This is a genomic window from Roseobacter sp. N2S, assembly GCF_031454055.1.
Classification (GTDB): domain Bacteria; phylum Pseudomonadota; class Alphaproteobacteria; order Rhodobacterales; family Rhodobacteraceae; genus Amylibacter.
Window position 1 is genome coordinate 115344 of record NZ_JAVDQB010000009.1, and the last position, 56636, is coordinate 171979.

The 56636-nt window shown below is 54.0% G+C and carries 57 protein-coding genes (2 of these 57 cut by a window edge); 31 read left to right on the forward strand and 26 right to left on the reverse strand.

Annotated features, from left to right (window positions below; translation table 11 throughout):
• On the reverse strand, positions 1-573 hold the 5' portion of the coding sequence (gene rfbF / locus GGE09_RS18255) for a glucose-1-phosphate cytidylyltransferase (protein ID WP_309747616.1). It extends 243 nt beyond the left edge of the window; 573 of the gene's 816 nt are visible here — the first part of the coding sequence; the start codon lies at positions 571-573; the stop codon falls past the left edge of the window.
• A 245-nt stretch (positions 574-818) separates the two neighbouring features.
• Here rfbF and GGE09_RS18260 point away from each other — a divergent pair, with 245 nt between their 5' ends.
• Genes GGE09_RS18260 through GGE09_RS18270 form a run of 3 tightly spaced genes read left to right on the forward strand, consistent with a single transcriptional unit; the run spans position 819 to position 3374 of the window.
• Positions 819-1736, forward strand: coding sequence for a formyltransferase family protein (locus GGE09_RS18260; protein WP_309747617.1), 918 nt, complete (start codon positions 819-821; stop codon positions 1734-1736).
• Entirely contained in the window at positions 1733-2704 is a 972-nt protein-coding gene (locus tag GGE09_RS18265) for an ATP-grasp domain-containing protein (protein WP_309747618.1), read from the forward strand. Before GGE09_RS18260 ends, GGE09_RS18265 begins: the two co-directional genes overlap by 4 nt.
• Positions 2697-3374, forward strand: coding sequence for an HAD family hydrolase (locus GGE09_RS18270; protein ID WP_309747619.1), 678 nt, complete (start codon positions 2697-2699; stop codon positions 3372-3374). Before GGE09_RS18265 ends, GGE09_RS18270 begins: the two co-directional genes overlap by 8 nt.
• Here GGE09_RS18270 and GGE09_RS18275 read toward each other — a convergent pair.
• From GGE09_RS18275 to GGE09_RS18285, 3 genes are read right to left on the reverse strand one after another with little or no spacing between them, the layout of a single operon-like run.
• On the reverse strand, positions 3371-4948 hold the full coding sequence (locus tag GGE09_RS18275; protein ID WP_309747620.1) for a hypothetical protein: 1578 nt from the start codon (positions 4946-4948) through the stop codon (positions 3371-3373). The two genes, GGE09_RS18270 and GGE09_RS18275, sit on opposite strands and share 4 nt — an antisense overlap.
• Before the next feature lie 31 nt (positions 4949-4979).
• Entirely contained in the window at positions 4980-5336 is a 357-nt protein-coding gene (locus GGE09_RS18280; RefSeq protein ID WP_309747621.1) for a GtrA family protein, read from the reverse strand.
• Positions 5337-5367: 31 nt separating this feature from the next.
• The gene (locus tag GGE09_RS18285) at positions 5368-6666 is read right to left on the reverse strand and encodes an O-antigen ligase family protein (RefSeq protein ID WP_309747623.1); all 1299 of its coding nucleotides are present in this window, start codon (positions 6664-6666) and stop codon (positions 5368-5370) included.
• A 227-nt stretch (positions 6667-6893) separates the two neighbouring features.
• Between GGE09_RS18285 and GGE09_RS18290 the strand changes: the two genes are divergently transcribed.
• On the forward strand, positions 6894-8819 hold the full coding sequence (locus tag GGE09_RS18290) for a Wzz/FepE/Etk N-terminal domain-containing protein (RefSeq protein WP_309747624.1): 1926 nt from the start codon (positions 6894-6896) through the stop codon (positions 8817-8819).
• A gap of 55 nt (positions 8820-8874) precedes the next feature.
• Positions 8875-10179, forward strand: coding sequence for a hypothetical protein (locus GGE09_RS18295; RefSeq protein WP_309747626.1), 1305 nt, complete (start codon positions 8875-8877; stop codon positions 10177-10179).
• Here the strand turns inward: GGE09_RS18295 and GGE09_RS18300 are convergent.
• A complete protein-coding gene (locus tag GGE09_RS18300) occupies positions 10169-11380 on the reverse strand; it encodes a glycosyltransferase family 4 protein (RefSeq protein ID WP_309747628.1) in 1212 nt (403 codons plus the stop codon). The two genes, GGE09_RS18295 and GGE09_RS18300, sit on opposite strands and share 11 nt — an antisense overlap.
• Positions 11381-11950: 570 nt before the next feature.
• On the opposite strand from GGE09_RS18300, the gene GGE09_RS18305 reads away from it, so the two are divergent.
• Both GGE09_RS18305 and GGE09_RS18310 read left to right on the forward strand, forming a co-directional pair.
• Positions 11951-12844: a glycosyltransferase family 4 protein gene (locus GGE09_RS18305; protein WP_309747629.1), complete on the forward strand. Its 894-nt coding sequence runs from the start codon at positions 11951-11953 to the stop codon at positions 12842-12844.
• Entirely contained in the window at positions 12841-13659 is an 819-nt protein-coding gene (locus GGE09_RS18310; RefSeq protein WP_309747630.1) for a sulfotransferase, read from the forward strand. Before GGE09_RS18305 ends, GGE09_RS18310 begins: the two co-directional genes overlap by 4 nt.
• 39 nt (positions 13660-13698) lie before the next feature.
• Here the strand turns inward: GGE09_RS18310 and GGE09_RS18315 are convergent, their stop codons facing one another.
• A complete protein-coding gene (locus GGE09_RS18315) occupies positions 13699-14850 on the reverse strand; it encodes a glycosyltransferase (RefSeq protein WP_309747631.1) in 1152 nt (383 codons plus the stop codon).
• Positions 14851-15291: 441 nt separating this feature from the next.
• Between GGE09_RS18315 and GGE09_RS18320 the strand changes: the two genes are divergently transcribed.
• Positions 15292-17040, forward strand: coding sequence for a nucleoside-diphosphate sugar epimerase/dehydratase (locus tag GGE09_RS18320; RefSeq protein WP_309747632.1), 1749 nt, complete (start codon positions 15292-15294; stop codon positions 17038-17040).
• Here GGE09_RS18320 and GGE09_RS18325 read toward each other — a convergent pair.
• Both GGE09_RS18325 and GGE09_RS18330 read right to left on the reverse strand, forming a co-directional pair.
• Positions 17037-18863, reverse strand: a complete 1827-nt coding sequence (locus GGE09_RS18325; RefSeq protein ID WP_309747633.1) for a hypothetical protein — start codon at positions 18861-18863, stop codon at positions 17037-17039. The two genes, GGE09_RS18320 and GGE09_RS18325, sit on opposite strands and share 4 nt — an antisense overlap.
• A 685-nt stretch (positions 18864-19548) precedes the next feature.
• Positions 19549-20454, reverse strand: coding sequence for a flagellar motor protein MotB (locus GGE09_RS18330; RefSeq protein WP_309747634.1), 906 nt, complete (start codon positions 20452-20454; stop codon positions 19549-19551).
• Positions 20455-20713: 259 nt separating this feature from the next.
• Here GGE09_RS18330 and GGE09_RS18335 point away from each other — a divergent pair, with 259 nt between their 5' ends.
• From GGE09_RS18335 to GGE09_RS18350, 4 genes are all read left to right on the forward strand, one after another.
• Positions 20714-21442 carry a sigma-70 family RNA polymerase sigma factor gene (locus tag GGE09_RS18335; protein WP_309747635.1) on the forward strand — a complete coding sequence of 243 codons (729 nt, stop codon included), beginning with the start codon at positions 20714-20716 and terminating at the stop codon, positions 21440-21442.
• 2 nt (positions 21443-21444) lie between these two features.
• Positions 21445-23154 (forward strand): hypothetical protein, encoded by a 1710-nt coding sequence (locus GGE09_RS18340; protein WP_309747636.1) that lies wholly within the window; start codon positions 21445-21447, stop codon positions 23152-23154.
• Positions 23155-23166: 12 nt separating this feature from the next.
• Positions 23167-23823, forward strand: a complete 657-nt coding sequence (locus tag GGE09_RS18345) for a flagellar hook assembly protein FlgD (protein WP_309747637.1) — start codon at positions 23167-23169, stop codon at positions 23821-23823.
• A 75-nt stretch (positions 23824-23898) separates the two neighbouring features.
• Positions 23899-24501 carry a DUF882 domain-containing protein gene (locus tag GGE09_RS18350; protein ID WP_309747638.1) on the forward strand — a complete coding sequence of 201 codons (603 nt, stop codon included), beginning with the start codon at positions 23899-23901 and terminating at the stop codon, positions 24499-24501.
• A 39-nt stretch (positions 24502-24540) separates the two neighbouring features.
• Here GGE09_RS18350 and GGE09_RS18355 read toward each other — a convergent pair whose 3' ends face one another.
• The 6 genes from GGE09_RS18355 to GGE09_RS18380 form a co-directional block, all read right to left on the reverse strand.
• Positions 24541-25179 (reverse strand): hypothetical protein, encoded by a 639-nt coding sequence (locus GGE09_RS18355; RefSeq protein ID WP_309747639.1) that lies wholly within the window; start codon positions 25177-25179, stop codon positions 24541-24543.
• A 462-nt stretch (positions 25180-25641) separates the two neighbouring features.
• The gene (locus tag GGE09_RS18360; protein WP_309747640.1) at positions 25642-26094 is read right to left on the reverse strand and encodes a hypothetical protein; all 453 of its coding nucleotides are present in this window, start codon (positions 26092-26094) and stop codon (positions 25642-25644) included.
• 17 nt (positions 26095-26111) lie between these two features.
• A complete protein-coding gene (locus GGE09_RS18365) occupies positions 26112-26879 on the reverse strand; it encodes a flagellar basal body L-ring protein FlgH (protein ID WP_309747641.1) in 768 nt (255 codons plus the stop codon).
• A gap of 63 nt (positions 26880-26942) precedes the next feature.
• Positions 26943-27638 (reverse strand): flagellar basal body P-ring formation chaperone FlgA, encoded by a 696-nt coding sequence (gene flgA, locus GGE09_RS18370; RefSeq protein WP_309747642.1) that lies wholly within the window; start codon positions 27636-27638, stop codon positions 26943-26945.
• Positions 27638-28420 (reverse strand): flagellar basal-body rod protein FlgG, encoded by a 783-nt coding sequence (flgG, locus tag GGE09_RS18375; RefSeq protein WP_309747643.1) that lies wholly within the window; start codon positions 28418-28420, stop codon positions 27638-27640. The genes flgA and flgG overlap by 1 nt, the downstream gene beginning before the upstream one ends.
• 47 nt (positions 28421-28467) lie before the next feature.
• A complete protein-coding gene (locus tag GGE09_RS18380; RefSeq protein WP_309747644.1) occupies positions 28468-29208 on the reverse strand; it encodes a flagellar hook-basal body complex protein in 741 nt (246 codons plus the stop codon).
• A gap of 290 nt (positions 29209-29498) precedes the next feature.
• On the opposite strand from GGE09_RS18380, the gene GGE09_RS18385 reads away from it, so the two are divergent.
• Genes GGE09_RS18385 through GGE09_RS18400 form a run of 4 tightly spaced genes read left to right on the forward strand, consistent with a single transcriptional unit; the run spans position 29499 to position 34781 of the window.
• Positions 29499-31112, forward strand: a complete 1614-nt coding sequence (locus tag GGE09_RS18385) for a hypothetical protein (RefSeq protein WP_309747645.1) — start codon at positions 29499-29501, stop codon at positions 31110-31112.
• A gap of 56 nt (positions 31113-31168) precedes the next feature.
• Positions 31169-32455, forward strand: a complete 1287-nt coding sequence (locus GGE09_RS18390) for a flagellar hook-basal body complex protein (protein ID WP_309747646.1) — start codon at positions 31169-31171, stop codon at positions 32453-32455.
• Between the two features lie 11 nt (positions 32456-32466).
• Positions 32467-33864, forward strand: a complete 1398-nt coding sequence (flgK, locus tag GGE09_RS18395; RefSeq protein WP_309747647.1) for a flagellar hook-associated protein FlgK — start codon at positions 32467-32469, stop codon at positions 33862-33864.
• Between the two features lie 17 nt (positions 33865-33881).
• A complete protein-coding gene (locus GGE09_RS18400) occupies positions 33882-34781 on the forward strand; it encodes a flagellin (RefSeq protein ID WP_309747648.1) in 900 nt (299 codons plus the stop codon).
• Between the two features lie 66 nt (positions 34782-34847).
• Here GGE09_RS18400 and GGE09_RS18405 read toward each other — a convergent pair whose 3' ends face one another.
• Positions 34848-35849, reverse strand: a complete 1002-nt coding sequence (locus tag GGE09_RS18405) for a hypothetical protein (RefSeq protein WP_309747649.1) — start codon at positions 35847-35849, stop codon at positions 34848-34850.
• 143 nt (positions 35850-35992) lie between these two features.
• Between GGE09_RS18405 and motA the strand changes: the two genes are divergently transcribed.
• Positions 35993-36862, forward strand: a complete 870-nt coding sequence (motA, locus tag GGE09_RS18410) for a flagellar motor stator protein MotA (protein ID WP_309747650.1) — start codon at positions 35993-35995, stop codon at positions 36860-36862.
• Complete coding sequence (locus GGE09_RS18415; RefSeq protein WP_309747651.1) at positions 36859-37284, forward strand: flagellar export protein FliJ; 426 nt, start codon at positions 36859-36861, stop codon at positions 37282-37284. The genes motA and GGE09_RS18415 overlap by 4 nt, the downstream gene beginning before the upstream one ends.
• Before the next feature lie 33 nt (positions 37285-37317).
• On the opposite strand, the gene GGE09_RS18420 is transcribed toward GGE09_RS18415, so the two are convergent.
• Positions 37318-38694: a FliI/YscN family ATPase gene (locus GGE09_RS18420; protein WP_309747652.1), complete on the reverse strand. Its 1377-nt coding sequence runs from the start codon at positions 38692-38694 to the stop codon at positions 37318-37320.
• Between the two features lie 71 nt (positions 38695-38765).
• On the opposite strand from GGE09_RS18420, the gene GGE09_RS18425 reads away from it, so the two are divergent.
• Genes GGE09_RS18425 through GGE09_RS18460 form a run of 8 tightly spaced genes read left to right on the forward strand, consistent with a single transcriptional unit; the run spans position 38766 to position 44643 of the window.
• Positions 38766-39104 carry a flagellar basal body protein gene (locus tag GGE09_RS18425; RefSeq protein WP_309747653.1) on the forward strand — a complete coding sequence of 113 codons (339 nt, stop codon included), beginning with the start codon at positions 38766-38768 and terminating at the stop codon, positions 39102-39104.
• Positions 39105-39106: 2 nt separating this feature from the next.
• Positions 39107-39526: a flagellar basal body rod protein FlgC gene (gene flgC / locus GGE09_RS18430; protein WP_309747654.1), complete on the forward strand. Its 420-nt coding sequence runs from the start codon at positions 39107-39109 to the stop codon at positions 39524-39526.
• An 11-nt stretch (positions 39527-39537) separates the two neighbouring features.
• Positions 39538-39849, forward strand: a complete 312-nt coding sequence (locus GGE09_RS18435; RefSeq protein ID WP_309747655.1) for a flagellar hook-basal body complex protein FliE — start codon at positions 39538-39540, stop codon at positions 39847-39849.
• A 1-nt stretch (position 39850) separates the two neighbouring features.
• The gene (locus tag GGE09_RS18440) at positions 39851-40120 is read left to right on the forward strand and encodes a flagellar biosynthetic protein FliQ (protein ID WP_309747656.1); all 270 of its coding nucleotides are present in this window, start codon (positions 39851-39853) and stop codon (positions 40118-40120) included.
• A gap of 2 nt (positions 40121-40122) precedes the next feature.
• On the forward strand, positions 40123-40593 hold the full coding sequence (locus tag GGE09_RS18445) for a hypothetical protein (RefSeq protein WP_309747657.1): 471 nt from the start codon (positions 40123-40125) through the stop codon (positions 40591-40593).
• Between the two features lie 53 nt (positions 40594-40646).
• Positions 40647-42746, forward strand: coding sequence for a flagellar biosynthesis protein FlhA (flhA, locus tag GGE09_RS18450; protein ID WP_309747658.1), 2100 nt, complete (start codon positions 40647-40649; stop codon positions 42744-42746).
• A 2-nt stretch (positions 42747-42748) separates the two neighbouring features.
• Entirely contained in the window at positions 42749-43510 is a 762-nt protein-coding gene (locus GGE09_RS18455; RefSeq protein WP_309747659.1) for a flagellar biosynthetic protein FliR, read from the forward strand.
• 2 nt (positions 43511-43512) lie between these two features.
• Positions 43513-44643, forward strand: coding sequence for a flagellar type III secretion system protein FlhB (locus GGE09_RS18460; RefSeq protein WP_309747660.1), 1131 nt, complete (start codon positions 43513-43515; stop codon positions 44641-44643).
• A 39-nt stretch (positions 44644-44682) separates the two neighbouring features.
• Here the strand turns inward: GGE09_RS18460 and GGE09_RS18465 are convergent, their stop codons facing one another.
• Genes GGE09_RS18465 through fliL form a run of 4 tightly spaced genes read right to left on the reverse strand, consistent with a single transcriptional unit; the run spans position 44683 to position 47135 of the window.
• Positions 44683-45321 carry a hypothetical protein gene (locus GGE09_RS18465; protein WP_309747661.1) on the reverse strand — a complete coding sequence of 213 codons (639 nt, stop codon included), beginning with the start codon at positions 45319-45321 and terminating at the stop codon, positions 44683-44685.
• A complete protein-coding gene (locus GGE09_RS18470; protein ID WP_309747662.1) occupies positions 45321-45686 on the reverse strand; it encodes a hypothetical protein in 366 nt (121 codons plus the stop codon). Before GGE09_RS18470 ends, GGE09_RS18465 begins: the two co-directional genes overlap by 1 nt.
• Positions 45683-46672, reverse strand: coding sequence for a FliM/FliN family flagellar motor switch protein (locus GGE09_RS18475; RefSeq protein ID WP_309747663.1), 990 nt, complete (start codon positions 46670-46672; stop codon positions 45683-45685). Before GGE09_RS18475 ends, GGE09_RS18470 begins: the two co-directional genes overlap by 4 nt.
• A 13-nt stretch (positions 46673-46685) precedes the next feature.
• Entirely contained in the window at positions 46686-47135 is a 450-nt protein-coding gene (fliL, locus tag GGE09_RS18480) for a flagellar basal body-associated FliL family protein (protein WP_309747664.1), read from the reverse strand.
• A 215-nt stretch (positions 47136-47350) separates the two neighbouring features.
• Here fliL and fliF point away from each other — a divergent pair, with 215 nt between their 5' ends.
• The 5 genes from fliF to GGE09_RS18505 are packed head-to-tail and all read left to right on the forward strand — an operon-like array spanning position 47351 to position 51917.
• Entirely contained in the window at positions 47351-49009 is a 1659-nt protein-coding gene (fliF, locus tag GGE09_RS18485) for a flagellar basal-body MS-ring/collar protein FliF (RefSeq protein ID WP_309747665.1), read from the forward strand.
• Between the two features lie 3 nt (positions 49010-49012).
• A complete protein-coding gene (locus GGE09_RS18490) occupies positions 49013-49663 on the forward strand; it encodes a hypothetical protein (RefSeq protein ID WP_309747666.1) in 651 nt (216 codons plus the stop codon).
• Positions 49660-50001 carry a FliM/FliN family flagellar motor switch protein gene (locus tag GGE09_RS18495; protein ID WP_309747667.1) on the forward strand — a complete coding sequence of 114 codons (342 nt, stop codon included), beginning with the start codon at positions 49660-49662 and terminating at the stop codon, positions 49999-50001. Before GGE09_RS18490 ends, GGE09_RS18495 begins: the two co-directional genes overlap by 4 nt.
• A complete protein-coding gene (gene fliP / locus GGE09_RS18500) occupies positions 50001-50864 on the forward strand; it encodes a flagellar type III secretion system pore protein FliP (RefSeq protein ID WP_309747668.1) in 864 nt (287 codons plus the stop codon). Before GGE09_RS18495 ends, fliP begins: the two co-directional genes overlap by 1 nt.
• 36 nt (positions 50865-50900) lie before the next feature.
• Positions 50901-51917, forward strand: coding sequence for a flagellar motor switch protein FliG (locus tag GGE09_RS18505; protein ID WP_309747669.1), 1017 nt, complete (start codon positions 50901-50903; stop codon positions 51915-51917).
• A 60-nt stretch (positions 51918-51977) separates the two neighbouring features.
• Here the strand turns inward: GGE09_RS18505 and GGE09_RS18510 are convergent, their stop codons facing one another.
• From GGE09_RS18510 to GGE09_RS18535, 6 genes are all read right to left on the reverse strand, one after another.
• Positions 51978-52784, reverse strand: a complete 807-nt coding sequence (locus GGE09_RS18510) for a DUF1217 domain-containing protein (protein WP_309747670.1) — start codon at positions 52782-52784, stop codon at positions 51978-51980.
• Positions 52781-53203, reverse strand: a complete 423-nt coding sequence (locus GGE09_RS18515) for a flagellar biosynthesis repressor FlbT (protein ID WP_309747671.1) — start codon at positions 53201-53203, stop codon at positions 52781-52783. Before GGE09_RS18515 ends, GGE09_RS18510 begins: the two co-directional genes overlap by 4 nt.
• Positions 53203-53598, reverse strand: a complete 396-nt coding sequence (locus tag GGE09_RS18520; protein WP_309747672.1) for a flagellar biosynthesis regulator FlaF — start codon at positions 53596-53598, stop codon at positions 53203-53205. The genes GGE09_RS18515 and GGE09_RS18520 overlap by 1 nt, the downstream gene beginning before the upstream one ends.
• A 98-nt stretch (positions 53599-53696) precedes the next feature.
• On the reverse strand, positions 53697-54641 hold the full coding sequence (locus GGE09_RS18525) for a flagellin (protein ID WP_309747673.1): 945 nt from the start codon (positions 54639-54641) through the stop codon (positions 53697-53699).
• Positions 54642-54859: 218 nt separating this feature from the next.
• The gene (locus GGE09_RS18530; protein ID WP_309747674.1) at positions 54860-55795 is read right to left on the reverse strand and encodes a flagellin; all 936 of its coding nucleotides are present in this window, start codon (positions 55793-55795) and stop codon (positions 54860-54862) included.
• A 242-nt stretch (positions 55796-56037) separates the two neighbouring features.
• Positions 56038-56636: the 3' portion of a flagellin gene (locus GGE09_RS18535; protein WP_309747675.1), read on the reverse strand. 343 nt of this gene lie beyond the right edge of the window; only the last 599 of its 942 coding nucleotides appear in the window; the start codon falls outside the window, past its right edge — the gene reads right to left on this strand; its stop codon occupies positions 56038-56040.

Consider the following 56636-nt stretch of genomic DNA (forward strand, 5'->3'; position numbering starts at 1 on the left):
AAACACAAAGAACCCGCCGTTGATCCATGTCTCGTGTTTGGTCACTTTTTCGGTGAATTCCACAACCTGCGTCCCCTCTAGATCAAGGTTGCCAAACCGCGCGGGTGGCTGAACGGCAGTGACCGTGGCGAGTTTGCCGTGGGACTTGTGAAACTCCAACAAAGCGGCAATGTCGATGTTCCCGACACCGTCAGAATAAGTGACCATAAAAGTTTCGTTGTTCAGCCATTCCCGCAGCCGCAAAATCCGCCCGCCCGTCATCGTATGCGCGCCAGTATCCACCACGGACACGTGACAATCCTGCGATTTGCTGGGCGTCAGTTTCTTTTCACCCGTTCCCAGATCAACGGTCAGGTCATTTGAAATCAGATGAAAATTGTTAAAATATTGCTTCAACAGCAAAGACTTGTATCCCGCTGCAACAATAAAATCCCGATGCCCGAAATTCCGGTAAATATCCATCACTTGCATGATGATGGGCCGGCCGCCAACTTCGACCATGGGCTTAGGAATCTTTACGGTTTCTTCGGCAAGCCTCGAGCCGAGACCGCCTGCCAAAAGTAGCACTTGCATATGAGTTTCCAAAAATAAAAAATAAAATTTATACCATTAGTATGAGCCCAGATTTGAAAGTTTCAACTTATTAGTAGGGAGGCCCTGCCCCATCGAAGCCGTTGAAGGTGAACAATTAAGGTTCAAGTCCACGGGTTCAGACTGAAAGAAAACGGGGGGCTTTTCTGCCCCCAAAATGGGCAATTTTGCGAATTATTTTTATTTTTTGTCGATTGGAATTAAATTTATCGTATCAAGGAGTTGGGATGAAAATTCTATTTATAGGCGCCGTTGAAGGTTCAAAGATTGCCTTTGACGCTTTGGTAGACGCGGGGATCAGGCCAAGCCATGTGCTGACCCTGCCACCAGAACGGGCGAAACGGCACTCAGACTTTGTTGATATTGGCGCGCCCGCGCGCCGAATCGGAAGCGAAGCGCTCTACTCTGACGACATTAACGATGCGTTAACTCTCGAAAAAATAGAAACGATTCGCCCCGATCTGTGTCTGATTATTGGCTGGTCGCAGATTTGTCACCAGCGTTTTCGCGGTATTGCGCGGCTGGGAAATATCGGTTTTCACCCTGCGGCCTTACCCAAAATGCGCGGGCGTGCGGTGATCCCCTGGACCATCCTGCTCAATCTGCCAAAGACAGCGGCCAGCCTGTTTTGGCTGGATGAAGGCGTTGATTCCGGTGATATTCTGGCACAAACAGAGATCACGGTTGCAGCAGATGAAACCGCGCAGTCTTTGTATAAAAAGCAGACCGATGCCTTGGCGTCCATGCTGCCAGCAGCCGTGATGTCCGTGCTTGATGGCACCGCAAAACGTATCCCGCAGGACCATTCAGAAGCCAGCTATTGCGCAAAACGCACCCCCGCAGACGGGCGCATAAACTGGGCCGACCCCGCCGCGAAAATCGCGCGTTTTATCCGTGCCGTGGGGGCCCCTTATCCCGGTGCATTTACCACAACTCGGCACGGCCCGCTTTGGATCGACACCGCCTGCCTGCCCCCCAAGCCGATTGATTACATTGGCATCCCCGGCCAGATTCAGGCCATCCGCGAAAACAGCTTCACTGTGCTTTGCGGAGATTATAAATCCATCGATGTGCTCAACTGGCGCGCGCCAAGCGGGTCAAAATTGCGCCAGCACAGCATTCTGGGCGCGGGGGCATCTCGATGACCCACAAGACTCTTAATATTTTGATAACTTCGGCGGGGCGGCGGGTTGGTCTGATCGACTGTTTCCGCGCGGCTGCCGATGATCTTGGGCTGGACCTGATGGTTCACGCTTGCGATCTTAACCCCCATTTAAGCGCGGCCTGCCAAGCGGCCGATCAGGCCCATAAAGTTTGCCGTTGCACGGATACCGACTATATTCCGCAGCTGCTTGATCTTGTCGAACAACATAAAATCCACCTGCTGATCCCCACAATTGACCCCGAACTGGCCCCATTGGCGCAAGCCAACACGCAGTTCGCCGCACGGGGCACACAGGTTCACGTCAGCAGCGCAGAGGTCATTGCGATTGTGCGCGACAAGGCGAGAACCTCGGATGTATTGCGCAAAGCAGGCATCGCTGTGCCCAACACGGCCACCCATAGCCAGATTGTGGAACAGGCCGCAGAATGGGCATGGCCGGTCTTTGCAAAACCATCCAATGGCAGTGCCAGTAGAGGGTTGCAGGTCTTTGATTCTGTTAAAGATATTCCGCGCAGCTTTAGCGAACCGATGATCTTTCAGGACTATCTGCAAGGGCCGGAGTATACGATCAATATTTTTGTCGACGCACAGGGGCAACTGCAAACCGTGATCCCCCACCACCGCCTTCAAACCCGCGCAGGCGAGGTTGAAAAAGGCATCACAATCCGCAATCCGATGTTTCAATCCATTGCCGAAAGCATCGTCACCGCCCTGCCCGGTGCCCGCGGCGTGTTGTGTTTTCAGTTGATTGACGACCCGAAACTCGGCCCGAGGGTTTTTGAAATCAACGCACGTTTTGGCGGCGGCTATCCCCTTGCGGATTACGCGGGCGCGAAGTTTGCCACATGGTTGCTGCAAGAGGTCACGGGCCAGCCCATCAGCGCCCATAACCAGTGGCGGGAGGGTGTCGAAATGATGCGCTACGACGCGGCGATTTATCGTGGCTGATCCCATTCTGGTGTTCGATCTGGATGATACTTTGTATCTGGAACGAAATTTTGCGCTTAGCGGTTATCAGGTCGTTGGCGCTTGGATGCAGGCAAGATATGGCGTCACAGATTTCGCGCAGCGCTGCACAAAACGTTTTGAAACGGGGGCTTACACAGGAATTTTTAATCATGTGCTGCGTGATCTGGGGCTAATGGACAGCCCGGATCTGATTACCAGACTGGTTGAACTCTATCGAAACCACCCGCCGAACATAACGCTTGAACCAGATGCGCTGCGGTTCCTGTCTTTGCCCCGATACAAGGGAAAACGCGGCCTGATCACCGATGGCCCCCCCCGGACCCAAGCCAATAAAATCGCGGCACTTGGCATCAAAGACCAGCTTGATTTTGTTGTCCGCACAGGGGAATGGGGGGCTGGATTTTCCAAACCCCACCCCCGCGCGTTTGGCTATTTAGAGCAGGCGTTTCAGGCGCACCCTGAACAGATGGTCTATGTCGCCGATAACGCCGCCAAAGATTTCGTAACTCCGAATGCCAGAGGCTGGGGCACGGTCCAAATAGTTCGGCCCTTGGGCATCTACAAAACCCCGCCCGCCGACCGCGCCCACGCCCCCGCCGCCACAATTACATCCCTTGACGATTTGACCCGTTGCTTAACGCAATTTTAATCGCTGGGTCTTAGGTACAATTTGGCCGCGCCGTACCGATTTGACACGTCAAAATCAGGGACAAGCTGATAGTTGTTTTGTTGTGCGTAATCTACCATCGGGCCTTCGAGGTCGTCAAAAAAGCCGAGCAATAACCCGTCAGGGGGGTCCGCCGCAAACAGCGCGGCAATATCAGGCGCGCGGCTTGCCCGATAGTGTTTTTCAAGCTCGGGCGTCAAGTAGGGCCAAACCCGATAGGCGAACTCTCCGGTGGCAAATTCATCATAGACCGGAAGGCCCGATTCCATCGGGTAAAGTGGCAGAAACGTGAATAATTTTCCGTCCAGCCCCCGCGCCAACATAATGTTGCGCAGCTTCAATCCAGCGCTGTGAACTTGCGCGACTGCTGTGTTTTCGGGGCGCAATAGATTGAAATACCCAGGCCCCAGTCGCGGCAGACTGATCAGGACGAGCAACATCATAGCAGCCGTTAAAAGCGGATAGGTCTGGGTTTTCTGATTTGTATCAAGGCGTGCAAAAAGCAGGGCGATTAGCAGCGGACAACACAGAATCGACTGCATAAAATACTGTGGAAAAGACGGAGTAGGTACAAAGCTCATCCAGCCAGAGGCAATCAGACAGCCAAGAACCGTCAGGATCAGGCCCTTATGATTGCCACCCGAACCTGCGCCATCATGGCGGATTTTCCAGCGCAAAACACCCAGATAGGTCGCGATTATTAGCAACACAAAACTTGCACTGGCGAACCAACTGGCAAAGGCGACCAGAATTTTCTGGCGAAAATGAAACGGAGGTGCATCGACATCTTGCAGCCGCGCCGCCCAATATTCAATATGCGGACCCGTGTGAAAACCGACCACATGGGCCAGAAAATTTGCAGGGTCTTTCACCAGATAAACCAGCACCGGCAGGGCCCCAACAAGCCCGCCGATCACCAATGGCACAAAGACTTGCCGTAGCCTTTGCGCAAAAGACAACTCACGCGGCAGGAAAAACGCACCAATCGCAATGGGCGGGATAAAGAACAGCGCATTCGCTTTGGTCGCGGCCGCCAGAAGCAGGCAGATCGCCGCGAAAAGCAGGATCCAGAACCTTTTGTCCGGCTCAAGAATTCCAATGCAAAACAGCGCCATTCCCGAAAAAATCAGCGGCAAAGGCAGGAAATTATTGGTGGCCGTCATGCCAGACTGATCGTGAAACCCCGTATTGGTCAAAAGGGCGATCACCGCAAAAAAGGCCAGATACCGCGAGCCAGACAGCCTGTGCAGACACAGAAAAACGCTAAACGACAGGATGACCCACGCCAGAAAAACCCCGATCCGCGCAGCAAGCAACGGGGATGCGCCCCCGATCAGCGTATTTACCCCGAAAAAATACCACGCACTGGCTGGCACGTGATTATAGAACATATCCAGATACAACCGTGCGTCTTGTAACAGCGCGGCAGGAGGCACAAAAAGCTGTTCGTCTTTGCGGATTTCATAGCCCAAAATACGCCCCAGAATCCCCAACAATAAAAAGATGACCAGTCCGCAACAGACAACAGTCGACGCCTCTATTTTCTGCCTTTGCATAATGGTCTCCTGTTCTAACGATCCAACGGGATTAGGAAATTTCCCGTGGCTTCAAAATTTTTGAAATCAACAAATACGACAAAACGGCAATAAGCGGCGTGAGCAGGGCTTGGGCCAGCAAAGCCGAGGCCCCTGCCCTGATGATTGCCGCCAAAGCCAGCGCGTTCACAGAATAAATCGCCCCGTAAGCCAGCAAATACAGCGGCATTTGGCGATACCCGTCATGTTCAAACACCAGTCGGGCATGCATGACATAATTCCACAAGCAGCCCAGACAAAACTGCAAAACCAAGGCCATCTGCGGCGGAGCACCCAAAAGGATCGCGACCAGAAACACAGCATAGCCAAAAGCTGTATTCAGCAGACCCACCAAAAGAAACTTAATCAATCTATTGTTTTTTATGTATAAAACAGCACTCTCAGACATCGGATCTGACCCGCCACAACCGCAGTATTTCTGCCCGTTTCCCGCCAACAGCCAGCGCGGGATTCATGGCAATCCCCAGCGCAACAATCCAGGGTAACACCAAAAAGCGGGCGTAAATATGGGGTAGCGCAGAAATCACAAGGGCAAACACAAGCACGGTGATCGCCAAACAAATCCCCGCACGATACGATTGCGCATGGGCGATCAGCAGGCTTGCCTGACCCAATAAAGCGAATAAAATCACCCCCAGTCCGATCAACGAAATCAAGCTGCCCTCCACCAGCGCCAGCAGGTAAATATTGTGAACCGGGGCATAATGCTGGCTGACTTCACGGTATTGATCAAAGCCTGCGCCCACCACCAGATAGTCCTGCGCCAGATAGAGCGCGTCATTTGTCAGCTCCATCCGCCCCGCCAGTGATCCGAGCCGTTCCAAATCCCCCGCGCTAAGTGCTGCGACAACTCGTTTTTCAAAAACATCTGGCAGTATTTCCACGCCAAAACTGGCGATGCTGGCCAGCACCCCCACACAGAGAACCACCATAAAGGCGCCGTCCCTCAGAAAATTTTTGCCGGTCAGCATGGTCGCCAGAATGGCAATCGCAAAGGAAATAATGCCGGTGTTCGACCCCGTCAGCATCACGGTATACAGCATCCCTCCCAGCCCGATCCACGCCAGAAACGGTGGTATCATTCTGGTGCGGGCCAAGGCGATCACCAGCGGGACGCTCATCGCCAGAAGCCCGCCAAATTCATTTTCCCGCTCAACCAACCCACGCAACCTGCGCGAGTATGAAATATACCCAAGCCCCGCATCAATATTAAAACTGATGATGATAATCCCGTGCAAACAAACCACGGCGAGGGCGGCTAGAAAGGCATAGGCGATGATCATGGCCTCTCGTCTGGACCTTCGCAGCAGAACGAGGGGTAAAATAAGGAAGGCAACGAAGTACTGGCTGATCCCGATAACACCGCGCAAAATGTCCCCGTGAACCAGAGAGCCAAGGAAAAGCCCGCCGCAAAAAAGCAGTAATCCTACCAGATAGGCCCCTGTCATCACACCGAAAAACCGCGCAGGTAAACCCCGATTTAGAATCATGACCACAAGGCAAGACACAGCAAGAATGTCCGCATAGGTGATATAGATTCCCGGCAGCCGGGCAGCATTGATCGGCGCCAGAAATGCGACGGCAGCAGCCAGGATCAGCTCCAAACGGTCCAGACTGTTATTGCGGTCAATCCAAAGGTTTGGACGCGCTTTCGCGCCAATGGGTGATAAAATAGTCATGCAAATATGAATAAAATTGAATAGGAATATTACCGTCCTTTTTAACATGATTGTTTTGTTTTGTCGCGGATGGTATAAAATAATTAACCATTGCCCATTTTCAGACCGGTCATTTTAGGCTGGTTTTGGCAAAAAATGTTAAGAATTTTAATTTAGTTAATAACGTTCATTGAACAAAAAATACGGCCAAACAGCCAAAACAGTTTCCCTATTTAAGTAGGACTCTTATGAAATTTGATACGTCCGATCCCTTTAGAAATGACAGCCCCGATGTTCGGCTGGATTTGTTGAATCTGGCCGCCGCCTTTAGACGAAACTGGCTGAAAATTCTGCTGTTCGCCCTTCTTGGCGGGGGCGCTGGTTACTTTTTCACAAGCGAACGGGATCCGGTTTATCAGGCGCAATCTGTGATTGTGCTTCAGCCTGAAAACGGCACGCTGAACCTTTTGGAAATATCAGAAAACTATACCGCCACGCGGTCTACTGTTGAAACCCAGCTCGATATTTTGCAGTCAACCGAATTGCTGGGCCATGTGATTGACACGCTCGGCGCGGAACAGGCAGCGGCGGGGGTGATACCGGGGTTTTCAAAACAGGCCCTGCCCGCGATGCCCCGCGAGGAATTGATTAAATGGCTGTCAAACGCGTCTTCTGTAAAGCGCAAAGGTGAAAGTTACGCGATTACCATCACAGCCAGGGCGAACGCCCCCAAACTGGCTGCGGATCTGGCCAATGAAATCGGACAAACCTATATCGCCCGCCAGCTTGACCGCAAAAAAGCTGAAATGGCGATTGCAACTGAAATTCTAACGGCGCGCACCAATGTGCTGAATGACGATCTTTTTGACAAAGAACGAGAGCTGGCCAAGCTGGTTCAATCCTGGCAACTGGATGATCCGGATTTGGATGCGCGGCTCAGTTCACGGATAGCCCAACTTAAAACCCAACACCAAAACGCCGTGTCCGCTAATGCCGCACCCGAAACCATCGCAGCGCTGACGGCTGAAATCGAAGCGCTCGACGCGGATTACCTCAGCCGTACCCTTGCAACCATTCGCAAGCGCGAGTTGCTGCGCCAAATTCAGTCAGACCGCCTGCGCCACGACCAGACCTTCGAACAATTGCTGCGAAATGAGGCGCAAGCCTCGGTTCTGAATGCTGGCGCCCATCTTGTTTCGGCGGCCCATGCGCCCTTGCAGCCCATCGGGATCAGCGCCAAGACATCTGCCGCGCTAGGCTTTGTCGCGACCGGTTTCCTTGCCTTGCTGGGGACATTCATTCTGGCCATGTTTGACCAGCGCGTGCGCACCACAAAGCAGATCGAAGACGTCTTTGACAGCCCCTGCCTTGCAACCGTCCCACTGGTCAGTGGCAGAGGCTCGCGGCGGGACAAACAGTATTTTTACAAACAAATGCTGCCCGGTATCAGTTCCAATTTCACGCGCTCTATCCGGCAGTTGTATTTTAACCTGCACATCCGTCTGCCCAAAGAATCCAACATCGTTCTAGGGGTCACTTCGGCCCTGCCAGATGAAGGAAAATCCACCATCGCCATGAGCCTGGCAATCGCCGCCACGTCAAAACGACAGCGCGTGGCCGTTGTTGATTTTGATATGTGGCACAATGGGATAGACAGGCTGACAGATGTTTTTACCCCCAAGGACACAAAGCAAAAGGCACAAAAAACCACAGATGAAACGGTCGATGAAAGCCCGCCTCCTTCATTGCAGGACTGGTTTTCCGGAAGCAAATCTCTGATCGAAATCAAAACCACTTCGCCTGATGTTGAAACCGTGGACATCTACCCTTGGACCATCAGAATGTCGGAAAATAAGACAAATTTGAGCGAAAAAAATATCAACCGCCTGTTTCAGGAACTGCGCAAGAAATACGACCTGATTATCGTAGACACAGCCCCCTTTATGATGGTCAGCGAGGTTGCCGAACTGACCGCAGAACTGGACGGTTTTCTGGTTGTTGTGGCTTGGGAACAAGTGACTGACAGGATTCTTACGGACCTGAAACGCACCATGGATCTGGCGGGCGCCGAGGTTCTTGGCTGTCTGTTAAACCGCGTCGATACCAAAAAGCAAAGCCAGTACGGTTTGGGCGATTATGTCCAGTATTATGAACGCTCTGGCAGTTATTCGTGATTCCCAAATCCAAAGTTGATAGTTAAAATTTCAAAAATCTGAGGCCCTAACCCCCGTGAAAATCCACCTCCAAAACCTAGTGGAGTCCTTTGAGGGGGTTTTGCGGCACATCGGGATCGTCCTGTCCGCCAATGTCATCGTCGCAATTCTGGGACTGTTTTCTTTGGTCCTGCTCACCCAATCTGTCGGGGCTGTCGGCTTGGGTCTTTTGGCCCTTGTAGAGGCCTATCCCCGCACCATTGATCAGGTGTTTCGCTTTGAACCGTCACAGGCTTTGATCCGCTATGGAACCCGCGCAATGGAACGGGACGACGGGGAAAATCTACGCAAATTGATTAAATGGGCGACCGTGATGGACGTGGTTGGGGCTGCCGCCGCCGCGCTGATCGCATTGCTGACCCTGAAACTGGCAAACACCTGGCTCAAACTGTCCCCCGATGCGTTTTACATGGCGCAGCTTTTTACCGTGACGGTTTTCACCTATATTTCAGCCACGCCTGTGGCCATCTTTCGACTGCTCTCCAAATTCGGCATTTATGCAAACGTCATCGTGCTTAGCGCGGTTGTCAAATTCGCGTCCATGGCGGTGCTGTGGTGGATTGAGGCCAGTCTCATGACCTTCTTTTATGCCATAGCCTTGAACGTCGTCTTCCAACATCTGTTGCCCTTTATTCTCGCTTGGTGGTTGATTTCAAACAATATTAAAGGGCCGATCCTGTCCTCACCCTTTGCAGGGGTTTTGAAAAACAACCCCGGGATTTTGCGATTTATCTTTAACTCCAACGCCAATGTTCTATCGCGCAACGCTGCACGTCAATTCGATGTTGTCTTGCTTGGCGGCTTGGTGGGCCTGACCGAAATCGGCTATTATCAGATGGCAAAACGGGTTGCGCTCGCGGCGATCCGGTTCTCTAGGCCGATTGAAACCGTGGTGTTTCCAAAATTCACCCAACTTTGGGAACAAGGCCAAAACAAACGTATCGTGTCTCTTGTACTGCGGTTCAACCTGTTATTCCTCGCCGTTAGCATCCCCCTTTTGCTGTTTTTCTGGATCTGGGGAGACATGTTTATCGAGCGGGTTTTCGGACCACAATTTTTACCTGCCAAGCCTTTATTGGTCATCCAATTGGTGGCCTCCGCGCTGATAATGACCACCTCGGTGATGAATTCTGCGCTGCTGAGCATTGATCAGGACAAACAACTTTTGTTTGTGACGCTTGTATCAACCGCAGCGTTTCTAGGCGGGATTGTGTTATTCGTCCCGATCTTTGGCATCATCGCGGCAAGTTGGTTAACACTGGCGATGAATGTCATCTGGGTGTTTGGGTGTGGGACGTTTTTTTACAAAGCTACCAAGTAGTTTCCCCCGCCAAAGGGCTTTCAAGCCCCATTTTTGTTAGTAAAATTTTATTCACTTTATGAACGTCAAACACATCACAGGCATGTTTTCGCCCTGCCGCCCCCATGGTGCGGACCAGTTCAGGGTCTAGCAAAAACCGCTCCATCGCCTCGGCCAAGGCGTCGGGGCTGCCTGCGCGCACAATGAATCCATCACGCCCGCCTGTAATGCTGTCCGCACAACCCGGCGCGTCCGAAGTGATCACCGCCCGCCCCGACGACATCGCTTCTAGGATCGAGCGCGGCAAACCCTCGCGGTACATGGACGGCAGAACCAGAACCGAAGCCTGCGCTAAAAACGGACGCACGTCTTTGGTGACTCCCAGATAAACAACGTCTTTCCGCGCGATCCAATCAGCCAGCACATCGGGCGGAATGGCGTCAGGATTGGTATCCTCTGGTCCCAGCAAAGACAGCTCGAACGCATAGCCTTTCTCCCGCAGCCGCCGCCCTGCCTCGACCAGTATTTCCACGCCTTTGCTTTTCAACAATCGGGCCACCATAATAAATTTTATCGGGTCAATCGGCGGTGTGGAACTTTTAAACAAAGACGTGTCCACACCAGATCCGGGAACCTGTAAAACAGGCACGCAAGCGGGCAACAATCTGAAAGCCCGCAGATCTTCTATCTCTTTGGGATTATAGGCAAAAGCCCCCACCATTCCCTTGGTTGCCAGCCGATAAAGCGCAATAGAAACGAACCGTGCCAGCCAGTTCTTCCCTGTCGGATTTTCGCTGGAAAAGGCATAACCAAGCCCCGTAAACAAGGCGAAGCGGCGGCGCACATTTTGCATGCGACCCACCAGACTTCCATAGATTATCGGCTTGGCGGTATAGGCCAAAACTGCGTCTGGCCGAAACCCGCGAAAAATTGAATTCAGAGCCACAATCAGCCGAAAATCTTTAATCGGATTCATCCCCACACGATCCATCGGGATCAACGCAAACTCAATCCCGCACCGTGCCAGTATTTCCTTTGTCTGGGTATCGAATTCAGGGGCGAGGGCCAGCACCTGATGGCCATTTGCAACCATACGTTTGAGCAGTTCGAGCCGGAAATTCACCAAGGAATATCCAAGGCTGGCGATCACAATAATCTTTTGCGGCACCGTATTTTGCGGCGCGGTGCGTTGTGTTTCGATGCTATGTGTTTTGGGTGTCATTGAAGCGCTTCCCAATTCATAAAATTTGTGTCAAAATGCTACCAGACGTACAATTCTGGTGCTCTATTTCAAAAATTTCCGCTTATTCGCGGTTTAAATATCAATTCCAACATAATCGCCCTATTTTGAATAAAAAACAATACCTCTAAAAAATCCGGTATTTTGCGGACAGACCGCGTTCTTGAAAAACTGACGAATTAATTTACCTTTTACCTAAGGCTGCAGCATTTTTTTGGCAGCCCATGTTATTGTGAGTACCCATTTATGAAAGCGACCTTTGAAAATTTACACCGCGCAAGGCCCAAAATTCTATTTCCCTATGTCGGGGGCGATGATTTAGGGGGCAGCCATATTTCCTCATTGATTTTGATTGATTTACTGAAGCAATCTCAGGGGTTTACCCCCGTTATTGGCCTGCATCGCCGAAAGGGGCGATTGGCGGACTATCTGGACGACAATCACTTTTCCTATGACGTTTTTCCCTTTCCGAACCTGCTAGAACCCCCACAAAAGCGGCAGGGATCTTTTCTGAGTGGCTTGGCAAAATATACAGCAAAGACGCTGCCAAAGATGCGGACTTACCTGCGCGAAAACGCCATCGACATCGTGCATACAAACGACGGGCGCATGCATCTGAACTGGGGAATTGCGACCAAATTCAGCGCTGCAAAATTGGTCTGGCACCACCGCGGCGATCCAACTGCGAAGGGGGTCAATTATTTTGCACCCCTTCTGGCGGATCAGATCATTACGGTTTCAAAATTTGCAAAACCGAGCAGGCCAATACGAAGCATTGATAACAAATGGAGCGTCGTTCACTCGCCGTTTCACAGCTTCGCCAGTCAAAACCGCCGCGCCGCAAAACAGGCCCTTTTGACCGAGCTAAACCTGCCCGAAGACACCGTCCTACTGGGGTATTTTGGCGAGTTGATAGCCCGCAAACGCCCCGTGGTTTTTGCCGAAATCCTCGCTGCTTTTGCGCAACGCTATCCGGATGTCAATTTCGTCGGCATCGTGCTCGGCGCGGTGCCAACAGGTGCACCGCCACTCGATCAAGACATGCTGAACCGCGCTGCCGAACTTGGCCTGCAGGATCGTATAAAATATCTGGGATTCTGCTCTCCGATCGAGCCCTATATGGCGGCAACCGACGTTCTGATAGTGCCCGCACTCGCCGAACCCTTCGGGCGCACGTTGATCGAAGCCATGCACCTGGGCACCGCCGTCGTTGCAACAAATCACGGCGGCAATCCCGAGGCGATCACCGACGGAGAGACCGGTTTTCTTGTCCCTGCGATGCAACCCGAGGCTTTTGCTGCGCCAATCCACCGATTGATTTCCGACCCTAGCCTGTACGCATCCATTACAGAAAAAGCACGTAAATTTGTGCAACAACGGTTAACGCTACAAACACATTTTACCGGCGTAACCACGGCCTATAGCAACTTGCGGTTAAGACCATGAAGCTGAGGGAAGTCGACTTTCTGATCATCGGCGCAGCCAAATGCGCAACCACTTGGCTTCAGGTACAGCTTCAGGCAAACCCCAATGTCTATATGCCTGATGCGGAATTACATTATTTCTCCCGTGCGTTCCGACAGGGCACAAATTGGTACACCGACCAATTCGACGTCCCGAAAGGAATCAAACTAATTGGCGAGAAATCAAATACTTACCTAAGCGATCCGCAAGCTTGTCAACGAATTTACGCGGCCCTTCCAAACGTAAAACTGGTGGCGCAACTGCGTAATCCTGTTGAACGGGCCTATTCTGATTATTGCATGCTGTTTCGCCGCGGTGGTGTTGATGATGACATTAAAAACCATCTCAATCCGAGAAGCGCCAAAGGAAGCAGATTTTTTGAATCCGGATATTATGCGGATCAACTACAGCCCTACATTGATGCTTTTGGGCGCGATGCACTGTTAATTTTGGATTTTCATAATGTTGCAAAAACACCAAAAACCCAGCTTGATCTGGTGTATAAACATCTGAAGATCGAAGGCAGTGCCGACGAAATCTTGAAATCGAAATCCGTCAAGGACAAAACGGAAAAACGCATTTCACCCGGTCTGCGAAAACGGCTTAGATGGATCAAACCACTGGCGCAGCCCTTTCGCAAAAACCCGCTTTTTGAAACGGCTTGGCAGAAAATCGCTAAAGATCCCGCGTATCCACCGTTGACGAAAGACTTGCACGACGCCCTGACCGAACATTTCCAACCATCTTTGGAAAAACTGCGGGATTTGACGGGCTGGAACTGTGAAAACTGGACCTAAATGCTGATCCCGTCGCCTCGCCACACGGGTAGCCCTTGGTCAGTGTGAAAGCGCTGCAACCCGCGCATACAGGTCTGCGTGGGCCTTAATATAGGCATCCAGCGAGAACAGCGTTTCAATGCGCTGCCGAGCTTTTTGCCCCAAAGCCTGACGCTCGTTTGCAGACAGGTGCAGGATTTTCTCAATTCCTGTCGCCAGCGCTTCGGGGTCTTTGGGGGGCACCAGAATTCCTGCATCCCCCACAAGCCATCCGCTGTCGCCAACATCTGTTACCACTGCGGGAACTTCGGCGGCCATCGCCTCGCCGACGGATAGCGGAAACGCCTCGCCCCAAGCAGATGACAGCACAAAAACATCCAAGGCGGGCACGATTTTCGGGATGTCGTCGCGGGCCGGTAGATGGGAAAACCGTTCAGATAGGCCCAGCTCACCTGCCAATTTTGCCGCTGCACTGTTGTGATGCCCCGCGCCAATCAGGATCACATGCACATCATGCCCTTTGTCGCGCAGAATAGCGGTGGCCTTAATCAGCGACACCTGATCTTTCATCGGGTGATTGCGGTTGATATTACCCAGCACCATGCGTCCGTCCGGAATATGCGCAAGGCTGGTCAACCGTCCGCGTGCTTGTGGATCGGCGGCAAATTCGGCAATATCTGTTCCGTTTGGAATGACACAATCGTTTTTCGCGCTGAACCCCAACTGTTGGTGCTGGCTTTGCGATTGCGCCGCGCAATAAGTGATCGCCCCCGTGTAGCGAGACAGCGGCGCCAGCAGTTTTAACAGAATTCGCGTGTTACGCCGTTCGGCGTTTAGGTCATGTAACGAGTGATGAACCGACCAGATCACGCGGGATGCAGGCCCCAAACCCACGTTCGCAACACTGGCCGCAAAGCTGCCGTGATACATCCATCCGTGAATGATATCAGGGCGCATATCAGCCACCAATCGCCGCATCTTGCGCAAACCTGCAAGGGTAATCCGACCGGGGGGCAGGTTTATACTGTCAACACGCACCCCGAGCTTTTCGATTTCACGGCTAAAATATTCGGGCGGTAAAAGCGAAACCACCCGATGCTGTTTTCGCGCAGACCCAAGCCCCCGCAGGTAGCGAAACAACATCACTTGAGCGCCGCCAAAGCCAAGGCCCGTGATGAAATGCAGGACTTTCAACTCTCGCTCTGAATCCATCCACCCTATCCGGTTAAAATGCTAATTTTCTATACATCTGAGTACTTAAAAATAATTTCTTATACTTTTGAATTAGTTAAAAAGTGCCAATCTTGCAATTATGACCAAAATGGGGCATAAAGTCATGGTTAATTTATTATTATTAGATTCGTAACAACCAATTTTTCAACCGTTGGCATAGATATTTTCCAGCCAAGAAATTTAAGTCTTGGCCCATCTACAGCCAGATCCGTGAGCGCATATTTGCTGCCAGACGAATACCGTTTCTAGCGAGCGAGTGGCGTTTCTTCATGTACTGAGTGCCAAAAAAGTAGTATTAAAATGTACAAATTTTTAGAAACATTACCCCGTTCAGTAAAATTCTCCATTCTTCTGGGCGTGGACTGCCTGCTCGCTCCTGCATGCCTCTATTTGGCGTTTGCCTTGCGATATGGCAGCGCTTTGCCCCGTGAAGCCCTGCAACAATCCACCCTGATGTTCCCTTTGCTGACGGCAATCGGCATCGGGGTCGCGCTGGCGCTGGGGCTGCCCAAAATCAGCGTGTCGAGTTATGAGTTGCGCGGCGTCTATAAAAGCGGGCTGTTTGCCCTGACCCTGACGTTTCTGGCCATTTGTATGAGCTATCTTTTCAGATTGGACACCCCAAGGTCGGTGCCATTGATTTTTGGCACCCTGCTGTTTCTAGGCAGCGCGGGCGCACGTATTCTGGCCCATGCCATTTTGCAAATGTCCTATGATCGCTGCACCCCGCGAAAACCCGTAGCGATTTACGGGGCTGGCTCTGCGGGCACCCAGCTTGCTATCGCGCTGCGTCGCTCAAACATCAAACCGCTGCTGTTTGTGGACAATAACAAAAAACTGCACGGGATGGAATTTGCGGGCTTGCCTGTGCATTCGCCTGACAAACTGGTAGAACTGGCCGCCGCCAAAAAAATCGAAAGCGTTTTGCTGGCGATCCCCTCGGCCCAGACCGATTTGCGCAAAATTCTGATCCGCTCACTGGGCAAGCTGAACATCGACGTGCTTGCTTTGCCAAGCTACGACGAAATCATATCAAGCAACAATCTGGTCGAAAGCCTGCGCCATGTTGAACCGGACGAGTTATTGGGACGCGATAAGGTTGATCTTGATATTCCAGGGGTGCGGGATGTTTACAAGGACCGCGTTATTCTAGTCTCTGGGGCGGGCGGGTCTATCGGGTCTGAACTGTGCCGACAAATTCTGGGGTATCATTGCAGCAAACTGGTGCTGTTCGAACAATCCGAATTTGCACTTTATTCCATTGAACGGGAACTGCGCCCACTGGCCGAGGCGATGGGCATCGAACTGGTCCCGGTCATCGGCTCTGCCTGTGATGCCCTGCGCGTGCCCCATATTCTGCGGGATCACGGGGTGCAAATCGTCGTTCATGCCGCCGCCTATAAACACGTCCCCCTTGTGGAAAGCAATGAACTGGAAGGGCTGCGCAACAATGTGATCGGCACCAAAGTTCTGGCTGATGCTTCGGACAAATTGGGCATTGAGCGGTTTATCATGATTTCTACGGATAAAGCTGTGCGCCCGACAAACATCATGGGGGCGTCCAAACGGCTTGCCGAACAGGTCATTCAGGATGTGGATTCACGCAGCACAAAAACCCTGTTTTCTATGGTGCGGTTCGGCAATGTTCTAGGCTCGTCGGGGTCGGTCATTCCGCTGTTTCGCGAACAAATTGCCAAGGGCGGGCCGATCACTGTCACCCATGAAAAAGTCACACGCTACTTTATGACCATCCCCGAGGCTTCCCGGCTGGTGTTGCTGGCGGGGGGGATTGCGGGGGGCGGCGATGTGTTGGTCCTGAACATGGGAAAATCTGTCAATATCATGGATTTGGCGAAACGGATGATCCGCCTGTCGGGGCGCTCGTTGCGGGATGCAAAACACCCCAATGGCGACATCCAGATCATCACCACAGGTCTGCGTCCGGGGGAAAAACTGTATGAAGAACTGCTGTTAACTGACGATCTGTTGCCCACACCCCATCCAAAAATCCTGCGCGCGCGCGAAACCTGTCTTTCGGAAATTGAAATCGCCAGTGCCTTGAATGAATTGAACAAAGCCATAATGAGCGGGGACACCACGGCAGCGCGCAAGGTGGTGGAACGCTGGGTCCACGGCTATGTCCGCCCCAAAAACGCGACCATTGGTTAAACCAGCTTCAAATGCCCGCTTTGGGTGTCATTGTTTTTCTTGATCTTCCAGTCTTTAAAAGCCTCCCAATGCTCGATCAGGATGGTCAGCGTTTCACTGCGGCTTAGGGATTTGCGTCGGCCACGGGCCAGATTGCGCAGGTTCAGGATCGGATTGCCCCGATCCAGATTGGCGCCGTATTCGATCCCGTCCAGAAACTCCGCACCCCAAAGACTGTGCTCGTGCAGAACGCGGTAGATGAAATAAGTCATCACCCCCGCAGACCCCAGTTCCGTCATGCCACTGCGACGGGCACGGGCAAAACCCGCTGGCAGATCGGGATGGTCATTCAAAGTTTTCAGGATTTCTGTGGCCGAAGGGCTATTGCCTGATCCCGTCAAAGGCAGGTCATTGTCCTGCTTCCATTGCAGTTTCGCTGCGGCCGCAAGCACGCGGTCATCCACTCGATTGCCCGCACGGCGCACCGTGCGTTTGGCATGGGTGTCAAACGTGGCAAAAGCCTGCCGCGGGATGCCTGTGGCAATTGGCACGTCGATGGCTGTATTGGCTTCAATGATTGCATGCAAACGGTGCTGGCCATTCAAAAGACGCGGCGCCCCCCGCCCCCCAACCTGTAGCGGGTTATCGGTGAAACAGATCGGTTGGGCGTTCATCATCCAGTTGGATTTCAGAATATCCCGTTTGATTGTCGCAATGTGGTTCTTTTGAATTTCACGGTTTCCGCTGTTGAATTGTAACCAGTCCCGCGCCATGGCCGGGGTTACGGTCATCATCCGAACCTGCTCGGCTCCTTTGTCATTTTCAGCGCCGCGCTTTACCTGTTCGTCGGTCCGCCCGCCAAATTCATCGGTCTGGGAAAACGTATCATAGCTGCCCTCGCGCAGGCCGGGGTAGCCAGTCATGATCGGCAGCCCCAGATTGGCAGGTGCGCCGTCCAGCAAGGCCGCGCGGGAAACCGGCAGACCCGCATCGTTCAGCGGGGTGGTGCCATAATCCTTTTTCCACATGTAGTTCTGGTTCACCTTTTTGCCTTCAAGGTGGTCATTAAAGGCCAAAATCGCCAGTGCCAGAATATGATCTACATTCAGACCCTTGTCGTTTTGTTCCAGAATACTGGCCTGCATGCTGAACATACCGGGCGGTGAATCCAGCCCGGACGTACGGTTCGGACCCAATTCACGCAGAAAGCTCATCAACTCGCGTTCATGACCTGCCCGCAGCGCCATATAAATCAGAACCGGACGCGCCGTAGAATGCAGCCGCGTGCCGCGCACCCGTTCCGAAATATCGCGCGCTTCCAGAATTTCAGGGTTCGCATCCAGAACACGGTCATAGCGCGAATAACTGATCGGCGGGTTTTCACGCCCCAAACTGCCATTCTCGATACGAATAAGCTTGGACATGGTCCGCTGCACCTTGCCCGCCTCGCGAATACCACGGCTTTCCAGAATGCCAGGATAAGACCTGCGGCGATGCTGGTCGATGGTGTGCAACGTATCCGCCCGCACGCCCCGCGCGACGATGGTTTTGAACGGGGTATTGGCCTTGATACAGGCGCTCAGGCGCTGAATACCGTCAATAACGCGGCCTGCTTCATCAAAAATGATCGGCTGGCCGTTCAGAATCCACGCGCCATTTTCCATGGTCTGGGCGTAGGTGGCGATTGCCTTGCTGTCCGCACGGGCGGTTTCGGCTTTTTCAAGCATCTGGGTCGCAAGGCTCGGGGTAATTTCTTCAACATCAAAGCGCAACTTATTTGCGGCTTTGGCGGTCGGCGAGGCGTCATCGATTTTAAAACGATCGTTGTGTTCTTCTGTCGACATGATCCGGCCTCCTTTCGGTTATGCATACGCGTACGGAAAATCCGCAACTCATTAATTGGTTCCCAGAACTCCCCGTTTGGGAGGTTCAGCGATTATCGGCAGAAATTGCGAATTTCGCACGCTCTGCCAGAACTCCATTCATGGATGTACAGGCTCTCGAAAAAATTTTCGCAATATGCCCAACTGCTTTTCACCGTATCCGTCAAGTTGTCAATATAATAGACTAGAGGTCATATTTTTCAAGCATACGCGTGAAACTGCAGGTGTTTGTTCAACCTCCAGCGAGCCGGATTCCGCCTATCTTAGATAGGTAGGCCAATTTTTTCACAAATATGTTTCAGCCCCAAAAATCGCAAATCCTGCACCCTGCCACCAAGTTAGCCATCCAAAATCCATCTTCTTGCGAAGCAATATGTACTATCCTTTGGTATATATCAATATAATACTTTACACTTAAGTCATATACTTTTTAGCAAATAGCCTCAACAGCTCAAATCACGGCAACGGCATTTCTACTCGGCCGCGATTTTGGCGTATGGAAAGTCTGGTTGTGAGTTCGCTCTTACCCGCCTCAGATCGAATAAGCCGACAAACGAGAAATTGAGAAGCCGTTTATTTTACCGCCTCACCCGTTGGCCACCTGCTTCCCTGAAATGGCCTTACAAATCTGAAGGCTGCGAAACCTTCACTCCGTGGCATCCATTGCCTGTCGGGTCAACTCGATGGTAACGCGGCGATTGCGGTCATCGTTCGGATCGGATTTGATCAATGGCTCGGCTGCCGCCACCCCTGCCACGCTGACAATCCGATCAGACGGGATGCCGGTTTCCAATATGGCGCGGCGCATTGCGTTCGCACGATCCGCTGAAAGCTCCCAGTTGCTATAGTTTTTCGCACCACGGAAGGGACGCGCATCGGTATGCCCTGTGATCCGCATTTCAAGGGGCAATTCAGCAATCGCTGGGGCGAGTTTCGCCAAAATAGTCAGCAACTCGGCACTGGGCGCCGCACTGCCGGTTTGAAACATCGGACGTTCGCCAAGATCGACGATTTCAACCACCATTCCGTCCTCTTTAACAGTAACCATCAGATTATCCGCCAATTCAGCCAGCTGCGGGGACGCCTCAAAGCTTTCTTCAATGCGCGATTGGGCTTCTTCCAACTGGTCTGAAAGCGTCGCCCCGGCCTCTTTTTCAGGGGTAGTGGTGTCCTGATCCAACTCAAGCCAAGGGTTCACCGCGCCGCTTCTGGTATCAGAACTGTCCTCGCTCATAGGGCCGTCTTCGCCCGGACCTGTGGGCACTGAATCCGCTACGGGGTCCAACTCGCTTTGGGGCTGTTTGAGGGCCATAATCTGCGCACCAATCCCGCTGATTTCAACCAAAGGCACCTCAGAGGGGGTGAAATATTCCGCAAGCCCGCGCAATTGTTCTTCGTCCGATCCGGACAAGATCCACAGCAACAGGAAAAACGCCATCAGAGCGGTCATAAAATCCGCGTAGGCCACCTTCCAGTTGCCGCCGTGATGTCCATGAGCCGCCTTTTTGGGCCGCTTGATGATAATAGCATGGTTGTCATGTTTAGAAATCATGGGTGCCTGTTGTCCTGCTTGCGCTCGTTTCGACCATTTTGAGACAATGGTTTTTATATTAGCTGACATTAGCCGCATAACTCTTGCGAAAAAAGATAAAATGATTCAGTCTTAATGCCACACCCCCAAGAATGGGGGAATAATAACGACTGAGAGGAGCAAATTCCTCTCGGCATGAGGTCTAAGGGTACGGTGCTTAAGGGGGGAATCCGCGCAGACGGATGCCCTGACGGCGCCCGAGAAAAATATGGGCAAACACATGCGGACGAACACCGCGATCGCGCTGCGCGACGATCAAGGTGACATGCGGGCAGATATTGGGGCGCACAAAACCCAGTGCGATACCTATTACGGAACCGAGGCGTTGACGCGTATCGTCATGGAAAACCTCCATAAAATTGAAGCGATGGCCAGACGCATGGCCCGAACGCCCGATTTGCACGACGATCTCATTTCTGTAGGCGTAGAAGGAATGCTAAAGTCGCTGTCCAACTACACTCCCATCCCGGGCGTCCCGTTTTTTGCCTATGCAACGAAATTTGTGCGCTCTGCGATGCAACGAGAGGCCCTTTTTCCAGCCCGACTGGTGAATATTCCTGATTTCCGGCTTCGCAATGCCCAAAATGGCCTTTTAGACGCCGAAGAAGCCGCTTTTGTTTTTGAAGCCCGCTTTGTCGCAGACATAGAAGATGTCCATGACGAGGCACCTTCTGCGACCCCTGTGACCGCCGAAATCCTGATGATGAACGGCGAACAGGCCGATTGCGCGCGCAAACTGCTCGACCTTGCCATCGCCTCACTCAGCGATCAGGAAGCAGAGATCATTCGGGCCCGTTTTTTACATGACGTATCCGCCGAGGATCTGGCTATCAGGCTTGACATTTCTGCCACAAAAATGCGAAAAATCGAACATCGGGCCAAGTCTCGAATGAAATCGTTTCTGCTCAAACGCGGTGTCACGGCGGATTTCATGAACATGGAGAATTGAAAGTGCTTTCCCACCCCCTTCTCGCGCAAAGCCTGCCAGTGGCGGCGGTGAAAGCAGCCCCAACGGCTGATGCGACGGGGTTTGACCAACTGATCCAAAGCGAAAAATCAACTTTCAATTTGATAGGCCAAACAGAACAAGCCAAAACAGCTGAAAGTGAAGCAGACCTCCCATCTGAAGACGGTGATTTGCCATTGGCTGAGATCCTGGATGAAGCATTGGACGGCGCGGAGCGTGACCTCGCGCCTGATGCAGAAGCCGTGCCAACCCAAAGTAACGCCGTTAAGCCAGAGTTATCACCACAGGCGACGCGCGTTTCTGACCTGCCCCAATCCTTACCCGATACGGATCAACTTACGACCCAATCCGCCAATACAACGGATCTGCCAGAAGCAGACTCTTTAGCCACGGATTTCACTGTACAAACGACTGACCGCATCAATTTTGATCCCTCAACGGACGAGGACCAGAGTGTTACCCTAACGCCGACCGATCAAGTTTTGGAACCGGAAGCACCTGCCAAAAACCAAACTGCACTTCGCGAAGCACCCGTAGAACCTGATACGGCGGAAATAGCCCCAAGCCAGCCTCTGGCCGAAACAGCCAAGGCCGTCGATGGCGATTTTGAACCGAACTCTGATGGAACAGAACCACAGGTTAAACCCGTGCTGGCTTCACCTGAAACGCCAGAAGATTTGGAAAATGAAACCTCTCAGGATGAGGCCCCGCTAGAGGTCGCTCTGGCAGATGTTCCGATGCCAGTCACAACCTCTTTGGCAACTCCAAACACCCCCGATCTAGCCAGTTTTCAAGCCATGGTCGTAGAGGCGTCAGCAGAACCTGTTGCCGCAGTGACGGGTGGTGAAGATTCCGTAGAAACCCTTGAAACCACACCAAAACTTGATCGTGACGCCCCTAAAGACCTGTCTTTCACGCCTTTGCCGACCCAGACAGAACCTGTGCGCACAGAGCAGGTTGCCGCCGCATCCCGTCAAGACGCAAAGCCAGTCACTGCGCCCACCGCGACCGCCAATCCGGCCGCAGGCATGGTTGATGTAAACGTGCAAACCACCCAAGCACCGGAAACACCGCGCAGCTTTGCCAGCGCACTTCCAAAACCACTAGCAGATGTGCAAGAAAGCGCACCTTCGGCAGGCCCGAAAACTGCAGAAATTCAACCACTGGCCGACACGCCGAACAACGCGCAGATACAGCCGTTACGCCCCACTCTGACACCCATTCCTGCCGCCGCAGAGGCACAACCACCTGCCGCGCCGCAGCCGTCAAAATCCCCGATTGTTCGTCAGGTCATGGATCAATTGGTCCAATATCCCACCGAAAACGGCACAGCAACCATCCGCCTGAAACCCCACGGTATGGGGGTCATCGAGATCACCGTCGAGCGGACAAAAGAAGGCAACCTAACCGTGGATATGCGGGTGCAAAATCCGCTGGTGCTTGAGGCGATGCGCAATGAACGCGGCGCGATTTCCCACCTTTTCCAACCCACCGCAACCAGTGGAGGCGGGACTTTGTCGATGGACCTGTTCCAGTCAGGCGCGGGGCGAAACGGTCAGGACCAACACGGTCAGCCCGCCAAGGACACGCCCACAGGCACGGCTGAAAACCCATCGCAAGACCAGCCAGACACACCAGTTGCGGCACAAAACCAACAGTCCCGGGCCTCCGGTGGCCTCAATATCCTCACGTAAAGGCACGCAAGTATGAGCATCACTTCTATTTCTAGCGCAACAGTCGCAGGTGGCGCGGATAGCTCGCTGTCACAGTTATCGCAGGATTATGAGACGTTTTTGCAGCTAATGGTGGCTCAAATCCAGAACCAAGACCCGCTGGAACCAATGGATTCCACTGAATTTATTTCGCAAATCGCAACTTTGACCCAAGTTGAGCAATCGGTGAACACAAATTCGCAACTTGAACAACTGCGTTCCACGCTGGCGCTGACCGCATCCATGTCCGAGGCCACTTTGATCGGGCGCACTGTCACGGTTCCTTCCTCAACGATCAAAATTGACAGCGTTGGAACACCAGTGTCGTTCAGCTATGAAATCGAAGGCGAGGCAAGCTCCGCCACCGCGATCATCAGCGACGCTGAAGGCAATGTTTTGCGCACGATTGAAGGACTTCCCGGCACGGCTGGCACGCTAAATATGGTCACTTGGGACGGTTTAGACACAAACGGCGCGCCGATGCCTGTGGGCACGTATCAAATCTCATTGGCTGCCGAAGATGGCACCGGCGGGTACAACACCTACATCCGCGACACAGTTGAATCGGTGTCTTATGTGGGCGGCGAACAGTTGTTGAACCTGCGCAATGGCGTCGAGGCGAACAGCGGCGACATCGTAATGATCGAGTAGATTTTTGCGCACACAGGTTTTGCGAAAAACAAAGGCATAAAGCAAAGGACGCCAGAGAATGCAGGGGGGAAACCGATGATTACAAGACGCGCACTTATCAGCGGCGCCGCCACGGTTGCGGCCTGTAATTTGCTCCCCTCCCTCCCCGCGCTTGCCTCTGACGGGCTGAACATTCCAAAACCTGTCCGCCTGAACAGTCGGTTGGACCAGTTGGTGCCGCTGATCGAACCCTATCTGGATCTGTACAACCCAAACACGCAGGAGCGGAAAAAAGTCCTGTTTTTTGGGAAAACGGGATATAATCTCGCAGGGATTAAAGAGATTAACTATCTATTGCGTGACTGGCGGCAGGACAGGATCGTACAAATGGACGTGCGTCTGTATTGGGGTCTGGCCGCCATCAGAACCGCCGCTGTGCGGGACGGGCTATCCGGAGAAATCCAGATCAATTCGGGGTTTCGCAGCAAGGAAACCAATGATTTTCTACGCAGCGAAGGGTATCAGCCTGCAGTGAATTCCATGCATTTGCGCGGCAGGGCCATAGATTTTGTCGTCAAAGGCGGCGATGTGGCCAATGTGGCGCGCTATGCACAATGGCTGGAAATCGGTGGAACCGGCCACTATCGCGGCCGCTTTGTCCATGTGGATTCCGGAGACCAGCGGGTCTGGTTCGGTTAACCACCTTTTGATCGGCTCTGAAAATTTGCGAAAAATGCCCTAAATGTGGCTGTGCGCGATCTCTGTGGTCATGATGTTCAAGACACCCTGCTTCATCGCCTGAAAGGCAGAGCGCATCTGCTGCTGGGTTGCAAAGCCATCAAAGCCTGTGGCTTCACCCCGCCAAACCGGCAGCAAGCAACTGGTTTTCGGGGACCGCAAGGGCTTGTCTGTGCGATATTCCGCAATCAGGCCGTTGTCGGTTCGGGTAACGCGAAATCCGCCATCCAATCCGGGACGGTTGAAATCCAGAATAAACCCGTCATCGGATTCCAGCCAAATGCCCTTGTGATACAAACCATCGGTGCTTTCGCTACGGGTCACACGCCCTGTAACAATACGCCAAATCGGCTGTCTGCCGTCAGCATCCTTCACGCTCAAAAGCGCATCAAGGGCAAGAATTGTTATGTCGAGCACAGGCAGTGGCGTTTCCCCGCCCGTCGCGCCGCGGTTCAGAAAATCCGAAAGAGGGCGGCAAAAATCGAGCACCGCAGTGCCCGCCCGTTCGACCAGATGGTGACGTGAGATATTTTTGGCGGAGTCAGGAACCGCTTTCCTGCTATTCGTGTTGGCAACCAGTGTGGCGGGTGTTGCGGCCTGCGGGTACGTAGAGCGTGCGTATTGAGAGTATTCGGGCATTTTAGTCTCGTCGTATTCAGCAGGAGGCGGTCAAAACACTCACCTGATTGTGAATGTCCTTGATTGAAAGTGACATGCTGCAAGATAGAATTCAACGAGTTTTTGGCACGTAAAGGTAGAAATGTGGCAGTTTTGCCTTAGTTCGACGATCCGTGCTCTAATAGCCACAGACCTAACAAGTCGACCGCCCCCGCCTTCAATCTTTTTCGCATAAATCGCCATTTTATTGAGGAAAATGCTACATTTTTTAGGCTTTCGACGAAAAGGCCACCCAGAAAATTTGACCATTATCCTGTGCTTTAGACACTGTTCCGCATGACAACCGCCCCTTAAATTGCGAAAAATACCCGCCTGCGCGTTTCCAACCCCGTTGGTTGTTTTGGATAGCAAAACACAAGCCCTTTCACCACCAAACGCACAGGGCTACAGACAAAAGAATTCATGCACGACTGCGCCCTGTTTTTACATTCCGCTTAGGTAAAGCGCTGCATTTTCGATGCTGAGACTGGAAAAATCAGTACCCTTTACCATGACGGCAATCGCCTGATTGATCGCAGGAATGACCTTTTCGCTTTGCCGTACAATTGGCAGCGCGCCTGCCGAAGTTGTCAGGCTTAATACCGTATCGCGCAAAATTTGCCGGTCCGGAATGTGTTCGGCTTTTGCCTTCAACCCGACACGGGCATCAAAAATCAAAGTCCCGCGACCCATCACATTGATTGAGATTTTTTCGACCAGGATCTCGGTCACTTTGACCGGTTTCTCTTCAGAGGGATTTGCGAAAATCAATCCGCTTGCGGCATAACCCAAAGCTCCGCCACCTGCGAGCCCCAGCAGAAAAAACACCGCAAGAACAATCCGCCGCGACCTTTGCCGTTGCCCTTCCACTTCCGGTTTGAAAAATATGCGACGCATTTTGGCCCTTGTCCGGCTTAATAGGGCAGGATCACGTCCAGCACATCCTCGCCGTAACGCGGTTGCTGCACCCGTGAAATCTGGCCTTTGCCGCCATAAGAAATCCGCGCCTCGGCGATTTTTTCATAGGGAATGGCATTACTGGTATCCACGTCAACGGGGCGGATAATACCCGCAACACGCAGCTCGCGCAGCTCGTTGTTCACCTTCACCTCTTGGCGGCCTGCAATCACCATATTGTCGTTCGCCAGACGGCGAATAATCATAACGGCAACCTTCAGGTTAACCTTTTCGTTCCGCGCAATCGTCCCCTGCCCGCGGGACGTGCTGCCAGACGAAAGATCGACGATTGACCCAGATGGCAGATCATCCGCGTTTATTCCGGGCAAAACCGCATCCAGCTTGGTGCCATAGCCAAGGAAGGTGGACCCGTCGATTTCATTGCCTGATGACCGGGATCGACGGGATTCATTTGCCAGCTCTGCTTCATCGTCAATGGCGATCAGGACAGTCAGAATATCCCCCACACGAGAGGCGCGGTGATCGCCGAAAAATCCGGTGGACCCCACTTGCCACAAAGAGGAAGCCTCGGCCCGTTGCGGAATGCGAACCGGTTCGGGTTCGGGCATGGGCACATGCACAATGCTGGCTTCGGGCATTACGTCTTCGGTTAAATCAATACTCGAAACTTCGGGATTCCGGTTCTCTGTGTAATTCGCGCAAGCGCTTAGGACACAGGATAAAAGAATAAGGATTTTCGCACAATTTCGGGACTTCTGTCTCATCGGTGTCTCTTCGTCATTCTAAAGGTGTCGTCTGGTTCGGGGCGCGGTGGCACATTCAGCAGGTCATTTCGCAATCACCTCAACCACGCCCTTGCTGACAACAGTCGCGGTCAAAGACGCGTTGGATTTCAGGTTAACAACCCGCACATTCTGTCCCATTGCCCCGTCTTCCAGCACTTTGCCAGGGGCGCTTAGGTTCAGGCCGCCGCTTGACAGGATGATGCTCACTTCATCACCCCGCTCAATCACAAGAGGTTCGGAAATCGAGCCTGCAAGAACCGGCCGCCCCCCCAAAAGGATGCGGCGGGATTCCATCCCAAGGATGTCTTCGGGGTTGCGCAGCGTATTGGCAGGCATGGCCATCATAGCGATATCCACCATGTGAAAATCCTCTTGCGACAGCAAAATCCCTGATGGAATCCGCCGCACAGGCACATAGACCGGCACCGCAATCACAGCCTGCCCGCGAAAGCCGATGCTGTCTCCTTGCGTACTGATCAACCGCGTAACGAACATGCCAGAACGCGCATCAAAGATGAAATCATCCAGCCGCAGACCCTTTTCCGGCAACCCTTGGGGCAGCCGCAGTTCGATCCGGCCATCCGACGGAATTTCCCGCTCGCTTGTGGCCAGCAAATGTTCCTCCACCAGGGTCGCAACAGGCGTCCCCGCGAAAAGCTGCTCATCCGCTTTCAGCATGCTACTAAAACATACCAAAAACAGCGCCAACACGCTTTTCATGATGGTTCGGTGCGTCATTATCGGATCTGGTTGGCGGTCTGCATCATTTCGTCGGCGGCTTTCAGGGCTTTGGACCCCAATTCGTAGCTGCGCTGTGCAGTGATCAAATCGGTCATTTGCTTGATCGGATCAACGTTTGACCCTTCCAGATAGCCCTGCCGCAAAATGCCCACAGCTTCATCGCCGGGATTGCCCACCATCGGCTCGCCCGAGGCTGCGGTTTCCAGCATCAAGTTATTGCCAATCGGCTTTAGACCCGCGTCATTGATAAAGGTTGCAAGGGTCAGCTGGCCAATTTCAGCCGGCTCGATTGCATCGGTTGTATAGGCCAGCACCAGACCATCCTGCGTGATTTCGATCTCTTGCACGTCATTTGGCAGCACCATTGCGGGCTCTATCAAATTGCCTTCCAAGGTCACGATTTCCCCTTCCGGAGACAGCGCCAGATTGCCTGCTCGGCTATAGGCATTTGACCCATCGGGGCGCGTGATGATGAAATAACCATCCCCGTCAATTGCAATATCCAACTGGTTGTCTGTCTGTATCAAACCGCCTTGGGTGTTCAACCGCACAACCCCTGTTGCGCGGACCCCAAGACCCACATCCACACCTACAGGTCGCACCGTGCCATCGGCATTGGCAGTGCCCTCCCGTTCCAGCGTCTGATAAATCAGATCGGCAAAAGTCGCGCGGCCCGCTTTGTAACCTGTTGTATTGGCATTGGCGATATTATTGGCGATGACATCAACATTCACCTGTTGCGCCTGCATTCCCGTGGCCGCAATTCCGAGTATTTTCATAACAGTCTCCGATTACCTTATTCTTTTTCGCAAATTCTGCAAAAAGATTACGTTGGCGCCAGACGGCTTAGGGTTTGCTTGCGCAGATCGTCGCTGACATTGGCCATATTCATCGCGCTTTCATATTGGCGCTGCAAAGAAATCATCTTTGTCATTTCCATGATGGGGTTCACGTTTGACCGCTCCACAAAACCCTGCGCCATATCTGGCTCTAGGGCAGGAATAAGCTCGACAACCCCGTCACGCGGGGTCAGCATCGCCCCGCCAAGCTGGGTCCAGTTCCCCATATCTTGTGCCTGAAACGTGCCGATACGGGCAATTTGATCGCCGCGCGCGTCTGTAATAAGTCCGGTTCTGTCGATTTCAACATCTCCGGCACCCGGGGGAATATTGATCGGGGCGCCACTTTCATCCAGCACATAATCGCCAGATGCAGTCACCAGATCCCCTTGGGCCGACATGGAAAAATTGCCAGCACGCCCCAAAGCAGTCTGGCCGGTTTGCGTCATAAATCCGAACCAACCATCCCCAACCATCGCTACATCTAGAGGGTTAGAGGTTCTGTACAACGCACCTTCAGACAAATCGGCAAAGGTTCCACGGTCCACAGCATAGCTCATCTGGCGCATCTGACTGCCTGATCCTGTATCCACGACCATGCTTTCAAACACAGCTTCCGATCCGCGAAAGCCGTCCGTATTGGCGTTTGCTATATTGTTTGCAGCCACTTCTGTGGCCCTCTGCAACAATGCAGCCCGAGAAATGGCCATGTATCCAATATTATCCATAAGACGAGACGTTCCATAAGACTGTTGATTATTTCTGGTTGATCTGTACCAACATCATCAACTATACCTTATGTTGTGTTTTCGCATAACCCCAGAAATGCGAAAAATAAAAAAATACCTCAAAGAGGCCCGGAGAAATCTTGCAGCAGATTGTCCACACCAGAACGTTCCCAAGTATCCGATCACTTATCGGATGCGCTGCGATTGCGGCAACGTCCTTATGTGGCAGTGCCTTACACGTCCGCTCTGCTGATGTACAACCCCAACATATAGATTCAGCCATAGACGAAATGGACAAAGGACCGCTTGAAACACGCCTTGCGGATCTGCCATTCAATGACGCGCAAACCCGATACGCCGCCCGCTTCACCGATGCCAGTCCGCTTCAGCGCGCCGCCCCCGCACTGGATTATGCGCAATTCCTGATGGGCTGGTTGATGTTGCCAGAGGCGAAAGACTTTGCAAACATCGCCTTAACCAGCGCCGACACCACGCAGCACGACCGCGCCAAGGCCACCCTTGCGATGATCGACGTCTTGTCCGGCATCACCGTCCCCGTGGATGCCTTCCCCAAGTCGATGGAAAAAGACCTGCTGTGGTCTGTGATCCTTGATCTGCAAGCTGGCGCTTCGGTGACAAAGTCGCGGTTGCGCAAGGCCCCGTCCAAGCTCAATTTGCACAGCCCTGCGGTTTCGGGCCGTTTGGTGCCGATCATCTTCAAGGCCGCCATCGCCGCCGATGATCTGGATTTTGCCCGCAACCTGCTGAATGCCTCGGTCAAAGGAACCGACCTTGAAGGCACATCGGATATGCTGCTGATGCGCGGAATTCTGGCGCGGGCAGACGGACAAAACCAAACTGCATTTGATTTTTTCGCATGGGCGTCCGAACACCAAGACCGCGCTGCCGCCCAAGCCCGTATTGAACTGGCTGACATGGCACTGGAACACCCTGATCGCGCGGTGCGCGCGCGGGTGCGTGATCTGTTGGTCGAGGGTCTGGCCCGCTGGCGTGGCGATGATCTGGCCCTGCGCATGCGCGCCTTGCTGGCCCGTGTCTCCGAAGATCTCGGCGATGCGGAAACCGCAATTATTTCCATGGCCCTGATCCACGCGGATCACCCTGACACACCTGAAGCCGAACTCGCCGAGCGCCGCATAGGTGTCATCCTTAAAATTCTGGGCGAGGCCATCGAAGCCGATGCTATGACCCTGGAAGATTCACTGGCCGCCGTGCGCCGGATCGAACCCTATGTCAGCGCCCAACCGGAACGGGTTCTTATACACGGCGCATTGGCCAACCGGTTCAGCCGCGCGGGTCTGACGCTGGCTGCACAGGCAGAATACGCCGATATCTGGGACGGGCTTTTGGAAACCGAGCGGGATCAAATACCCCCCGCCCTGCTGGACCGTCTGATCCTTGAACAGGCCAAACGCTATCTGCGCGAAGACATCCCCGCAGCGGCCCGCAACGAAATCTATCGCCGCCCCACAGAACGGCTGAAATCTTTGGATGCGGAATTTGCGAAAATTGAACTTTTTGCAGGTGGTAAGATCCCTTTGACAGACAATGCCCCCGTGGCTTTGGAAATTGGTCGCTATGCGATGCAGCACGGCGATGACGCCGCCGCCCTTGCAGCCATGAACCAAGCTGGCCCCCTGCCTGCACCCGATGGCATCAACGCGGCACGGATCGCGGCCAGTCAGGGCAAGACAAACGTAACGGATTACCTGAGCGATCTGTCAAAGGATCGGCGGGAACATGTGGTTAATCTTTCTAAAATCAGGGCGGCAGAAGCGCCCGACATCTCCCCGCTTTCGGTAGAAGCTGCACGCGGGATTATCGAACGAGCCACTGTGGCTCTGGATGCGGTGGAAACGCTGAACGCGTCCAACGGATCATAACAAAATAGAAGCTGGCGGGCTTGAACCTGTCAGCATACTCCGAAAGGGAAGCAGAAATGTCCATCCAGAACGCCATGCAGGCAGGCATCGCCGGGCTTAGGGTCAATTCTCAGTCCGTGGCCACGATTTCGAACAATATCGCGAATTCGGGAACCATCGGCTACAAGCGGAACTTTACCCAAATGGTCAGCCAGGTGGTTGGCGATTCAGGCTCCGTCAGCAGCGTTGATCGCAAAGATATCGAAACCGGCGGCGCAATTATTTCAACCAATTCCGCGACCGATCTGGCGATTGACGGCGAGGGTTTTTTCGTGGTCATGAAAGACCCGAACAACCGGGACTCCTCTAACTTTCTGCTGACCCGTGCAGGGTCTTTCGAAGTGGATGACAGCGGCTATATGGTGAACGCGGCAGGGTATTATCTGGCGGGTTATTCCTATGAAGACGGCAGCCTTTCGGGCGTGGGTCGCAACAACTTCAGCGATCTGGAAGCAGTGCGTTCCGGCACGGCATCCATGACCGCCGAAATTTCCAGCATGGGCTCAATTCAAGGCAATCTACCCTCCAGCCTGACTGGAACCGGCATCGCGCAAGACCCGTTTATTTCCAGCATGTCCTATTTCACCGCCCTTGGTGAACAAGACGGGCTAAAGTTTTCATGGACCCCGTCGGACACCACCGAAAACGCCTGGAACATCGCCGTAACCGGCAATGACGGCACTGCCTATGGCACAGTGGATGTGACCTTTGCAGATTCCGGACCAACCGCTGGCGCGCCATTGTCTTATGCCTTTACCCCTGATGCAGGGCTAGTCGCCCCAGCGGATTTCACGGTGGACGCGGATGGGAACATCACCCTGACCATCGACAACGGCACCATCCCGCAAACCTTTGAAGTCGCCCTTGGGGCGGTTGGCACATTCAACGGCGTCACCCAATTTGACGGCGATTACGAACCCCAGCAAATCACCGTGGACGGGTCTTCGGCATCGGCTTTGGCATCAACAGAAATCGACAATCAGGGCAATCTGGTCGGGGTTTTTGAAAACGGCAAACGCCAGTCGCTGTATCAAATCACTGTGGCAACCGTCACCAGCGCCGCTGCCATGGAAGAAAAATCCGGCAACGCCTATGCCCTGACCCTTGGGTCCGGCGATGCGGTGATGAATGTGGCTGGTTCGGGCGCAGGTACGATCGAAACAGGCGCAACCGAAGCATCCAACGTAGATATCGCGCAGGAAATGACCGACCTTATTCAGGTACAGCGCGCCTATTCATCGAACGCCAAATCCATCACCACTTCTGACGAAATGCTTCAAGAAGTGAATAACCTGAAACGCTAAGGTACCCTGAAATGAGCCTGTCTTCTGCATTGAATATCGCGCGGTCCGGCCTGTCCGTAGCCGCGCTTCAAACGGATCTTGTGTCTCGGAATATGGCAAATTCCGAGACCGAGGGCGTGACCCGAAAATGGGCCAGCCTGTCCACCAATTCCACGGGCGGCGTTACCGTTTCCGCGGTGGAACGCAGCGTGGATACTTTGTTGCAGCGTCTGGATCGGGACAATACGTCAAAACTGGCGCAGCAATCCACGGTGTCTGACGGGCTGAAAGCCTATACAGACTTTCTGGGCCAGCCCAATGATGAAACCTCGCCGGCGGCAAAATTGTCAAACCTGCAAAACGCCTTTGTTTTGCTGTCCACTTTGCCATCCGAGGAATCCACACAAATTCAAGTGGTTACCTCTGCCAAAGAAATGGCGTCCCAACTGAATGAACTGTCGGGAACCCTGTCCGACATAAATCGGGAAGTGGAACGCAACATCCGCTACGATGTGTCCTCTGCGAATGAAACGCTCGAAGGCATTGCGATCCTGAACCAGAAAATCCTGCGCTCGACCGACGGGTCCATCGCGCAGGCGGAATACAAAGACAAGATGGACCAGATGATTGATGAGGTCAGCGGCTTCATGGATGTCCAGACCGTCACCTCTCAAGATGGCACCGTTAACCTGTACACAGGGGCCGGCACCGAACTGGTGATTGGCAATCAGGCCAAAACCATCAGCTACGATCCGGTACAGGGCAAACTGACCGCAGGCAGTGTAGATATCACGCCCGGCCCGACAGGCCGTGGCATTTCCCAAGGCAGCCTAAGTGGTCTGTTCGAACTGCGCGACCAGCATCTTCCGCAAATGTCAGCCCAACTTGATGCGGTCGCCGCAGGGCTTATGTCTACCATGGAAGCCGCCAATCCCTTTGGCACAGGCGGCACTGGTCTGTTTACAGATGCGGGCAATACCTATGACGCACTTTCCGTAAAAGGTCTGGCCGCACGGATCACCGTGAACGCCGAGGTGGACAATACCATCGGCGGCAACCCAAGCCTGTTGCAAAACGGTGGGAACGCCGCGACCCCCTCTGGGGATTCCAGTTTCATCACCGCCATGTTGGACCAGTTCAGCCAGACAGTTACCGTTGATACAGCTGGCCTCGGTGATGTTTTAACCCTTAGCGAAATGGCCCCCGCTTTGGTTTCCTTGCACCAAACAACCCGTGCAAGTGCAGAATCCGCCACCCAATCAACGCAAACAGCCGGCGAAACAATCGCCGCATCGCGCAACAATTTTGAAGGCGTCAGCATTGATGATGAACTGCAAAAGCTGCTTGTTGTCGAACAAAGTTACGCCGCCAACGCGCGGGTAATGACCTCGATTAACGAAATGCTCGACACGCTCATTCAATCCTTCTGACACGACAGGAAACCCAAATGACCATCAGCTCTATTAGCACCAGCCAGCAGTCGTTAAACATGCGCATAATTATCTCGCGCCAGAACGAAGAACTGTCCAAACTGACCAAAGAAACCGCTTCGGGCATCAAACAGGATGTCTTCGCCGAGAACGCAGGCACTGCAACCAAAAGCCTGCAAATGCGGTCCTTCATGGCATCAACCTCTGCCTATAAAACATCCAACGAACTGCTTGAGGGCAAGTTGGACACAACCTACGACGCCCTTTCAAACCTGACGGACGAGGCACGCAACTTTCAAAATCTGTCTCTTGCGGGGGGTATCACCTCGATGAACCGCGAAGTATATCGCCAAGAGGCAGAGGATACTTTGGCCCGTATGGTGACCGCCTTGAACACCACTTACAGTGGCGAGTTCCTTTTTTCGGGTCTTTCTACCGATCAAAAAGCCGTTGAACTGGACGCTTCGGGCACCTCTGTAACCTATCTGGGCGATACCACGGGCACACCATCTGCGCGGATTGACGATGACGTCACACTGAACTACGGCATTCGCGCCGATGATCCGGCCTTTACTGCGATTTTCGGGGCGTTGACCACGGTGCTGACCACAAATCTTGACGCTTTGTCGGATACAGATTTCGAAGTGCTACGTGAAAACGTAACCACTGCGATGAATGACGGCATCACGGGTCTGACCTCGCAGGCGGCGGGTCTGGGTAACAATCAGGGTATTCTTGAAAGCAAAATCAACGACCAGAATTCCCGTCTGAACATCTATAACAACGCCATTGCGGGGATCGAAACGGCCAACCCCGAAGAAACGGCTCTGCGTTTGAATCAGCTTTTGAACCAGTTGGAAGTCAGCTATCAGGTCACGTCACGGCTGAACGGGATGAGCCTGCTGAACTATCTCTAAGACTTTAAAATCTATCGCCCAAACTTTAAACGTCCTGTTAAAACAACAGGGCGTTTCTTTTTTCGCTTATTTAAACAATTCACTGCGCAGCGCATTTACCGCAGTGCTCTGGTCTTCCGGTCCCGTCGCGCGGTCCCCGCTCCACACTAGAAAAACCGCCATCGACACCACAAAATAGACCGCAAACAGCGCCATCAAAGCCTTATGGGCTTTTGAAAACGGTGAACTTCCGACGAATGTGAACAACACCAGATCCCCGGAGCGCGACACAATCGGACGGACGGTAGACCCCAAAGGCGCAAGCGTATCTGGCACCAGTCCAACGGGCAAAATAATATTTGTGACAGGGTCGCCATCCACAGTGCAGGCCTTAATCGGAATGGCAAATCCCATACGATCAGGCCGAACAAGGATGTCTTTTTCTGACAGGCTGATCGACGGACCCTCCCCGCCAAAACTTAGAAACGCCTGATCGGACGCGGGCAAACTATAGGTCGCTTCTTCCATACGGATCGGCACGTCGCCTATTTCATCATAGGGGATAAACCCGTGTGGCAGATCAAAAACACCAGCCTTCGATCCGTCCTGAGGCTTTGAAATGTCAGCTATTTTTACCTCGGACAGCAGTTTTTCTGCCGCGGTATGCTCTGCCAGTTTCTTTGCTGCCTGCTCTGCTTTGGCGCGCGCTGCCGTCTGCGGCATGGTGATCCCCATGTCCCGCGCAAACTGGTAATTCATCACAAAGTTTTCCGTTTCCTCGCGCAGCTCGGACTCCGGAAGGTTCAACGCCGCTTCAATGCCCGACAGCAAAACAATGTCTTCGGAAAACCCCATGTCGATTTCGGGAAACCCGTCAACTTTCGGATAGACCGCCAAGGGCCCGGCGTCTGCATCGTCACTTTCGTGGATATCTTCAAGGGTCACCGCAGGGTCGTCGCCATCATGAAACGGCTGCATATGCACAATTTCGCCGTCTTTGACCACAACAGCCAACGCCACATCCTCTGGCCATTCAAAATTCTGAACGATCTCTGAATAATCGAATAGTCTAACGAAGGAAGTCTTCACGTTTAAGCTCACCTCTGGGCGCCGATTCTGGTTGGAGAGTTCACGAAAATCTATTATGAAGCACGTATTTTCGCAAGATCATCTTTTGCGAAAAAAGGATTTGGCCTATGCTATATCTGAATACATATTTGGAGACGTAAACCATGATGATCCCAATCGGGCTGCTCGTCATTCTATTGCTCGTTTTTGGCGGGTTCAGTCTGTCGGGCGGCAATTTCGAAGTGCTGCTGCACGCCTTGCCTTTTGAAGGCATGATGATTGCCGGTGCCTCGATTGGCTCGCTCATTGTGTCCAGCGATCTGGCCAGCCTCAAACTAACCCTCGGCGGGTTGAAACGGGCTTTCGCAGGGCCGCGCTGGAAGTCGAAGGATTACAATGATTTGCTGCTCTTGCTGTTTGAACTGACCCGTATGCAGCGCACGGCCTCCCCGGTTGAAATGGAACAACACATTGAAAACCCTGGCGAATCCGATATTTTCACCAAATACCCCCGCATTTTGAAAGACAAATCCTCTGCCATGTTGATTTGTGACAGCCTGCGGATGATGTCGCTTAATTTTGACAACCCCCACCAGATGGAAGATGTCATTGAAAAGCGGATCGAAACCACCCTCGAAGAGCGGATGATCGCGGGGCATACGATCACCTCTATGGCCGACGGCCTGCCCGCCATCGGTATCGTTGCGGCGGTTCTGGGCGTGATTAAAACCATGTCATCGGTTGATAAACCGCCGGAAATTCTGGGGATGATGATCGGCGGCGCGCTGGTTGGCACATTCCTTGGGGTGTTTTTGGCCTATTGCGTGGTGCAACCCTTCGCCGATCGTATCAAATCCATCGAAGAGGCCGATTACAGCTTTGCCAAAGTCATCCGCGACACGGTTGTTGCCATGACCCAAGGCCACCCGCCCAATGTGTGCGTTGAAATCGGACGCGGCAACATTCCCGAACGGCTGCGCCCCAGCTTTAACAACGTGGATGAATCCCAACGCGAATTGTCTCGTGCCGCATGACGGGGCGCGAAAAAACATATGCCTTACTGGCGCGCCTGCACAATCAGGAAATGGAAACCCAAGCGGGCACACTCGCCGCTTTGCAGGGCGAGGCGGATCGGCTCACCGCAGAGCGCAGCCAGCTTGATCAAAGCCGCAGGGAAGGCGCGTCTGTCACAATGATCGAAGCAATGCCCTACCGCGGGCGTTTTCTGAACATCGTGCGACAGGAAAACCAGCGCCTTTCCCGTCTGATCACTGACGTGGAAAAGCGGATCGAAACCCAGCGCGACAAGGTCATCGACGCCTACCGAGAGGTCAGGTCTTCAGAGAAACTGCAAGCGGATGTGCGCACTGATATCCTGCGCGAACTCCGTCAAGCCGACCAAGCGGAAGCCGATGAAATGGCCCTGTTGCGCCGTTTTGCAGGGCCTGCTGAATAGCAGGACGACACCACGGGCAGACTGGATTGCTTGTCAGACCAAACTGTCGTGTTTGATCGGTTGGGTCGGCAAATCCACGGCCACGCCAGCTTCGTCCAGCAGACCGTAAAGCACGGCAAAAGACTCTTCGCTGCTTTGCGGCGCGCGCGTCCCCTGCCCCAGAAATCCATCTGCCAGCTTGGCAAAACGGATCGCCGCATCCGTGTCTGGATCAGTGCCGGTACGATAAGCCCCGATACGGGCCAAATCCTCAATATCCGCATGACGCGACAGGGCACGACGGGCCGCATTCATAATCGCCATTTCAATTTCAATATGGCACCCCGGCAAGGATCGGGATACTGATTTCCCAATGTTTATAGCAGGATAGCGCCCGGATTCCGCGATCTTACGATCCAGCACAATATGCCCGTCCAGAATGCCCCGCACCGTATCGGCAACGGGTTCATTCATGTCATCCCCATCCACCAAAACCGTGTAAAGCGCCGTGATATCGCCGCCCTCTTTGCGAATTGATCCGGGGCCCGAACGCTCCAGCAGGCGCGGCAATTCGGTGAAAACAGTCGGTGTATAGCCCCGTGTCGCAGGGGGCTCGCCCGCCGCCAATCCGATCTCGCGCTGCGCTGTTGCAAACCGCGTGACGCTGTCCAGCATCAACAAAACCTGCTTGCCTTGATCCCGATAAAATTCTGCAATCGCGGTCGCTGCAAAAGCCGCTTGCCGCCGCATCAAGGGCGGCTGGTCTGATGTGGCCACCACCACCGCCGAACGGGCCATTCCCTCGGGGCCCAGATCGCGGGTGATGAAATCCTGAACCTCGCGGCCCCGCTCCCCCACCAGACCAATCACAATCACATCCGCATCGGCCTGCCGCGCCAGCATGGCCATCAAGGTGGATTTCCCCACCCCCGAGCCTGCAAAAATACCCAGCCGCTGGCCCCGGCAAATCGGGGTGAACACATCAATCGCGCGAATGCCGGTTTCCAGTTTGTCACCCATCACCCGCCGGTCAAACGCATCCGGTGGCGTATTGCGCAGCGGATAGGCGCAGGGGCCGTCTGGCAAATCAATTCCGTCCAGCGGCTCGCCAAAGGCATCCACCACCCGACCAATCCAATCGTCCCCTGGAAAAATATCACTGGCACCGGGTTTCAGCGCAACCACATCGCCGCGCCCGATCCCGTCCCACGTGCCAAAAGGCAGCAGACGAATGCCATCAGACCCCGTGGCAACCACCTCGGACTGGATCCGCCCGGCGACCATCGCCATGTCGCCAATCTTCGCACTTTCCCCCAAACCAGAGGCCGTCAAACCCAAGCCCCCTACGCTGACAACCTTACCCGAAACAATCGGGCCGGAAATCTTGCGCAAAGCGCTGCGAAGTTGCGAAAAATTTGTTGGGCGCTCCATAAGCAGGCTTTCAATCTAGGTGGTTTCCGTTGTATAAACACTTGTGATTGAGTTTTTCGCAAGGGCAAAACATGAGCGATACATCTATGTCTTGGCTGCAAACTGCAAGTCAAAGAATGAACTGGCTTTCCGAACGTCAAAAAGTCATTTCCGAAAATATCGCCAACTCTGATACGCCGAACTATCAGGCGCGGGAAGTTGAAAGTTTTGAAAGCTATCTAACCCATAAATCCGACCGTTCGGTTGGAATTCGGGATGCGAAAAATGAATGGGGGTTGTCGATGGACAACAACAGCGTGGTTCTGGAAGAACAATCGCTTTTGGCCGCCTCGACCTCTAGCCAGTACCGACTGGCCTCGAAACTTTACGGCAAAGCCCACGCAATGATCTCTATGGTGAACGGGAAATAAACATGGCCGATCTGGACAACCTAAGCGCGATCGCGCGCACCGCTGGTTCCGCGCTTAAGGCGCAGGGTGAACGGTTGCGGGTTATTTCCGAAAACATCGCGAACGCAGATACCATCGGCACTCCCGGCGACAATACCTATCGTCGCAAAGTGGTTACTTTTGGTGAAATTGTTGACCGAGAAACTGGGGCCAACATGGTCGCAATTACCTCTGTGTCCAAGGACCCCGCCCCATTGCGCCTGCAATATGAACCCTCTCACCCGCTGTCAAACGAAGAGGGATATATAGAACGCCCAAACATCGAGCCATTGGTCGAAATGGCAAACATGCGCGAGGCGGCACGAAGTTATGAAGCCAACCTGAACATGATCGCAACGGGACGGGAGATGCGCCGCCTAACCCTGGACATGCTCGACAAATAGAAAGAACCTAAATGGATAATGCCTTTTCTACGGGTGCGCTGCGCGCCTATAAAATCGGGCAATCAGTTACTGCACCTTCCAGCGTCCCAACGCAAACACCGACAGGGCCCAGCTTTGCTGAAGTCCTTGAAAACACGGTCCGCGACACGGTTGAAACCGTCCGTGCTGGCGACCGTGCTGCTGTTGCGGGCTTGCAAGGTAAACTTTCCACCCAAGAGGTCGTAGAGGCCACAATGGCCATGGAAACCGCTATCGAAACCGCCGTTGCCGTGCGGGATAAAGTTGTGGGTGCCTACCAAGAAGTCCTTCGGATGACTGTCTAAAATGGGCGCCGAGGATATTCATAAAGTCATTACTGACACGATTTGGACCATTCTCATCGCCTCTGGCCCCACGTTGTTGGTGGCCATGGGCGTCGGCCTGTGCATCGCCCTGTTTCAGGCGCTTACGTCCGTGCAGGAAATGACACTCACCTTTGTACCAAAAGTGGCGGCGATCTTTGTGACCGTCGCCATTTGCCTGCCGTTGATCTATTCGGCACTGACCAAACTCACCGATCAATCCTTTGATCTTATCATCAGCGGCGGCTTATAATCATGCGCATCGCAGTTTCCCTTTTCGCACTGGCTGCGCTGGCCCTGCCAAATTCCGCTTTGGCCCAGGGCTTGTTCGCATTTGAAGGTGCCCCCCCTGCCGAGGGCGGCTTCGACCGCCCTTATGCAGCGCCGTTTTCTGCCCCCGTGCAATCTACTTTGCAAGAGGTTCCCGCACTTGACGGCCCCTACGGCAATACCCTGCCCAGCCTGACAGAACTTGGCACTTTGGGCACCGACGCTGAAAAACGCCCCGCCCAAGGCCCGGCGCCCGAAAGCGCCGCGCAAATCACCAACGTACCACCGGCCACCTCGCTGCGGCCCAGAATGAACCCGCTGCGCGAACCAGTGCGGGAAAAACGCAAAGTGGGCCGTTTTTTGCGGCGGTTTGTGGTCAATCCGTTGCGCCAGAAGCCCCAAGCCTCTAAGCAGAACAATCACACGAATTCCCAACCCGGCAACCCCGTCCCCTGATCCGAACCCACACCGCCCCTGCCCAATCGGGCCCCTAACCGAGAGTCCCGTCCATGGCACAAGCAGACCGGCAAAAGCCGACTGTCCTTGACACTCTTTCCGCACGGATGGGGATCATGTCCCAGCATCGGGACATCACCTTTGCGATTGCGATTTGTACGGTTCTGGCCATCCTGTTCGTACCCCTGCCAGCAGTCTTGCTGGATATCGGTCTGGCCCTGTCCATATCAATTTCTGTGCTGGTTCTGATGGTGGCGCTTTGGGTCAAAAAACCCCTTGAATTCAGCAGCTTCCCCACGCTTTTGTTGATCGTCACCATGATGCGGCTGTCGCTGAACGTGGCCTCCTCGCGGTTGATCCTGTCCGAAGGTCAAACCGGAACAGACGCCGCGGGCAACGTTATTCAGGGCATTGCCGATTTCGTCGTTGGTGGGGATTATGTGATCGGCACCGTGATGTTCTGCATCTTGGTTGCGATCAATTTCATCGTCATCACCAAAGGCTCCACCCGCATCGCCGAGGTCGCCGCACGGTTCTCCCTTGATGCGATGCCGGGCAAGCAGATGGCCATCGACGCAGACCTTGGCGCGGGCATGATCAACGAACAAGAAGCCCGCCAGCGCCGCAAAGAGGTCGAAGACGAAAGCGGCTTTTTCGGCGCCATGGACGGGGCTGCGAAATTTGTACGCGGCGACGCGGTTGCAGGCATCATCATCACCTTGATCAATGTGGTCGGCGGCATCCTGATCGGCATCACCCGCCACGGCATGAATGTGGGCGACGCGCTGCATAATTTCACGGTTTTAACCATCGGTGATGGGCTTGTGACCCAGATCCCCGCCCTGATTGTATCTATCGCCGCTGGCATGATCGTCACCAAAGGCGCGACCGAGGGTGCCGCAAACGAAGCCGTCACCTCGCAACTGTCTGCCAACCCCAAGGCCATGTTCGTGGCCAGCGCGCTGACCTTTTTGATGGGCCTGCTGCCGGGCTTTCCCTTCTTCCTTTTCGCAATTGTTTCGGCGGCTCTGGCTGCAATCGGATTATTCTCCCGCGATACACAGCGCAGCGAACAGGCCGAAGCCGCCAACGAACAGATCAAAGCCGCCAGCCAAGAGGCCGCAGAACCCGAGTCCACCGCAGGCATCGACACCGTAACCCTTGAAATGGGCCGCAGCCTGATTGTGATGCTCAACAGCGACAGCGCCGCCCTGCCGGGCAAGATCAAAAGCCTGCGCGAAATGTTCCAGACCGAATATGGTTTCCTGCTGCCACCAGTGCGGATCAAGGACGGCGATATTTCCAACAACAAGGGATATGTGGTTAAGGTTCAAGGGGTTGAGGTCGCCAATGGTGAATTACGCCCGGGCAGTCGTCTGGTGATTGACCCCGCAGGAGAGGCCACCGCACTGACGGGTGAGCGGGTAAAAGAACCCACCTTTGGCCTGCCCGCCATCTGGATCGACACCGCCTCCGCCCCCGAGGCCGAGGCGGCGGGTTTCACCGTGGTTGACCCTGAAAGCGTCATCGTCACCCATCTGACCGAAACGCTGAAAGAAAACATGCCCGAAATGATGACCTACGGCGTGGCGCGGGAATTGATGAGCGGGCTAGATCCAGCATATCGCAAACTTATTCAGGATATCTCCAGCCCTACCCCTGTCATTTTGTTCCGCAACGTGCTGCGCAAATTGCTGTCCGAACGTGTGTCGATCCGCAACCTCCCCCTGATCGCAGAATCCATCGCCGAGGCCTCAACCATCACCACAAATGCCACTTTGGTGGCCGAACAGGTGCGCAAAGCCCTGTCTGCACAAATCTGCAAATCCCAAGAGGGCGCGGACGGGTTTATCCAAACGGTCACGCTTGGCGCATCATGGGAACAGGAATTTGTCAGCACCGTCAAAATTCAGGGCGACGAAACCATCTGCACTATGCCCCCCGCCAAGGTTCAGGAATTCGGCCGCGCCGCACGGGCGGTTCTGCAAATCTACGCCGCCCGCGATGAATGGCCCGCCTTGGTGGTTAGCCCCGAATACCGCCCGATTATCCGCTCTATGCTGGAACGCATCGCGCCGATGACGCCGATTTTGTCCTTCTCGGAAATCCACTGGAAGGCCAAGTTAAAGACCGTCTCGCAGATTGGCGAGTAAGCATGGGCGGGTCGCTTATCGCGCAATTGGCCGAGGGCTGGGTCTATATGGTCGCGTTGATTTTCGCCCGCATCGGCACGGCTGCGCTGTTGATTCCGGGCTTTGGTGACACCCACATCCCGCCCCGCGCCAAAATCTCTTTTGGCATCGCTATTTCCATCGCCCTAATGCCCGCGCTGCCCATGTTACAAGTCCCCAAAGACACAGCAGTCTTTGTGCTACTGCTGGCACTCGAAGTCCTGATCGGTGTTTTCATCGGTGTCGGTGCGCGGCTGTTTATGGCAGCCTTTCACATTTTGGGCGCTGTGATCGGCTTTGCCGCAGGGCTTAGCAACTCGCTTGCGCCGTATCAGGGCAGCCCGGAAAGTGGGTCGACCATATCAACCTTGCTGACCTTTGGCGCTGTGGCCTGCATTTTCCTGACCAACACCCATCATGTTATTCTGACAGGGCTGATGCGATCCTATGCAATCCTGCCACCCGGTCAGGTGATGATCGGCGATCTGACCGAACAGATTGTGCGGATCGGATCATCGGCCTTTTACATCGCTGCCGCCATCGGCGCGCCTTTCTTTGCGCTCAGCCTGCTTTTGAACCTCGGCATGGGGCTGGCCAACCGCGTGATGCCTGCCATGCAGGTGTTTTTTGTCGCCTCTCCGGGGTTGATTATCGCGGGGTTTGCCCTGCTGTCGATCACGGTTCCTGCCATCTTAACCTACCAGAATGAACAATTCGCCATCTGGTTCGAAACCTTGGTGCGCTAGCCATGGCAGAACCAGAAGACGACGGCTCCAAGACCGAGGAAGCCACCGAGCAGAAGCTTAGAAAGGCGCGGGAAAAAGGCGATGTGCCGATTTCCAAAGAGGCGGGACACCTGCTGATCTATGGTGCTTTGCTGGTTGCGATCGGGATGTATCTGCCAAAATACGCCGCCACTGGCGCCAGTTCCCTTGGCGACCTGTTTGACCTGCCCGCCTCGCTGGATATCAGTACGGGGATGACCGCCATTCACGACCTGCGCACCGTGCTTATGGCTCCGCTGAAACAGGTGGCGATGATCGCGCTTGGGGTGCTGGGGATCATGCTGGCAGCGGCCGTTATTTCCGGTGTACTGCAAGGGCCGTTTGTGGTTTCAACCGAAAGAATAACGCCAAAATTCAACAAGATATCCCCATTGGCAGGGATTAAACGTCTGGCCGGCGTCAACAATCTGGTGGAATTCGGCAAAAGTTTTATCAAACTTATTCTGGTCGGCGCACTGGTGGGGACCATTGCCTATAACGTGATAGACACCATGATGCCGGGGGCAGTCATGCTGCCCGAATATCTGCCTGCGATGATTGGCAAAGAGGCAACCTTAATGCTGGCTTGGATCGTGCTTTTGATGATCCCGATCACACTGGCGGACATCGCTTGGAAACGCTACAGCCACGCCCAGAAACAACGCATGTCGATGAAAGAGGTCAAAGACGATCACAAAGATGCCGAGGGCGATCCCCTGATCAAGGCCAAACGCGATATGATCCGACGCCAGCGCGCGCGGTTGCGGATCAAAAAGGCGGTGCCAACGGCCACTTTGGTAGTCACCAACCCGACCCATTACGCCGTTGCTCTACGCTATGAACGGGGCAAGGATACCGCCCCTGTTTGCGTGGCCAAAGGCACCGATCTGATCGCGGCAAACATTCGCAAGCTGGCCTATGAACACGAAGTTCCGGTGATCGAAAGCCGCGACCTCGCCCGCGCGCTGCATGCCACTTGCGAATATGATCGCACCATCCCAGAGGCCCATTGGGCCGAGGTGGCACAGCTTGTGTCATTCGTGTTGGATCTGAAACGAAAGGTGCGGCGCAAACCGCCCAAGGGCACCAGCTTGCGCAGTCTAGAGGATGAATAAACCACCCTCCGAAACATTTGCGAAAAAAGAAACGTTGGTCTAATCCAGCGTGACGTTAACCAAGCGCTGATCCCCCGGCAAACGGGACCGTTCCAGAATAATCTTTGAAATCGCCCGCGCCCGAATGGGCTGCATCAGCGCGATAATCGGGCCTGAATTGCGCGGCTCCATTGCCGACAGCACCAGAACCGCAACCTCGATCCCCGCGTCATTCATGATCGTTGCGGCCTGAACCGGCTTCATTGCTTTATAGATCGCCACAAGGCGGGCCACATCTTCGGTGTTTTCACGCACAGACCGACTTAGCAGCAGGTCCAACTCGTCTTTCAATGCCCGCAATTCCACCGCCTTTGCATCCAGCGTGCTTTGCGCCAGAGATAACGTGGCTTCTTGTTCTTCCAAACGGTTCTGCCATTCGTTCAGTTTTTCCCGCTCCATTTCAATCGCCACCAACAACTCACGCGGGGTGACGGGGGCGGCTTCAACGGGGCTTTCTTTTGCAGTCTGACTCTCTTTGATCGGGTCCATTTCAGAGATCGGCGGCGCGTCCGTTTCTGCAGGCTCTTCGGCATAAACAGGACTGGCCGTAAAGGCGCTTAACGTGTCAAGCACAGCCGCACCCTTCACACTGGCAAGGGCAGTGATGGCCACAAGCGCAACGGTCAGTTTTTTGGCCATTACTTAACCTCTTTTCCGAAAGTCCCGTAAAACACGCGGGACAGATCATCCGTTGTTTCGCCTTCTACTCCGCCACTTATTTCGCCATCAACTCTTGCTTTTGCGTCAAATTCTGCGCCGCCGTCATCCGGTGCGCTGACCTCGCTCAACGCGGTCAGGGTTTGCAGCGGCCCAAGACTTTCGCTGAAACTGCTCATGCTTTCCTTATGGGTCGTGATCGCCCCTTCGTATGCCTGCAAACTGGGGCCAACTTCCAAAAGGGCGGTGCGCAGTTGGTCAATTTTGCGGTTCAAGCGGAACACATAAACGCCCAGCGTCACCAAAAGCACCAGAAAAACTGCGTCGACTATTCCGTTGCCAATCATGAATTTACCTCTGCTTCTGCGGGTTGAATTCCAAGGGCCTCAGCCTCGGCGGGGTTCAGGTCATCGCCCTCCACTTCGCGCATGACCCGAAAGCCGATACGCCCGCCGCGGTGCTTGCCTGCATAGCCCTGAAACACCGGAATACCCGAACAAATAATCGAGATTTCCTTGTCGTCAGACACGCCCAGATCAATTGTCGTGCCCGGTTTCCAAGCTAGAATATCCACCAGCGGGATGCTTAATTGATGCACCCGCGCTGTGACTTTGACGCTCGACCCATTGATATTGCTCAATATATGTTCGCGCCACGACTTATCACCACCCAGCTTGTCGCCAAGAAACATCTTGGACAGCTTGTCTTGTACGGGTTCCAACGTGGGCATCGGGATGATGATCGAAAAACTGCCCGTACAGTCGCCAATATCCACGGTCATTTTCGCAACCGCACAGGGGGTTTTGCCCCCTTGCAGGGCAGGCATCTGTTGGGGCACTTCCATTGTGTCCACCAGAAAGCTTGCTTCGGTCAGGCGGGACATATTGGTCGACAGATCCGCCAAAATCATATCCACCAAATACCGCGCAATCTGCCGTTCGATTACTGAAACGGGCCGTTGCGGCGCGGTGCCGGGGCGGGGTTTGCCGCCCATCTGAACCTCAAGCGCCGAAAAGATCAGCGCACTGTCCAGCATAACCGACATGGTACCGCCCCAAGGCTTTGCCTCTACGCTGGCGCAGATTCCGAACTTGTCCACATCGGCCACGACGTCTTCCCAGTTGCGATACACCACCTCGTCAAAAGAAATATCACACATGAAGGCGGCTTTAGATTTGAAAGCCGAAACCAGCGATACCGCCATTCGCGAAAAAATGATGTCCAGCATGGGCAACTCGGCAATACCAGCCGAAGCTTGGGAGATCAGCTCTTCCTGCACCGAGCGGGTCATTTCCGAGTCGCTCTGCTGTAAATCCGGTGTCTTCGCTTGCATGGCTATTCTTTCGTTACTGGATCACGAAATCTTGGAACAAAACACGCGATACGATACGATCTTCGAGCCGTGCCGCCGCGCGCCGTTTCAACTCGTCGCGCACAATGCTCATGCCCGCGCTGCCCGACACATCGCGCACCGAAAGCTGCGACAGGTATTCAACGAATCCATCCCGCAGCAAAGCGCGAATTTCGTCTGCGCTCAGACCTTCCTCGGCATCGGTTTCTTCTAACATGACAATCGGGTTAATCAAAAGATGCCGCTGGATATCGCTGTTTCTATCTTTCAGGGACAGGGTGATCCGACCGATGTCCACCTGCACCATATTAACCTTTTCGGCATCATGAACCACTTCGGCTTCGGCCGTGTGCTCTGTGGACGGGGCCAGCAATGTAAAGGCATAAACCCCTGCCCCAACGCCCAAAACAAAGGCCAGCACAATCAAAACCGCAATAAGTTTCATGCTTCGGCCGCTTTTAACGGTGGCCGATGTTGAATCAGTCATGAACGGCTTACTCCAATGCGGTTATTTTTTCGCACAACTTACCGCACCTGAAACACAAAGGGAAGCGAACCTGCGCTGCGTTTTTGCGAATAATTATCTTGTGGCCATATTCCAGACCGAATAGTCTCGCATAAATTCGCACATGTGACAGCACCGGATAAGTCAGTAATACTGTGGACAAATTGATCGAGAACCTGAAGGGGTTGGGGCGTAGGCGTCTTATCCTCATGGGGGCGACTGCTGTCGGCCTGACCGCTGCCCTCCTGATCGGGTTAAGCGTTGCGATAACACCCAACTATCGCCCATTGGTCATGGATGCCAGCGCCTCGGATGCCTCTCGGATGGTGGCAGAACTGGAAAAGGCAGGGTTCTCTCCAAAGATTTCATCCGACGGCACCATGCTATCCCTGCCCGATAACGAAATTGCCCAAGCCCGCATGGCACTGGCCCAAGCAGGCCTGCCCCCTGAAGGTAACGCCGGATGGGAATTGTTTGACCAAAGCTCGGGTCTGGGCATGAACAGCTTCTTGCAGCAGATCAACCGGTTGCGCGCCCTAGAGGGCGAGTTGGCCCGATCCATCGAAACCATCCGCAACGTTGAAAAAGCCCGCGTCCATTTGGTGCTGCCCGACCGCGAAACCTTTTCCCAGGAACGCCCCGATGCGTCAGCCTCGGTTGTGATCCACGCCCGTCGCACTGCACCGCTTGACCGCAGTCAGGCCCTTGCAATCCGCAGCCTTGTGGCCGCCGCCGTGCCACGCCTGTCGCCCGATCACGTGACCATCCTGAACGGATCAGGTCAGGCAATCCTTAGCGAAGAAGACATCTCTGAAAGCGCTGGCCTGAATTCCGCAAGAACCGAGGTTGAAGAACGCCTGCGCCGCAATGTAGAAAGCATCCTTGCCGCCCATGTGGGGGCCGAAAACGTCCGCGTCCGTGTCACCGCCGATCTGGATACCTCGCGCGAAATCGTAGTGCAGGAATCTTTTGACGCCGACCAACAGGTGCCCCGCTCGGTGGTGTCTGTCACCGACCAGACCGAAACTTCGGACGGGGCCAATGGCACAGTGGATGTGGCCAACAACATCCCCGGTCTTGAAAATGGCGGCGGCGCCGGATCCCGTTCGGAACGCAGCACATCCAGCCGCGATGAAACCGCCTTTGAAATCGGCAGCACCCGTTCGGAAACCACCCGCGAACCCGGCGCGATCAAACGCCTGACCGTTGCGGTTGTGGTGAACGGCACGTGGGACGAGGAAGGCGAATATCTACCCCGCACCGCCGAAGACATCGCGCGCCTGACCGCCTTGGCCAATTCCGCCGCTGGTATCAGCGAGGAGAGGGGCGATCTTGTCACAGTCGAAAGCATGCGCTTTGCGGTTGGTGACCCGTCCCAAATAGATTTCGGCGGCACCGGCCTGATGGACGTCTTTGCGATGAACTTCGGTTCCATCCTGCGCTCTTTGTCAGCGATTGTGTTGGTGGGCTTACTGCTACTCTTTGGCATCCGCCCCCTGATGCGCGCCTTCAAACTGACCCAAGACGCCCTCAACGAAGGGGCCGAGTCAGACATCGCCACAGGCGCCAATGGCAGCGGCACTGGCAAGGGCGAAGCGGGTGGGGCATCCCCCGAGTCTGCCTCCACAGAAGATGGCACAGACCCGTCAGACCAACCCGACGAACCTGACGAAATCGAAGAAGAATTTGTCTCCATCGCCTCTGTGTCCGGCAATGTCATGCGCCGCCATATTGACGGTTTGAACAAGCTGATCGAAACAGACCCCGAAAGCTCGTTGCGCACGATCCGGGTCTGGATCAATCAGAAAGGCTGATCCATGACCGTAAAAAGCATCCTGAGCCTGCCCGATTTTGACGAGGAAGATCGCGAAGAAGCTGTGCTGGCCGAAATCCGCGAAGAAAGCTTCACCCGCGAGGAACTGGACGCCGCCATCAAGGCCGCCGTGGAACAAGCCACCGCCCAAGCCCGCGATGAAGGCTATAAGGCAGGCGAGGCCGCCATGCTAGAAAACGCCGAGATGCGCCGCACCCAGATGATTGAAACCCTTGCGCCCACAATCGACAAACTGCTGGAAGACCACGGCACATATTGCGCCGCCCTTGAACGGGAAATGACCTCTTTCATGCGGGACTTTTGCGAAAAATTATTCCCCGATTTCGTCGCAGTCTTCGGTCGCGACCGGATCGCCGCCGAATTGGTCCATATTTCACGCCGCGCCTTGGGCAGCCCCTGGCTCGAAGTGCGCGTGCCCGCAGGCTATGGCTTTCTGGCACAGGAATTTGCCCGCCCTTCAGGCACAGAGGTTGATCTGAAGGTTGTCGAAGACCCCAAACTGAACCCCGCCGCCGTGCAGGCCAGTTGGGAAAGCGGGCGCTCAGAATATAACTTCGACAATATGTGCGGGGACATCCTGCTGCTTCTCAGAACCTCAAAACCTGACCCGAAATCATCTGGAAAATTATTATGACTGACGAACCACGCAGCATTCTAAACGACCTCGCCGCCGAAGAGATCGACAAGCTTCCCCCCGAACAACGGGGTGAAAACGGGCAAAGCGTCAATGCGATGATGAATGTGTCGCTAGAGGTTCAGGTGGTATTGGGCCAAACCCGTATGCCCGTAGCACAACTGTTGTCCCTGACCCGCGGGTCTGTGGTGGAACTGGACAAACGCATCGGCCAGCCCTTGGACGTGATGATCAACGACCGTCTGGTGGCGCGCGGCGATCTGGTCAAAGTCGGCGATGGCGGGCTGGGTATAAACCTTACGGAAATCGTCAAAGACCACGTGTCGGAGCGCCGTTAATGCCAACAGGCAGGCTTTCCCTGATTGCTCCACAAACTGCTGCGGCGCTCTGTGTTTTGGGCCTTGCCCTGACGCTTGGCGCCGCCTCGGCTTCGGCCCAGGACGCAGGCGTGGGATCATTGATCGGAGACCTTGCCAACACGCTCAACCCCGAAGGGTCTGAAAGCGGAGAGTTATCAGGCCGCCTGCTGCAAATGTTCGGCCTGCTGACCATCCTGTCAGTGGCCCCGGGCCTGCTGGTGGTGATGACCTCTTTCACGCGGTTTGTGATTGTGCTGTCGATCCTGCGCATGGCCCTTGGCCTGAACCAATCCCCCCCAAATATGGTGATAACCTCGCTGGCGCTGTTCCTGACGTTTTTCACCATGCAGCCCGTTTTCCAAGACAGTTGGGACAACGGGCTTTCCCCCCTGATCGCAGGCTCCATCACCGAAGAACAAGCGGTTGAACGGATCGCCGCCCCGTTTCACCGCTTCATGGCCCGCAACACCCGCGACAAGGATTTGGCCCTGTTCCAGGGTTTTTCCGTCCAGAACGGCACAGCTACACCGTCCACCCCGCTTGAAGATTTGAACACAGACGGGCTGAGCGCCCTGCCCGCGGATCGTTCCGAAGTGGCATGGTCCGTTCTGGTGCCCGCCTTTATGATTTCCGAATTGCAACGGGCCTTTACCATCGGCTTTTTGATCTTCGTCCCCTTCCTTGCCATCGACCTGATTGTCGCCGCCATCCTGATGGGCGCAGGTATGATGATGCTATCCCCTGTTTTGATTTCACTGCCCTTCAAAGTGATCTTTTTCGTCGCGATTGATGGCTGGTATCGCCTTGCCGGTTCACTGATCCAATCTTATGCCGCCGGTTAATCTGGCACTGACCTGACTTTATGGAGCGTTAAATCCATGCAACTTGCCATCGAAGAAATCGCGCTTACGGGCGTCGAAAAAGCCGCCGTCTTGTTCTTGTGCATTGGCGAGGAGCGCGGCTCTGCGATCATGAAAAAAATGGCCCGTTCGGAAATTCAGGCGGTGATCCAAGCCATGTCGCGACTGGGCACCATCCCTGCCGACGTGGTCGAAAACGTGATCCGCGATTTTTCCGAAACCGTGTCAGGTGGCGCTGGCGTTGAAGGCTCTGTTCAGATCGCCGAACGGATGCTTGCAGGTTTTTTGACCGACGAAGCGGTGTCAGATATTATGGGCGATCTACGCTCGCCCGCCCATGGCCAGAACGTCTGGGACGCTTTTGCGGCGGTCAATGAACAGACCATCGCCACTTGGCTGGCAGGCGAACATGACCAAACGGTGGCTGCGATCATGTCCCGCATGAAACCCGCCGTTTCTGCCCGCGTTCTGCCCCTGTTTGGCGCAGAGCGGATGGCGGAAATCACCACCCGCATGATCGGCCTTGGCACCCTGTCACGGCAAGTGGTGGATAACCTTGAAGCGGTGATCGTGTCAGATTTCCTCAGCGCGGCCACCCGCAAATCCAACGTCGATCCCCACCAGCGTCTGGCCGATATGTTCAACAAAATGGACGCAGGCGCGTTTGAAGGTCTTTCCAACGATCTGGAACAACGCATTCCCGCAGAACTGGAAGAGATCAAAAAGAAGATGTTCACCTTCGACGATATGGTCAAACTGGACGGTGCCGCCTTGCAACGGATCATGCGTCTGGCCGAGGGCAACACACTTGCGTTGGCTCTGCGCGGCGCCAAAGCCGAGGTCAGACAGGCGTTTATGGCCGCCCTGACCCAGCGGATGCGCGATATGCTGGAAACCGAAATGAAAGAAATGGGACCCGTGCGCGCCCGCGAAACCCGCGAGGCCCAATCCGCATTGATCGACATCACCAATGATCTGGTCAGTCAGGAAATCATCCGGTTGCCCAGCACCGACGATGAAATGATTGAGGATTAATCCCCGATTTAAACTGGAAAAACCTTGGACGGGGGCCGTTTATGCCCCCGAACAGGCAGCTTACAGATACTTCGATCCCGAAAAGCCCTGAATCATTTCGATGTCGATTGTGACCTCAGTATAGCTGGTGCCGCTGCTTAACAATGTGACCGCCGCGCTTTGGGTCTGCTGGCTTTCGATCACATCTGCAAAAGCCGAAAACTGGCGGATCAACCGTTCCTGAACCTCTGGGTCTTGCAGATCCTCAATCGACATCCGCTTTTCAAACATCGCCTTTTTCGCGTCGATATTGGCGTTGTCAAATTCATCCGGCAGGCCAAAGGCCGTGGTGAAGAAACTGGTCATTTCCTCATCCGCAAGCACTTTGTACCAATTGTCCATCGCCCCGATTTTCTGCTCAAACGTCAGCGCCAGACCGACGCTTTCGTTTTCGTCAGACTGGGTGTCAATCAGGCGCTGGTCGGTGTAGCGCGCGACCATCCCGTCAATCCAGTCCGCATCCAGAAAATTCTCGCCCGCAATCCCGTCGGTGGAAAAGCCCAGCTCTGTGTTGATCTCGGTGTAGCTGGAATCTGTCAGCTTGTTCACCAGCGAAGAACTGTCCTCTGTGTCAGAGGTGATGATCTCTTTCATCATCGCCTTGGCATAGATTTCGTTTTCCAGACCGAAGGATTTCATCACAAAGCTGAAAACCTGATAGTCTTCGACCAATTCGTCGATTGTGCCGATACTGCTGATCCGTTCGCGAAACGCGTCGATTTCCCGTTTTGATGTGGGGTCCCGCTGCACGTCCGCTTCGAACATATCCCGATTTTCACGCACCAGACTGATGCCAACAAAAGGGGACAGCCCACTGGTAGAAATCATGATGCAATCCCTTCGGGTTCATCATCGGACGCCATCGCCAACAACTCGTCTTCATAGGTGATCACTGGTAACAACAAGCGATAGGCCCCGTATAGATTGGTCTTTTCAACCTGCACACGCACGTCGCGCAGAACCTGACCTTGGCTTTTTCCCAAAGCGGATTCAAGCTCGTCCAGCGCGGCATGAATGCGCGGAATCAATTCCCCACGGGATTCACGGCTGACCATCGCAATCTGGATCTGATGGCACAAACGCCGCACTGGTGTGCTGGCCATAGATTCTGAAAAAATTTCTTCGGCGCGCAGCACGTCAGACTGGTTTTCCACCTCAATCATCATCTGATTGCGGCCCGCATTGCGCAAGACGGCGCCGTTGACCACAAGCCTGTCGCCAACTTTAACTTTCAGAACCAGACCCATTATGCCACCTCCGTACTTTGACCCTGCAAGGCCTCGATAATCGGAGTATTCACATCAATCAGCGCTTTGATTGTGCCCTGACCTTTCAGAACCAGACCCGTCTGACGTTCCACATAAATCGCCAAAGACAGCAGATTGGCGCGCATTTCTGCGGGCAATGTGTTGCCTGGATTGCTTAGATCGGTTTTGAATTCCATCCAAAGACTAACATTGTCATGCAAGGCTTCGCGCAGCCCCCCGGCAAGAATTCCAAGACGCGCGCCCCCTTCGGGAGTGGCGTCATAGGCGGCCTGATGAAGGCTCAGTCGCGCATTCAACTGGTTTAGAATGCGGCGCTCCATAGACCGGGGCGGTTCAGTGGTTTTCAGGGTTTGCTTATAAGCGGATAGGCTCATGGGGTTTCACCTTCTGGTGGTTTTATGAGATTTATGTTGGGGCTGCCCGACCCCGTATATCAGGGTCGGACAAGTATTTTAATAACCGCCAAACGCGATTATTGGAACAGGCTCAGCACGTTAGACGGCGCTTGGTTTGCAATGGACAGCGCTTGTGTTGCCAGCTGCTGTTGTGTTTGCAACGCTTTCAGACGGGCGGCTTCTTCTTCCATGTCCGCATCAATCATCGACCCGACACCGCTGTCGATATTATCGGTCAGCTTGTTCAGGAAGGATTGCTGGTTTTCGATGGATTTCTCGGATTGACCCAGTTTTGTTGCAACGTCATTCACGCTATCCACAACACCCTCAGAGGTGCCCAAAGCACCTGCAAGGAAAGCGGCGCCTGTCAGAACGTTAGTGGCATTGGTTTCAAAGTTTGTCGCCAGTGCTTTGAAATCCGAAACCCGTGACGCCAGATCATATGTGCCAACAGAAATATCTGTTGTGGCATACGACCCACCCGCACGGCTGATGCCGGTCACAACATCACGTGCCACACCAACAGTTGTGTCAGCGTTCGACGCAGCTGTTGTGATGCTGCCGTCTGTTGCATCAATGGTCGGGCCGGTTACATCACCTGCAGCATAAGACCCCGCACCCAGCATGTCGTCCCCGTTAAAGGTAGACTGGCTCAGTGTGGTTTCCATTTGTTTAACCAGTTCAAGCAGATCGTTTTCGATCTCGCCTTGGCCACCAGTCGCGCCTTGGGCAAAAGCAACTTTGTCCAGAAACTGTTGGGCCAGATCCTGGATGGTCTCACTGCCCAAACGTGCGGTCGCAACCGAGTTTTTGGTCAGTGTCAGGCCTTCGTTGATCGACGCATAAGCAGAGCTGTCGCCCTTCATAGTTTCGGAAATCTGGAAGTATGCTGCATTGTCTTTCGCAGAGCCAACTTTCAGACCCGAAGAAATCCGGTCCTGCGTTGTAACCATGCTGTCGTTCACTTCGCGCAATGCTTGCAGTGCGTTCATCGCGGAGGAGTTTGTGATAATAGAAGTCATTGTAGTGTTACCTTGCTTTCTTGCTTGTGATCACCGGTCATTCTACCAGTGGTTGGGCTTTGCCCGGACCTCAAGGGAAGCGCAGCGCAGGTTTCCAAAGGGTTTCCATATCTTGGGGATCTGGAAGAAGGCTCGCACTGAACACCCCCGAAGGGAAGTCTTGGAATGACCCGACCCCGACATGCAGGATCAGGTCAAACTCATCGGTTATTCCAAACTTATTGGAACAGGCTCAGCACGTTAGACGGCGCTTGGTTTGCAATAGACAGCGCTTGTGTTGCCAGCTGCTGTTGTGTTTGCAACGCCTTCAGGCGGGCTGCTTCTTCTTCCATGTCCGCATCAATCATCGACCCGACACCGCTGTCGATATTGTCGGTCAGCTTGTTCAGGAAGGACTGTTGGTTTTCAACAGACTTCTCGGATTGACCCAGTTTGGTCGCGATGTCGTTCACGTTGTTCACAACACCCTCGGTAGAAGCCAAGGCCCCTGCCAGAAAGGCTTCGCCCGTTGCAGCAATGGCGTTTGCTTCAAAGCCAGTTGCCAAAGCCGAGAAGTTTGCAACCAAGGACGCCATGTCATAAGTGCCAACAACAATATCTGTCGTGGCATAAGTGCCACCGGCGCGGCTGATGCCAGTCACAACATTGCGGTCATCGCCAACTGTTGCGCCTGCGTTTGTGGCAGAGGTCAAAACACCTGTTGCGCCTGCAACTGTACCTGCTGTGATGCTGGCAGGATAAGACCCTGCACCCAGCATATCGTCCCCGTTAAAGGTAGACTGGCTCAGCGTGGTTTCCATTTGTTTAACCAGCTCAAGAAGATCGTTTTCGATCTCGGCTTGGCCGCCAGTCGCGCCTTGGGAAAAGGCAACTTTGTCCAGAAACTGTTGGGCCAGATCTTGGATGGTCTCACTGCCCAATCGCGCGGTCGCAACCGAGTTTTTGGTCAATGTCAGGCCTTCGTTGATCGACGCATAAGCAGAGCTGTCGCCCTTCATGGTTTCGGAAATCTGAAAGTATGCTGCGTTGTCTTTCGCAGAGCCAACTTTCAGACCCGAAGAAATCCGGTCCTGCGTTGTAACCATACTGTCGTTCACTTCGCGCAATGCTTGCAGTGCGTTCATCGCGGAGGAGTTGGTAATGATGGAAGTCATTGTCTGTATACCTTGCTTTCTTGCTCAATTTCACCGGTCATTCTACCGATGGTAGGGTTTTCCCATACCCAAAGGGAAGCGCAGCGCAGGTTTCCAGAAGGTTTCCAAATTCAAATCAGCGCGAAAAAATACAACCCAAGGTACAGCACTCTGCCCACGCGGGTTCAGCCCCCTGCCCCAAAACGCAAAAAACCCGACCCCGTTAAACGGGATCGGGTCGAATTTACTGCCTGAACCGGAATTTATTGGAACAGGCTCAGTACGTTAGAAGGGGCTTGGTTTGCAATAGACAGCGCTTGTGTTGCCAGCTGCTGTTGTGTTTGCAACGCCTTCAGGCGGGCTGCTTCTTCTTCCATGTCCGCATCAATCATCGACCCGACACCGCTGTCGATATTATCGGTCAGCTTGTTCAGGAAGGACTGTTGGTTTTCAATGGATTTTTCCGATTGACCCAATTTGGTCGCGATGTCGTTTACATTGTTCACAACACCCTCGGTTGAAGCCAAGGCACCCGAAAGGAAGGCCGCGCCCGTTGCAACGGTTTCAGCAGCAGCCGCAAAACCGGTGGCCAGTGCTTTAAAGTCGGACAGTTGTTCTGCCATGTCATATGTACCAACAGAAATATCTGTTGTGGCATAGCTGCCACCTGCGCGGCTGATGCCGGTGACAACGTCACGGGCCACACCCACAGTCGCATCACCATTGGCGCCATTTGTCAGAACACCCGTTGCAGCCGCAACCGCAGAACCGGTCACATCGCCATTGGCATAAGACCCCGCACCCAGCATGTCGTCCCCGTTAAAGGTAGACTGGCTCAGTGTGGTTTCCATTTGTTTAACCA

What these genes read in the sequence shown, in the direction of transcription:
- GGE09_RS18325 (WP_309747633.1), bottom strand. Translation starts at nt 18,863, where the DNA reads ATGTCGACAGAAGAACACAACGATCGTTTTAAAATCGATGACGCCTCG.
- GGE09_RS18400 (WP_309747648.1), top strand. Translation starts at nt 33,882, where the DNA reads ATGACCATCAGCTCTATTAGCACCAGCCAGCAGTCGTTAAACATGCGC.
- flgC (WP_309747654.1), top strand. Translation starts at nt 39,107, where the DNA reads ATGGCCGATCTGGACAACCTAAGCGCGATCGCGCGCACCGCTGGTTCC.
- flgG (WP_309747643.1), bottom strand. Translation starts at nt 28,420, where the DNA reads ATGAAAATACTCGGAATTGCGGCCACGGGAATGCAGGCGCAACAGGTG.
- GGE09_RS18415 (WP_309747651.1), top strand. Translation starts at nt 36,859, where the DNA reads ATGACGGGGCGCGAAAAAACATATGCCTTACTGGCGCGCCTGCACAAT.
- GGE09_RS18440 (WP_309747656.1), top strand. Translation starts at nt 39,851, where the DNA reads ATGGGCGCCGAGGATATTCATAAAGTCATTACTGACACGATTTGGACC.
- GGE09_RS18495 (WP_309747667.1), top strand. Translation starts at nt 49,660, where the DNA reads ATGACTGACGAACCACGCAGCATTCTAAACGACCTCGCCGCCGAAGAG.
- GGE09_RS18345 (WP_309747637.1), top strand. Translation starts at nt 23,167, where the DNA reads ATGAGCATCACTTCTATTTCTAGCGCAACAGTCGCAGGTGGCGCGGAT.
- GGE09_RS18290 (WP_309747624.1), top strand. Translation starts at nt 6,894, where the DNA reads ATGAAATTTGATACGTCCGATCCCTTTAGAAATGACAGCCCCGATGTT.
- GGE09_RS18390 (WP_309747646.1), top strand. Translation starts at nt 31,169, where the DNA reads ATGTCCATCCAGAACGCCATGCAGGCAGGCATCGCCGGGCTTAGGGTC.
- GGE09_RS18365 (WP_309747641.1), bottom strand. Translation starts at nt 26,879, where the DNA reads ATGAGACAGAAGTCCCGAAATTGTGCGAAAATCCTTATTCTTTTATCC.
- GGE09_RS18510 (WP_309747670.1), bottom strand. Translation starts at nt 52,784, where the DNA reads ATGATTTCTACCAGTGGGCTGTCCCCTTTTGTTGGCATCAGTCTGGTG.
- fliL (WP_309747664.1), bottom strand. Translation starts at nt 47,135, where the DNA reads ATGAAACTTATTGCGGTTTTGATTGTGCTGGCCTTTGTTTTGGGCGTT.
- GGE09_RS18310 (WP_309747630.1), top strand. Translation starts at nt 12,841, where the DNA reads ATGAAGCTGAGGGAAGTCGACTTTCTGATCATCGGCGCAGCCAAATGC.
- GGE09_RS18475 (WP_309747663.1), bottom strand. Translation starts at nt 46,672, where the DNA reads ATGCAAGCGAAGACACCGGATTTACAGCAGAGCGACTCGGAAATGACC.
- GGE09_RS18505 (WP_309747669.1), top strand. Translation starts at nt 50,901, where the DNA reads ATGCAACTTGCCATCGAAGAAATCGCGCTTACGGGCGTCGAAAAAGCC.
- GGE09_RS18355 (WP_309747639.1), bottom strand. Translation starts at nt 25,179, where the DNA reads ATGCCCGAATACTCTCAATACGCACGCTCTACGTACCCGCAGGCCGCA.
- GGE09_RS18285 (WP_309747623.1), bottom strand. Translation starts at nt 6,666, where the DNA reads ATGACTATTTTATCACCCATTGGCGCGAAAGCGCGTCCAAACCTTTGG.
- fliP (WP_309747668.1), top strand. Translation starts at nt 50,001, where the DNA reads ATGCCAACAGGCAGGCTTTCCCTGATTGCTCCACAAACTGCTGCGGCG.
- GGE09_RS18515 (WP_309747671.1), bottom strand. Translation starts at nt 53,203, where the DNA reads ATGGGTCTGGTTCTGAAAGTTAAAGTTGGCGACAGGCTTGTGGTCAAC.
- GGE09_RS18380 (WP_309747644.1), bottom strand. Translation starts at nt 29,208, where the DNA reads ATGGATAATATTGGATACATGGCCATTTCTCGGGCTGCATTGTTGCAG.
- GGE09_RS18350 (WP_309747638.1), top strand. Translation starts at nt 23,899, where the DNA reads ATGATTACAAGACGCGCACTTATCAGCGGCGCCGCCACGGTTGCGGCC.
- GGE09_RS18260 (WP_309747617.1), top strand. Translation starts at nt 819, where the DNA reads ATGAAAATTCTATTTATAGGCGCCGTTGAAGGTTCAAAGATTGCCTTT.
- GGE09_RS18385 (WP_309747645.1), top strand. Translation starts at nt 29,499, where the DNA reads ATGGACAAAGGACCGCTTGAAACACGCCTTGCGGATCTGCCATTCAAT.
- flgA (WP_309747642.1), bottom strand. Translation starts at nt 27,638, where the DNA reads ATGACGCACCGAACCATCATGAAAAGCGTGTTGGCGCTGTTTTTGGTA.
- GGE09_RS18275 (WP_309747620.1), bottom strand. Translation starts at nt 4,948, where the DNA reads ATGCAAAGGCAGAAAATAGAGGCGTCGACTGTTGTCTGTTGCGGACTG.
- GGE09_RS18530 (WP_309747674.1), bottom strand. Translation starts at nt 55,795, where the DNA reads ATGACTTCCATCATTACCAACTCCTCCGCGATGAACGCACTGCAAGCA.
- GGE09_RS18335 (WP_309747635.1), top strand. Translation starts at nt 20,714, where the DNA reads ATGCGGACGAACACCGCGATCGCGCTGCGCGACGATCAAGGTGACATG.
- GGE09_RS18265 (WP_309747618.1), top strand. Translation starts at nt 1,733, where the DNA reads ATGACCCACAAGACTCTTAATATTTTGATAACTTCGGCGGGGCGGCGG.
- flgK (WP_309747647.1), top strand. Translation starts at nt 32,467, where the DNA reads ATGAGCCTGTCTTCTGCATTGAATATCGCGCGGTCCGGCCTGTCCGTA.
- GGE09_RS18315 (WP_309747631.1), bottom strand. Translation starts at nt 14,850, where the DNA reads ATGGATTCAGAGCGAGAGTTGAAAGTCCTGCATTTCATCACGGGCCTT.
- GGE09_RS18330 (WP_309747634.1), bottom strand. Translation starts at nt 20,454, where the DNA reads ATGATTTCTAAACATGACAACCATGCTATTATCATCAAGCGGCCCAAA.
- GGE09_RS18360 (WP_309747640.1), bottom strand. Translation starts at nt 26,094, where the DNA reads ATGCGTCGCATATTTTTCAAACCGGAAGTGGAAGGGCAACGGCAAAGG.
- GGE09_RS18520 (WP_309747672.1), bottom strand. Translation starts at nt 53,598, where the DNA reads ATGAGCCTATCCGCTTATAAGCAAACCCTGAAAACCACTGAACCGCCC.
- GGE09_RS18455 (WP_309747659.1), top strand. Translation starts at nt 42,749, where the DNA reads ATGGGCGGGTCGCTTATCGCGCAATTGGCCGAGGGCTGGGTCTATATG.
- GGE09_RS18420 (WP_309747652.1), bottom strand. Translation starts at nt 38,694, where the DNA reads ATGGAGCGCCCAACAAATTTTTCGCAACTTCGCAGCGCTTTGCGCAAG.
- GGE09_RS18425 (WP_309747653.1), top strand. Translation starts at nt 38,766, where the DNA reads ATGAGCGATACATCTATGTCTTGGCTGCAAACTGCAAGTCAAAGAATG.
- GGE09_RS18445 (WP_309747657.1), top strand. Translation starts at nt 40,123, where the DNA reads ATGCGCATCGCAGTTTCCCTTTTCGCACTGGCTGCGCTGGCCCTGCCA.
- GGE09_RS18305 (WP_309747629.1), top strand. Translation starts at nt 11,951, where the DNA reads ATGCGGACTTACCTGCGCGAAAACGCCATCGACATCGTGCATACAAAC.
- GGE09_RS18435 (WP_309747655.1), top strand. Translation starts at nt 39,538, where the DNA reads ATGGATAATGCCTTTTCTACGGGTGCGCTGCGCGCCTATAAAATCGGG.
- flhA (WP_309747658.1), top strand. Translation starts at nt 40,647, where the DNA reads ATGGCACAAGCAGACCGGCAAAAGCCGACTGTCCTTGACACTCTTTCC.
- GGE09_RS18460 (WP_309747660.1), top strand. Translation starts at nt 43,513, where the DNA reads ATGGCAGAACCAGAAGACGACGGCTCCAAGACCGAGGAAGCCACCGAG.
- motA (WP_309747650.1), top strand. Translation starts at nt 35,993, where the DNA reads ATGATGATCCCAATCGGGCTGCTCGTCATTCTATTGCTCGTTTTTGGC.
- GGE09_RS18470 (WP_309747662.1), bottom strand. Translation starts at nt 45,686, where the DNA reads ATGATTGGCAACGGAATAGTCGACGCAGTTTTTCTGGTGCTTTTGGTG.
- GGE09_RS18465 (WP_309747661.1), bottom strand. Translation starts at nt 45,321, where the DNA reads ATGGCCAAAAAACTGACCGTTGCGCTTGTGGCCATCACTGCCCTTGCC.
- GGE09_RS18300 (WP_309747628.1), bottom strand. Translation starts at nt 11,380, where the DNA reads ATGACACCCAAAACACATAGCATCGAAACACAACGCACCGCGCCGCAA.
- GGE09_RS18525 (WP_309747673.1), bottom strand. Translation starts at nt 54,641, where the DNA reads ATGACTTCTATTATCACAAACTCCTCCGCGATGAACGCACTGCAAGCA.
- GGE09_RS18490 (WP_309747666.1), top strand. Translation starts at nt 49,013, where the DNA reads ATGACCGTAAAAAGCATCCTGAGCCTGCCCGATTTTGACGAGGAAGAT.